Source organism: Kribbella sp. NBC_01484 (assembly GCF_036227145.1).
In the GTDB taxonomy this organism is placed as follows: domain Bacteria; phylum Actinomycetota; class Actinomycetes; order Propionibacteriales; family Kribbellaceae; genus Kribbella.
Genome location: NZ_CP109437.1, coordinates 4,358,159 through 4,415,065, shown reverse-complemented (window position 1 = coordinate 4,415,065; position 56,907 = coordinate 4,358,159). Strand labels below are relative to the sequence as shown.

52 protein-coding genes (2 of these 52 only partly in view) are annotated in these 56,907 nt (G+C 69.2%); 20 read left to right on the top strand and 32 right to left on the bottom strand.

What is annotated here, in order from left to right:
• The 3 genes in view from ku to OG555_RS21610 are tightly spaced (at most 16 nt apart) and all read right to left on the bottom strand, a layout consistent with a single transcriptional unit that may run on beyond the window.
• A protein-coding gene (gene ku, locus OG555_RS21620; RefSeq protein WP_329484743.1) for a non-homologous end joining protein Ku crosses the window boundary here: on the bottom strand, positions 1–652 show its 5' portion. Its footprint begins 278 nt before the window's first position; only the first 652 of its 930 coding nucleotides appear in the window; it begins with the start codon at positions 650–652; its stop codon lies beyond the left edge, outside the window.
• A gap of 16 nt (positions 653–668) precedes the next feature.
• Positions 669–1,196, bottom strand: coding sequence for a DUF6912 family protein (locus tag OG555_RS21615; protein ID WP_329484742.1), 528 nt, complete (start codon positions 1,194–1,196; stop codon positions 669–671).
• Positions 1,193–2,659, bottom strand: coding sequence for a WS/DGAT/MGAT family O-acyltransferase (locus tag OG555_RS21610; RefSeq protein WP_329484741.1), 1,467 nt, complete (start codon positions 2,657–2,659; stop codon positions 1,193–1,195). The genes OG555_RS21615 and OG555_RS21610 overlap by 4 nt, the downstream gene beginning before the upstream one ends.
• 172 nt (positions 2,660–2,831) lie before the next feature.
• Here OG555_RS21610 and OG555_RS21605 point away from each other — a divergent pair, with 172 nt between their 5' ends.
• The 3 genes from OG555_RS21605 (at position 2,832) to OG555_RS21595 (ending at position 5,513) form a co-directional block, all read left to right on the top strand.
• Positions 2,832–3,320: a cupredoxin domain-containing protein gene (locus OG555_RS21605; protein ID WP_329484740.1), complete on the top strand. Its 489-nt coding sequence runs from the start codon at positions 2,832–2,834 to the stop codon at positions 3,318–3,320.
• A 121-nt stretch (positions 3,321–3,441) separates the two neighbouring features.
• The gene (locus tag OG555_RS21600; RefSeq protein WP_329484739.1) at positions 3,442–4,770 is read left to right on the top strand and encodes a hypothetical protein; all 1,329 of its coding nucleotides are present in this window, start codon (positions 3,442–3,444) and stop codon (positions 4,768–4,770) included.
• A complete protein-coding gene (locus OG555_RS21595) occupies positions 4,770–5,513 on the top strand; it encodes a nucleotidyltransferase domain-containing protein (protein ID WP_329484738.1) in 744 nt (247 codons plus the stop codon). The genes OG555_RS21600 and OG555_RS21595 overlap by 1 nt, the downstream gene beginning before the upstream one ends.
• Here the strand turns inward: OG555_RS21595 and OG555_RS21590 are convergent.
• The 5 genes from OG555_RS21590 to OG555_RS21570 all read right to left on the bottom strand — a co-directional run bounded on the left by OG555_RS21590 (position 5,473) and on the right by OG555_RS21570 (position 10,266).
• Positions 5,473–6,699 carry a glycosyltransferase 87 family protein gene (locus tag OG555_RS21590; protein WP_329484737.1) on the bottom strand — a complete coding sequence of 409 codons (1,227 nt, stop codon included), beginning with the start codon at positions 6,697–6,699 and terminating at the stop codon, positions 5,473–5,475. The genes OG555_RS21595 and OG555_RS21590 overlap by 41 nt on opposite strands.
• A 2-nt stretch (positions 6,700–6,701) precedes the next feature.
• Positions 6,702–7,373, bottom strand: coding sequence for an HAD family hydrolase (locus tag OG555_RS21585; RefSeq protein WP_329484736.1), 672 nt, complete (start codon positions 7,371–7,373; stop codon positions 6,702–6,704).
• A gap of 73 nt (positions 7,374–7,446) precedes the next feature.
• Positions 7,447–8,235, bottom strand: coding sequence for a DUF4097 family beta strand repeat-containing protein (locus OG555_RS21580; protein WP_329484735.1), 789 nt, complete (start codon positions 8,233–8,235; stop codon positions 7,447–7,449).
• A gap of 106 nt (positions 8,236–8,341) precedes the next feature.
• A complete protein-coding gene (locus tag OG555_RS21575) occupies positions 8,342–9,607 on the bottom strand; it encodes an AAA family ATPase (RefSeq protein WP_329484734.1) in 1,266 nt (421 codons plus the stop codon).
• Positions 9,607–10,266, bottom strand: coding sequence for an SAF domain-containing protein (locus OG555_RS21570; RefSeq protein ID WP_329484733.1), 660 nt, complete (start codon positions 10,264–10,266; stop codon positions 9,607–9,609). The genes OG555_RS21575 and OG555_RS21570 overlap by 1 nt, the downstream gene beginning before the upstream one ends.
• 182 nt (positions 10,267–10,448) lie before the next feature.
• Between OG555_RS21570 and OG555_RS21565 the strand changes: the two genes are divergently transcribed.
• Positions 10,449–10,697 carry a helix-turn-helix domain-containing protein gene (locus OG555_RS21565; RefSeq protein ID WP_329484732.1) on the top strand — a complete coding sequence of 83 codons (249 nt, stop codon included), beginning with the start codon at positions 10,449–10,451 and terminating at the stop codon, positions 10,695–10,697.
• A gap of 252 nt (positions 10,698–10,949) precedes the next feature.
• On the opposite strand, the gene OG555_RS21560 is transcribed toward OG555_RS21565, so the two are convergent.
• The gene (locus tag OG555_RS21560; protein ID WP_329484731.1) at positions 10,950–11,498 is read right to left on the bottom strand and encodes a hypothetical protein; all 549 of its coding nucleotides are present in this window, start codon (positions 11,496–11,498) and stop codon (positions 10,950–10,952) included.
• Between the two features lie 161 nt (positions 11,499–11,659).
• Between OG555_RS21560 and OG555_RS21555 the strand changes: the two genes are divergently transcribed.
• The 3 genes from OG555_RS21555 to OG555_RS21545 all read left to right on the top strand — a co-directional run bounded on the left by OG555_RS21555 (position 11,660) and on the right by OG555_RS21545 (position 14,905).
• The gene (locus OG555_RS21555; RefSeq protein ID WP_329484730.1) at positions 11,660–12,685 is read left to right on the top strand and encodes a LysM peptidoglycan-binding domain-containing protein; all 1,026 of its coding nucleotides are present in this window, start codon (positions 11,660–11,662) and stop codon (positions 12,683–12,685) included.
• 1 nt (position 12,686) lies between these two features.
• Positions 12,687–13,712 carry an Rv3235 family protein gene (locus tag OG555_RS21550; RefSeq protein ID WP_329484729.1) on the top strand — a complete coding sequence of 342 codons (1,026 nt, stop codon included), beginning with the start codon at positions 12,687–12,689 and terminating at the stop codon, positions 13,710–13,712.
• Positions 13,713–13,906: 194 nt separating this feature from the next.
• Positions 13,907–14,905 carry a VanW family protein gene (locus OG555_RS21545; protein ID WP_329484728.1) on the top strand — a complete coding sequence of 333 codons (999 nt, stop codon included), beginning with the start codon at positions 13,907–13,909 and terminating at the stop codon, positions 14,903–14,905.
• 7 nt (positions 14,906–14,912) lie between these two features.
• On the opposite strand, the gene OG555_RS21540 is transcribed toward OG555_RS21545, so the two are convergent.
• The gene (locus tag OG555_RS21540) at positions 14,913–15,320 is read right to left on the bottom strand and encodes a cupin domain-containing protein (protein ID WP_329484727.1); all 408 of its coding nucleotides are present in this window, start codon (positions 15,318–15,320) and stop codon (positions 14,913–14,915) included.
• Between the two features lie 98 nt (positions 15,321–15,418).
• Here OG555_RS21540 and OG555_RS21535 point away from each other — a divergent pair, with 98 nt between their 5' ends.
• The gene (locus OG555_RS21535) at positions 15,419–16,126 is read left to right on the top strand and encodes a helix-turn-helix transcriptional regulator (protein ID WP_329484726.1); all 708 of its coding nucleotides are present in this window, start codon (positions 15,419–15,421) and stop codon (positions 16,124–16,126) included.
• Positions 16,127–16,181: 55 nt separating this feature from the next.
• Here the strand turns inward: OG555_RS21535 and OG555_RS21530 are convergent, their stop codons facing one another.
• The 10 genes from OG555_RS21530 to OG555_RS21485 form a co-directional block, all read right to left on the bottom strand.
• A complete protein-coding gene (locus OG555_RS21530; RefSeq protein ID WP_329484724.1) occupies positions 16,182–18,107 on the bottom strand; it encodes a hypothetical protein in 1,926 nt (641 codons plus the stop codon).
• On the bottom strand, positions 18,104–19,165 hold the full coding sequence (locus tag OG555_RS21525; protein ID WP_329484723.1) for a glycoside hydrolase family 130 protein: 1,062 nt from the start codon (positions 19,163–19,165) through the stop codon (positions 18,104–18,106). The genes OG555_RS21530 and OG555_RS21525 overlap by 4 nt, the downstream gene beginning before the upstream one ends.
• 25 nt (positions 19,166–19,190) lie before the next feature.
• A complete protein-coding gene (locus OG555_RS21520) occupies positions 19,191–20,009 on the bottom strand; it encodes a carbohydrate ABC transporter permease (protein WP_329484722.1) in 819 nt (272 codons plus the stop codon).
• Positions 20,009–20,911, bottom strand: coding sequence for a carbohydrate ABC transporter permease (locus OG555_RS21515; RefSeq protein ID WP_329484721.1), 903 nt, complete (start codon positions 20,909–20,911; stop codon positions 20,009–20,011). Before OG555_RS21515 ends, OG555_RS21520 begins: the two co-directional genes overlap by 1 nt.
• Complete coding sequence (locus tag OG555_RS21510) at positions 20,908–22,197, bottom strand: extracellular solute-binding protein (protein ID WP_329484720.1); 1,290 nt, start codon at positions 22,195–22,197, stop codon at positions 20,908–20,910. Before OG555_RS21510 ends, OG555_RS21515 begins: the two co-directional genes overlap by 4 nt.
• Positions 22,194–23,231, bottom strand: a complete 1,038-nt coding sequence (locus OG555_RS21505) for a LacI family DNA-binding transcriptional regulator (RefSeq protein WP_329484719.1) — start codon at positions 23,229–23,231, stop codon at positions 22,194–22,196. Before OG555_RS21505 ends, OG555_RS21510 begins: the two co-directional genes overlap by 4 nt.
• Positions 23,232–23,341: 110 nt before the next feature.
• On the bottom strand, positions 23,342–26,413 hold the full coding sequence (locus OG555_RS21500) for an ATP-binding protein (RefSeq protein WP_329484718.1): 3,072 nt from the start codon (positions 26,411–26,413) through the stop codon (positions 23,342–23,344).
• 33 nt (positions 26,414–26,446) lie between these two features.
• Positions 26,447–27,595, bottom strand: a complete 1,149-nt coding sequence (locus OG555_RS21495; protein WP_329484717.1) for an NAD(P)/FAD-dependent oxidoreductase — start codon at positions 27,593–27,595, stop codon at positions 26,447–26,449.
• Complete coding sequence (locus OG555_RS21490; protein ID WP_329484716.1) at positions 27,592–28,857, bottom strand: NAD(P)-binding domain-containing protein; 1,266 nt, start codon at positions 28,855–28,857, stop codon at positions 27,592–27,594. Before OG555_RS21490 ends, OG555_RS21495 begins: the two co-directional genes overlap by 4 nt.
• 2 nt (positions 28,858–28,859) lie before the next feature.
• Positions 28,860–29,432: an OsmC family protein gene (locus OG555_RS21485; RefSeq protein WP_329484715.1), complete on the bottom strand. Its 573-nt coding sequence runs from the start codon at positions 29,430–29,432 to the stop codon at positions 28,860–28,862.
• Between the two features lie 384 nt (positions 29,433–29,816).
• Between OG555_RS21485 and OG555_RS21480 the strand changes: the two genes are divergently transcribed.
• The 6 genes from OG555_RS21480 (at position 29,817) to OG555_RS21455 (ending at position 35,435) form a co-directional block, all read left to right on the top strand.
• Positions 29,817–29,975 (top strand): hypothetical protein, encoded by a 159-nt coding sequence (locus OG555_RS21480; RefSeq protein ID WP_329484714.1) that lies wholly within the window; start codon positions 29,817–29,819, stop codon positions 29,973–29,975.
• Positions 29,976–30,015: 40 nt separating this feature from the next.
• Complete coding sequence (locus OG555_RS21475) at positions 30,016–31,350, top strand: ABC transporter substrate-binding protein (protein ID WP_329484713.1); 1,335 nt, start codon at positions 30,016–30,018, stop codon at positions 31,348–31,350.
• Positions 31,350–32,276, top strand: coding sequence for a carbohydrate ABC transporter permease (locus OG555_RS21470; protein ID WP_329484712.1), 927 nt, complete (start codon positions 31,350–31,352; stop codon positions 32,274–32,276). Before OG555_RS21475 ends, OG555_RS21470 begins: the two co-directional genes overlap by 1 nt.
• Positions 32,273–33,091: a carbohydrate ABC transporter permease gene (locus OG555_RS21465; protein WP_329484711.1), complete on the top strand. Its 819-nt coding sequence runs from the start codon at positions 32,273–32,275 to the stop codon at positions 33,089–33,091. The genes OG555_RS21470 and OG555_RS21465 overlap by 4 nt, the downstream gene beginning before the upstream one ends.
• Positions 33,092–33,216: 125 nt before the next feature.
• Positions 33,217–34,143 (top strand): carbohydrate kinase family protein, encoded by a 927-nt coding sequence (locus tag OG555_RS21460; protein ID WP_329484710.1) that lies wholly within the window; start codon positions 33,217–33,219, stop codon positions 34,141–34,143.
• A complete protein-coding gene (locus OG555_RS21455; RefSeq protein ID WP_329484709.1) occupies positions 34,140–35,435 on the top strand; it encodes an alpha-glucosidase/alpha-galactosidase in 1,296 nt (431 codons plus the stop codon). The genes OG555_RS21460 and OG555_RS21455 overlap by 4 nt, the downstream gene beginning before the upstream one ends.
• Here OG555_RS21455 and OG555_RS21450 read toward each other — a convergent pair.
• The 3 genes from OG555_RS21450 to OG555_RS21440 all read right to left on the bottom strand — a co-directional run bounded on the left by OG555_RS21450 (position 35,399) and on the right by OG555_RS21440 (position 40,854).
• Positions 35,399–36,355 (bottom strand): NAD(P)H-dependent flavin oxidoreductase, encoded by a 957-nt coding sequence (locus OG555_RS21450; protein WP_329484708.1) that lies wholly within the window; start codon positions 36,353–36,355, stop codon positions 35,399–35,401. The two genes, OG555_RS21455 and OG555_RS21450, sit on opposite strands and share 37 nt — an antisense overlap.
• A 236-nt stretch (positions 36,356–36,591) precedes the next feature.
• Complete coding sequence (gene secA / locus OG555_RS21445) at positions 36,592–39,519, bottom strand: preprotein translocase subunit SecA (RefSeq protein ID WP_329484707.1); 2,928 nt, start codon at positions 39,517–39,519, stop codon at positions 36,592–36,594.
• A gap of 186 nt (positions 39,520–39,705) precedes the next feature.
• The gene (locus tag OG555_RS21440) at positions 39,706–40,854 is read right to left on the bottom strand and encodes a winged helix-turn-helix domain-containing protein (protein WP_329484853.1); all 1,149 of its coding nucleotides are present in this window, start codon (positions 40,852–40,854) and stop codon (positions 39,706–39,708) included.
• A gap of 211 nt (positions 40,855–41,065) precedes the next feature.
• On the opposite strand from OG555_RS21440, the gene OG555_RS21435 reads away from it, so the two are divergent.
• A complete protein-coding gene (locus OG555_RS21435) occupies positions 41,066–41,878 on the top strand; it encodes a S1 family peptidase (protein ID WP_329484706.1) in 813 nt (270 codons plus the stop codon).
• A gap of 53 nt (positions 41,879–41,931) precedes the next feature.
• On the opposite strand, the gene OG555_RS21430 is transcribed toward OG555_RS21435, so the two are convergent.
• From OG555_RS21430 to mtrA, 6 genes are all read right to left on the bottom strand, one after another.
• The gene (locus OG555_RS21430) at positions 41,932–43,278 is read right to left on the bottom strand and encodes a ferredoxin reductase family protein (protein WP_329484705.1); all 1,347 of its coding nucleotides are present in this window, start codon (positions 43,276–43,278) and stop codon (positions 41,932–41,934) included.
• A 168-nt stretch (positions 43,279–43,446) separates the two neighbouring features.
• Positions 43,447–44,067, bottom strand: coding sequence for a ribosome hibernation-promoting factor, HPF/YfiA family (gene hpf / locus OG555_RS21425; protein WP_329484704.1), 621 nt, complete (start codon positions 44,065–44,067; stop codon positions 43,447–43,449).
• 250 nt (positions 44,068–44,317) lie between these two features.
• Positions 44,318–45,007 (bottom strand): ComF family protein, encoded by a 690-nt coding sequence (locus OG555_RS21420; protein WP_329484703.1) that lies wholly within the window; start codon positions 45,005–45,007, stop codon positions 44,318–44,320.
• 67 nt (positions 45,008–45,074) lie between these two features.
• Complete coding sequence (locus tag OG555_RS21415; RefSeq protein ID WP_329484702.1) at positions 45,075–46,853, bottom strand: LpqB family beta-propeller domain-containing protein; 1,779 nt, start codon at positions 46,851–46,853, stop codon at positions 45,075–45,077.
• Positions 46,850–48,532 (bottom strand): MtrAB system histidine kinase MtrB, encoded by a 1,683-nt coding sequence (gene mtrB / locus OG555_RS21410; RefSeq protein ID WP_329484701.1) that lies wholly within the window; start codon positions 48,530–48,532, stop codon positions 46,850–46,852. The genes OG555_RS21415 and mtrB overlap by 4 nt, the downstream gene beginning before the upstream one ends.
• 101 nt (positions 48,533–48,633) lie before the next feature.
• The gene (gene mtrA / locus OG555_RS21405; RefSeq protein ID WP_131345780.1) at positions 48,634–49,311 is read right to left on the bottom strand and encodes an MtrAB system response regulator MtrA; all 678 of its coding nucleotides are present in this window, start codon (positions 49,309–49,311) and stop codon (positions 48,634–48,636) included.
• Positions 49,312–49,534: 223 nt separating this feature from the next.
• Between mtrA and OG555_RS21400 the strand changes: the two genes are divergently transcribed.
• From OG555_RS21400 to OG555_RS21380, 5 genes are all read left to right on the top strand, one after another.
• On the top strand, positions 49,535–50,551 hold the full coding sequence (locus tag OG555_RS21400) for a hypothetical protein (protein ID WP_329484700.1): 1,017 nt from the start codon (positions 49,535–49,537) through the stop codon (positions 50,549–50,551).
• The gene (locus OG555_RS21395) at positions 50,548–51,174 is read left to right on the top strand and encodes a DUF4129 domain-containing protein (protein ID WP_329484699.1); all 627 of its coding nucleotides are present in this window, start codon (positions 50,548–50,550) and stop codon (positions 51,172–51,174) included. Before OG555_RS21400 ends, OG555_RS21395 begins: the two co-directional genes overlap by 4 nt.
• Complete coding sequence (locus OG555_RS21390) at positions 51,171–52,313, top strand: DUF4350 domain-containing protein (RefSeq protein WP_329484698.1); 1,143 nt, start codon at positions 51,171–51,173, stop codon at positions 52,311–52,313. Before OG555_RS21395 ends, OG555_RS21390 begins: the two co-directional genes overlap by 4 nt.
• 115 nt (positions 52,314–52,428) lie before the next feature.
• Positions 52,429–53,400 carry an AAA family ATPase gene (locus OG555_RS21385; protein ID WP_329484697.1) on the top strand — a complete coding sequence of 324 codons (972 nt, stop codon included), beginning with the start codon at positions 52,429–52,431 and terminating at the stop codon, positions 53,398–53,400.
• Positions 53,400–54,692: a DUF58 domain-containing protein gene (locus OG555_RS21380; RefSeq protein WP_329484696.1), complete on the top strand. Its 1,293-nt coding sequence runs from the start codon at positions 53,400–53,402 to the stop codon at positions 54,690–54,692. The genes OG555_RS21385 and OG555_RS21380 overlap by 1 nt, the downstream gene beginning before the upstream one ends.
• Before the next feature lie 466 nt (positions 54,693–55,158).
• Here OG555_RS21380 and OG555_RS21375 read toward each other — a convergent pair whose 3' ends face one another.
• The 3 genes from OG555_RS21375 to OG555_RS21365 form a co-directional block, all read right to left on the bottom strand.
• Complete coding sequence (locus tag OG555_RS21375; protein WP_329484695.1) at positions 55,159–55,485, bottom strand: hypothetical protein; 327 nt, start codon at positions 55,483–55,485, stop codon at positions 55,159–55,161.
• A 109-nt stretch (positions 55,486–55,594) separates the two neighbouring features.
• A complete protein-coding gene (locus OG555_RS21370; RefSeq protein ID WP_329484694.1) occupies positions 55,595–56,302 on the bottom strand; it encodes an aminoglycoside phosphotransferase family protein in 708 nt (235 codons plus the stop codon).
• Positions 56,299–56,907 carry the 3' portion of a VOC family protein gene (locus OG555_RS21365; protein WP_329484693.1) on the bottom strand. Its footprint extends 192 nt past the window's final position, so the window shows 609 of its 801 coding nt (coding positions 193–801); its start codon lies beyond the right edge, outside the window; the stop codon is at positions 56,299–56,301. The genes OG555_RS21370 and OG555_RS21365 overlap by 4 nt, the downstream gene beginning before the upstream one ends.

Below are 56,907 nucleotides of genomic sequence, written 5' to 3'. Positions count from 1 at the left end.
TCTCCAGGGCCTGCCGATACTCGTCGTGGTACTGGTCCGGGTCGAACTCGCCCCGCAGCGTGTCGATGTACGACGACGCCATCGCCTTCTCCTGGGACCGGATCTCCACGTCCTCGGGCGGTGCGGCGAAGGACGCGTCCCGGACCTCGTCCGGCCAGAGCATCACCTGCAGCACGAGGATGTCGTCGACTGTCCGCAGCAGCCCCAGGCTCTCGCGCGACCGCAGTGCGACCTTGACCAGCGCGTACAGCTCGGAGCCGTCGAGCGCGTCCCGCAGCAGCACGTACGGCTTGGCACCCGGACCACCGTCGGCCTGCAGGTAGTAGGACTTGCCCAGGTAGAGCGGGTCGACCTGGTCGGCGGGCACGAACTCGAGGACGTCGATGACCTTCTTGCTGGACAGCGGCAGGTCGGCGAAGTCGTCCGGTTCGAGCACGATCATCCGGCCGTCGGGCATCTCGTAGCCCTTGCCGATGTCGGAGTACGGCACTTCCTCGCCGTCGATCGAGCAGATCCGCTTGTACTTGATCCGGCCGCCGTCGGCGACATGCACCTGGCGGAAGGAGATGTCCTTCTCCTCGGTCGCCGAGAACACCTTGATCGGGATCGTCACCATCCCGAACGAGATGGCACCCTTCCAGATCGCCTGCATCGCCATCAGCTCCCTGTCAGCTCGATCCGTTCCGCCCGCGCGGCCCCTCCGCCGCGAGCAGATCGGGAATCTCCTGTGTCGCGTACCACAACAGGTCTTCACCCTCGCACGAATCGAGGGCGAAAAGTGCGTCGTCATCACCGTTCTGGGCCGCTTCCCAGAGGTCGGCGGCCTTCCCCACCACCGCCGCCGCGCCGGCCGCGTCCAGGTGGACGGCGGCCACCGTCGTCCACGGGATCACCACCTGCAGCTCCAGCCGGGCGTCCCCCAGCTCGACCGATCCGTCGGCCGGCGGTACGGCGCTCACCTCGGCCGCCACGACCACTCGTCTCCGCGCGGTCCCGGGATCGGCCGCGAGCAGTCCGATCGAGGCACGGGCGGCCTGCGCCATCGCGGCGTACTCGAGCTCCTCGTCGTCACCCTCGGCGTACCACTCCCGCAGCGCCGGTGTGACGGCGTACGCGGTCAGCGGGGCCGGGCCGAGCTCGCCGGCGTGACACGCGGCGTGCAGCAGCCGCAGCGTGGATGGGATGTAGACCCTCATGAACCCGCCTTCTTGGTAGTGCCGCGGGGTTTCTTCCGGCCCCGGGAGGCCCGGTTGTGGCTGCCCGTGGTGGTGTCGAGCAACTCGGCCAGCGCATCCGTCACGCATTGGGCGAAAACAGCCAGGTCCGGCATCGCGGTGCGGTCCGCGTTGAGCCCGTAGAACACCTTCCCGTCGTACGACGTGACGCCGACGGACAGCCCTTGTCCGGGCATCAGCGGAACCACCGGGTATGACGCCAGCATCGGCGCACCCTGGGCGTACAGCGGGAACTGCGGACCGGGCACGTTGGTGATCACCACGTCGTCGATCGGCCGGACGGTCGTGGTCGCGACCCGGGCGGCGAGCGCGTGCAGCGTGGTCGGGGCGAACCCGGCGATGCCGACGAGCGACTGCGCACTGACCGCGCGGCCGGTGTCCTTGTGCACCTTGGTCTGGTACGAGATCTGGTGCATCCGCATGACCGGGGAGTTCTCCCCGACCGGGAGGTTCACCGTGGAGGCGATCACCCGGGACCCGAGCGAGGTCGGCTCCTCGTCCTCGTCGTCGCGGATGCTGACCGGGACCACGGCGCGGACGCTCCGGGTCGGTCCGACGCCCTCACCACGTGTCATCATCCAGCCCCGGAACGCGCCCGCGACGACTGCGAGGATCACGTCGTTGACCGTGCCGCCGTGCATCGCCCGGACGGTCCGGTAGTCCTCCAGGTCGGTCTGCACGGTGGTGAACCGGCGCTGACCGGACGTCTTCACGTGCAGCGAGCTCTCCTGCACATGGCGCTGCGCGACCAGCGAGCCGACCACGTCCCCGAGCACCTCGCGGACCGACGTCGCCCCGGTCAGGCTGGCGATCTCGGCCCGGGCCAGCTCCAGCACCGCGGTGGGGTGCCGGGTGGCGTCGGTGAACACGCCGGCGAGCAGCTCCAGCGCGGACGGTGGGTGCTGGGGCTCCCAGGTGTCGGTCGGGGTGTCCCGGGGCTGCGCGGTCGCGTCCAGCACGACCTGGCCGATGTCGACCGTGCTGTTGCCGTCGACAAGGGCCTGGTGGGACTTGGCGATGATCGCGAACCGGTCACCTTGCAGGCCCTCGACCAGGTACATCTCCCACAGCGGCCGGGCCCGGTCCAGCCGCCGCGACATGATCCGGGCGACCAGCTCGAGCAGTTGCGCGTGTGTCCCCGGTCGCGGCAGGGCCGAGCGGCGGACGTGGAAGGTGATGTCGAACTCTTCGTCGTCCACCCAGACCGGGCCGGCGAACCGGCCGGGCACCTGCTGGACCCGCTGCCGGTACCGCGGCACGAACGCGATCCGGTCCCGGATCAGCGCGACCAGGCGCTCGTAGTCGAACCCGTCGCCGGAGTGCACCGGCGGCTCGAAGATGTCGACGGTCCCGACGTGCATCGGGGTGGCCGGGGACTCCGCCTTCAGGAAGGTGAGATCCAGCGACGTCAGCCGATCGGGCATCCGGTCACCTTCCTCTCTGGGGATAGCTTGTCTCGTCACCCTAGCGGCCACCGCCGACAGTGGGCTGCGACACTGGCCGTACGGGAACACTGAGCTATTCGTGTTCGTCAGGCAAGAGGGTGTGTCCCGCACCCTGAGAACTTCACAGACCCCTCGAAAGGCTCCTGGACCGATGCGTTCGACGCTCACTCGCGGTGCCGCCGCCGCACTTCTGCCTACCCTCGGCATGCTGGTCCTCGCCGGCTGTGGCGGTGGTGACTCCGACAGCGGCGCGAGTCCGAGCAACACGCCGAGCGCCCCCGCCAGTACGCCGACGGCCCTGCCAACGAACACCCCGACCCCGGGCAAGCCGAACACGAGCTCCCCGTCGAACACCGCGGACCCGTCCGGTGAGCAGGCAGACGTGACCATCAACGTCACCGTTGCCAACGGCAAGGTCACCCCGAGCGGCGCGACCATCAAGGCGAAGGCCGGCCAGACCGTGCTGGTCACCGCGGTCAGCGACGCCGCGGACGAGGTACACATCCATGGCTACGACAAGGAACTGCCGCTCACCCCGGGCAAGCCGGCCTCGGTCAAGTTCACCGCGGACATGAAGGGCACGTTCGAGATCGAGACCCACGAGAGCGGCAAGCTCGTCGCCAAGCTCGTCGTGTCGTGAATACTGCATTGGATTGCCGCGCCTCCGGCACGGCGCGGTCACGGGGCCTTAGCTCCCGGCCTTCCCTCGTCGCTCTGGTCGCTTCGCTCCCTCCGCTCCTCAGTCCAGGCCGGGAGGCCCCGTGACCGGGCTGATCCTTCCCCTGCATGGGATCGGCGGCCGGCAGGACCTGCCGGTTCCGTTCGGTCTGGCGGTCGGGGGCGCCGCGGTCGCGATCGGCGTCTCGTTCGTCATCCTCGCGCTGGCCTGGCGGAGTCCGAAGTACCGGGGCAACGCCTCCGGGAAGCCGTTGCCTGCCGCAATCACCCGGACGGTCGACGCGGTCTGGTTCCGCTGGGCGGTCCGGCTGGTCGGGCTGGCGACCTTCCTCTACGCGATGGTCTCGCTGATGTTCGGCGTGGACCGGCTGACCAACCCGATCTTCGGGTTCATCTACATCCTGGTCTGGGTCGGGCTGGTGCCGATCTCGATCGTGTTCGGCCCGGTGTGGCGGACGCTGAACCCGCTGCGGACCATCCACCTGCTGCTCAGCAAGGCGCTCCGGCAGCCGCCGTCGAAGGGTGTGCTCGAGCTGCCCGCGTGGCTCGGTCTGTGGCCGGCCGCGCTGGGCATCTTCGCCTTCACCTGGCTGGAGCTGGTAGCCCCGGACCGCGCCACCATCCCGGTCCTGCAGGCGTGGCTCGCGCTGTACTTCGTGATCACGCTGTTCGGCGCGATCCTGTTCGGCGATCGGTGGTTCTCGACCGGCGACCCGTTCGAGGTGTACGCGACCCTGATGTCCCGGTTGTCGCCGTGGGGCCGCCGTACCGACGGAGCCCTGGTGGTCCGCCGCCCGCTGGAGAACCTGGACGGTCTCAAGCCGCTACCCGGTCTCGTCGGTATGGTGTCCGCGCTGCTCGGATCCACGGCGTACGACGGCTTCTCGAACTCGACGGCGTGGATCGGCTGGGCCCAGAACCAGGACGTCTCGATGACCTGGCTAGGCACCGCCGCGCTGATCGGGTTCATCCTGTTCGTCCTGGTCACGTTCACCGGTGCCACGCTGCTGGCCGGGCGGTTGTCGGACAGCTCCCGGACGACGCTGCCACGGTTGTTCGCGCACTCCGTCATACCGATCGCCTTCGGGTACGTCGTCGCGCACTACCTGACGCTGTTCATCCTCGAAGGGCAGCGGACGCTCATCTACTTGAGTGACCCGCTCAGCAACGGCGCCAACATCTTCGGCACCGGTCTGCTCGCGGTGAACACCGGCATCACCAACCACAGCACGACGATCGCGGTCATCCAGGTGCTGGCCGTGGTCTGCGGTCACCTACTGGGCGTCGTCTCGGCGCACGACCGTGCCGTCGCTCTGTTCCCGCGCAACAAGGCGCTGGCCGGTCAGATCCCGTTGCTGGTCGTCATGGTCGCCTACACCGTCGGTGGTCTGCTCCTACTATTCTCTTCGTGATGTACACGGTTGCGGAGAGGTGCCGCCTGCGGGATTTGCTGGTGGAGGCCGCTCGGTCTGATGCACGTGTCACCGGTGCGGCGCTGACGGGGTCGGCCGCGGTCGGAGGTGAGGACGAGTGGTCCGACATCGATCTGGCCCTCGGCCTCGCGGCCGACGCCGACCAGGACGCCGTACTGGCTGACTTCACGGCACTGATGTACGCCGAGCACGGCGCTGTCCACCACACCGACGTGTGGTCGCGCCGGACGGTGTATCGGGTGTTCCTGCTGGCTTCGACGTTGCAGGTGGACATCGCCTTCGCACCGGCTGCTGAGTTCGGTGCGCTCGGGCCGACGTTCCGGCTGCTCTTCGGCGAGGCTGTGGAGCAGCCGGCCTGGGGGACGCCGGCACCGGTGGACCTGATCGGGATGGGGTGGCTGTACGCGTTGCATGCGCGGTCCAGCATCGTGCGGGGCAAGGTATGGCAGGCCGAGTACATGATCAGCGGCGTACGCGATCACGTGCTGATCCTGGCGTGCTTGCGGCACGGTGTGCCGCATTCACAGGGCCGTGGCCTGCATCTGTTGCCGACGGCCACCACTGCGGCTGTGGAGCCGACGCTGGTGCGGTCACTCGACACCGCTGAGCTCTTGCGAGCCTTCCGCGCCAGTGTCGACGTACTGCTGGCTGAAACTTCTCTGGTTGATGCTGACCTGGCGGTCAGGCTTGGTCCGCCGTTACGGGCGTTGACAACGGTTTAGGCAGGCTGCGGCTGGTGACCGCCAGCAGGATGAAGGCGATCATGCCGACGATCAGGTGGGAGTTGCCGGGGATGGACTGCCAGAAGGTCCAACTGAGCTCGCGGTCGTCGCGGTACGGCACCCACCAGATCGAGCGCAGTACGAACAGACCGTAGAAGAGCACTCCGGTCACGACCGCGGGGTTGAGGCCCCAGACCCGGTTGACCGCGCGGATCAGGCTCACACCGAGCGGGATGATCCAGACCCAGTGGTGACTCCACGAGATCGGCGACGCGTACAGCACGGCCAGCGCCATCACGGAGATCGCGGTGACGCGCTCGTCCGCCAGCCAGTAGCGCCGGGCCAGCCAGAGCACGAGCAGGCCGAACACGGCCGAGAGCACGAACCACGCCGGCTGCACCCAACTCGCGTCGTTGCCGAGCCGGTGCAGGAAGCCGTTGAAGGACTGGTTGCCGGTGTAGGCGATGCCGCCGACCCGGTTCGCGTCGAGGATGACGTCGGTCCAGTACCGCCAGGACTGATGCGGCACGATCGCGAATCCGATCGCCATCGTGGCCAGCAGCCCGAGTACGGCGTTCCGCAGCGCACGCCACTGCTTGGTGACGATGAGCAGCGCCAGGAACGGCAGCGGCGTCAGCTTGACGCCGATCGCGACACCGAGCCAGAACCCGCGCAGCCGCGCGTCGTTCGGCCGGACCAGATCCAGCAGGATCATTGCCGTCAGCAACAGGTTGATCTGGCCGAACTGGATCGTCTGCCAGACCGGTTCGAGCAGCAGTGAGAGCGCGGTCAGCGCGACCAGGACCGCCGTCCGCTTGCGGGGCGTGATGAACGACCAGAAGGTCTTCGGCAGGCTGGTCCGCCACAGGGCGGTGATGGACAGCACCGAGATCGTGGTCCAGGCCACCAGCGCGACACCCCAGGGGACCGCGGCCAGCGGCACCATCGCGATCGCCGCGAACGGCGGGTAGGTGAACGGCAACCCCGAGCCCGGCAGCTTGGCGTCGTACAACGCCTGCCCGTGGAGCAGCACCGAGCCGCCCATCCGGTAGACGCGCAGGTCGATCATGCCGCCGAACAGGCTGCCGACCCAGGCGCCGAGAGCGACGAGCAGCGCGCAGCCGACGATCGCGATGACGACGCGACGGGCGGCCGGGCGAGGTGGGGAGGAGGGTGTGGTGGTCACGGTCACGTCAGGTCGGCTCCGAACAGGGTTTCCAGCGCTCGCCGGGTCTCGTCGTACTCGGTGTGGAGGATCGCGGTCATGCCGATCGCGCGGGCGCCGTCGACGTTGAGCTCCAGGTCGTCGATGAAGACGCACTCCGCCGGCTTCAGGTCCAGCCGGCGGGCGGCCAGCAGGAAGATCTCCGGCTCGGGTTTGCGCATCCCGACCTCACCGGAGATGACGATGTCGTCGAACATCCCGTCCCAGGTGTCGCGCGGGTAGGTGTTGCCCCACGAGTTCGACAGCAGGGCGGTGCGGATCCCGTGCGACCGGGCCCGGCGGACCAGCGCGGACATCGCCGGCTGGTGCTCGAAGTGCGCGAACATCCGCTCGATCAGCCCCTCCGCGGGCACCGGCGTACCGTCGTGGCGGACCAGGATCGAGGCGAGCTTGCGCTCGAAGTCGGGGACGGCGATCTGGCCGCGCTCGAGGGCGTGCACCGGGTTCAGCTCGGCTTCCGCGGTGGCGCTTTCGGGCGTCGCGGCGGGCAGCCAGGCGAGCACCGCCTGCAGGTAGGAATCGAAGTCGAATCCGTCGAGTTCGGCCCAGCGCCGGAGCGCGGCCTCCAGGCCCGAGGTGAGCACGCCGCCCCAATCCACCAGCAGGCCGCGCGGCACCACCCTGACCTCTGACATGCCGGCAAGCCTACTCAGAACATGGACCCGACCACGCCGGCGGTCCTCCCGGTCACTCGCCGTATCCGCGGCGTCAGTGGTTGTACTCGATGGTGACGTCGCCCGACGAGGTCTTGGCTTTGATGGTCCGGGTCGCGGTCTGGTCGGTCTTCACACTCGCCGACTCGTCGCCGGACGAGGTGTCGGTCTCCACCTTGTACGACTCGGTGCCGGACGGGATCCGGATCGACACGTCACCCGAGCTCGCCTTCGCGTCCACCGACTGCGGTGCGACCGCGAAGTCGAGGTCGACATCGCCGGAACTGCTCTCGGTCGACACGCTGGTCGCCCGCAGATCCTGCCCATCGAGGTCACCGGAGCTGGACTCCAGCCGCAGCGGACCGGCGACGTCCTGCACCTCGATGGTGCCCGAACTCGACTTCAGGTCCGCACCACCGGTGAGCCCGGACACCTTGACGTGCCCACTGCTGCTCCTCAGCGTCACCTGCAGATCCTTGGGAACCGTCACGATGTAGGTGGTCTTGCACCCGAAGGACAGGAACCCGCAACCGGAGTCAGTCAGCTCGAGCTTGCCGTTGTCGTACTTCTCCTTCGGATCCGACCCGAACACGTTGCGCTCGAACTGCCGCTCGACCTTGACGTCCGGGCCGTCGCCGGCGCGTACTTCGACCTCCGCGGAGCTGCTGTCGATTCGCAGCGCGTCGCCCTGCACCGGGTAGCTGCCCTCGCCCGTCTTGGTGCCCTCGGTCAGGCCGGTCAGCGCCCAGTACAGCCCGCCGAGAATGAGCGCGACCGAGATCGCGATCCCATACCGCCGCTCGGTGCTCATCGTGCTCGCCGGCCGGCCCTCGACGTCGGACATTGCTCTCCCCTGGGGTGCGACAACAGCCCAACCCTGACACATCCCCCGACGCCTGTCGGTGGGGTTTTCCCCCGTATTCCCACCGACTCGACCCTGAGTGGCACGGTCAGCCGACGAGCTCCTTGGCGATGGTTCCGGCGAGTTGCTGGAGCGACTTGCGGAGCTTGCTGGACTTGGCGGACTCGGCCAGGCTGCGGCCACGGGACATGGCGGTGTCCACGGCGTTCAGGTCATACGGAAGCAGTGCGGCCGGCTGCACCCCGGCGTACTGCGTGAGTGCCTCACCGACCGCATCGGCGGGAGAACTGCCGAGGGAGCCGGAGCGGACGCGGTTGACCACCACCCTGAGGTTGACCGACGGCACGATGGCGCGCACTTCGTGGATCGCGCGGATCAGGCGGGTCAGGCCGACCGGGTCCGCCGTACCGACGACGATCACCTCGTCGGCCTCCTCCAGCGTCGCCACGGTCGCGCCGTTGCGGCGCGGCGCCAGCGAGTCGAACGAGATCTCCTCATCCGTCTCGATACAGAAGCTGACGTCGACGACGGTCACCGGCGCCAGCATGCGCGCGGCCGACCAGATCGACTCGATCGCGGCCGGCCGCAACTCCGTCCAGCGGTCGGCGCGGCTGAGGCCGGTCAGCACCAGCAGATGCGGCTCGACCTGACGCGCGTGCTTCGCCAGCATCACCATGTCGAGCGAACCACTCGACGCCGACCGCGCCGCGGCGGCCAGCCCGGAGGTCTCGTCGAGCATGCCGAGGAGCTGCGCGACGGTCCCGCCGTACACGTCAGCGTCGGCGAGCAGGGTCGGGACGCCTTTGACCGCGAGCTCACAGGCCAGTCCGACGGCGACGGTGGTCCGCCCGGGCGCGCCGGTCGGGCCCCAGACCGCGATCACCCGGCCGCTGCCCTGGGTGTAGACGGGCTGCGGGTTGCCCGCCGTCTCCGGAGTCAGCGGCACGAATCCGCCCCCGAAGTGCGACAGCGAGGCCGGCGGACCTGACTCGACCGCATCGGTCACCGCGCGGCCGAGGTCCTCCGGGCTGACGTCGGCCGGAAGGATGCGCTCGATCCCCATCCGGCTGAGCCTGTCCTCGGCGCCGAAGGGTGCGCCGTTCTCGGTCGGGTCCACCAGGGCGAGTACGGCGATCCCGCGCGTGTGCAATGCGGACACGGCATCCGAGGTGAGCCGGGCCAGGTCGTCGGCGAGCAGCACCGCGCGGGCCTGACCGCTCGCGGCCGCCGCCATCACGTCGGCGAGGTCGACACAGCGCCGCACCACCCGGATCCCGGGTGCGCGCTCGGTCCGCCGTACGACGTCTGCCTCCCAGGGGGCGCCGGTCACGGCCAGCAGAACGGGGACGGACATCAGCCGGCCCGCCGCACCAGAGTCGGCTCGCCCGTGCTCATCGCGGTGAGCGCGGCCGGGAGCCGCGACAGGTCGGACGGCGCGAGCCCGATCAGGACCTGTCTGCGGGCCGAACCACCTGCCACGCCTTTGACCGCGTCGATCTGGAGAACGCGAACGCTGCTCCAGAGCAGCTTGGCCGGCTGACTCTGCTCCTTCGGGACGACCCAGATGTCCACTGTGTCGCCTCCCGCGGTGTCCGACGGCAGCCGTCCGGTCGCGACCGACAACGGCAACTCGGTGCGGTTGCGCTCCGACTCGGAGACTGCGGCCTCTCGCGGCACGAACTCACCGGCGTCGACGGCGCGGGCTACGACGAGGCCTTTGAGGTCGGCGTCAGCGGCGACGTACCTGCTCGCGTCGTCGCTGCTGGTGAAGCGCACCCGCACGGTGGTGAGGTCGTCGCCGGTCAGCGTGGTGCCGGCCTGGAGGTCGTGCTTGGCCGCCCAGATCGTGGTCGTGTCGTCGGCCGCCGACAGCAGCTTGGCGCCGGCCAGCGCGGTGATGGCGACGAGCAGTACGCCGAGGACGAGCCGGCCGTCCTTCCACCGGGCCCGCCGGTTGCGCTGGGCCGGGACGGACAGTGCCCCGAACCCACTCCGCACTGCTGTGTCGACCACGTCGAACTCCCCAGTCAATCGATCGCTCTCGGAGCCGACATTCTGCCGTGTCCGGGGACCTCGCTGTGAACGGTCATCCACAGGGCGTCACTCCCGGCCCTTGCCTGGGGACAAACGAGATCATCCGAGCGTCAACCGTGGCAAACTGACGGAACCAGCCACTATGTGAAGGAGTAGGACGGATGCCGGGTCCCCGATTCCTCCAGCTCGCCGACGTCGCCGAAGTCCTCAACATCTCCGCCAACCAGGTGTACGCCCTGGTCCGGCGCGGCGACATCCCCGCGGTCAAGATCGGCGGCCGAGGCCAGTGGCGGGTCGAGGCCACCGAGCTCGAGAAGTACATCGAACGGCTCTACAGCGAGACCAAGGACTTCATCGACAGTCATCCGTTCGGCGAAGAAGCAGAACAGACGGAAGAAGCGCACCACTAACCCAGGCGAGCCGGCGCCGGGCCGGTCTGTCTGGGGTTTCGGGGATTCTGCTAGTCACTCCGGGTGTGTAGCGCTCGCCAAAGCCAGCGCCCGCGGGATTCGTGGAGGGTTTCTGGCCCGTCCAGTAGGGAATCCCTCCACTGTCCGACCCAGCCTCGCGAGTGTGGTCGGTTCAGTCGTGGAACCGGTCGGGTGCGATCGCGGCTCTGCCGGGACTTCGGACCGGAGCGCTGTCGGCCGGATGCGGTTGGCTCAGCGGCGGCGGAGGGCGCGGAGGGCCTGGGTGGGGACCAGGCGCTGGTTGTAGACCTCGCTCCGGCGCCGGGGAGCGTCCAGGGGATGCTCGGCCAGCTCGAGGAAGTCGGCTCCGACCCGGTCGATCGTGCCGGTGACCGGTCCGCCGCCGCTACAGAACAGCGTGACCGGTGAGCGGTCGCGCGCGATCCCCCGCAGCAGGTGCGCGAGCCCGAGCTTCCCCTCGACCGCGCCGCTCGCCGGCTCCGCCCACGGCCCCAGCCTGTGTACGGCGACCAGCGCGGCGACCGGGATCAGCCACTCCTCGTACCGCTCGGTCTCGATCAGCAGGCAGTCCTTCCCGACCCGCGTCAACGTCCCGTGTACCGGGTCCGCGTCGATCAACTCCACCCGGACGACCGTGTCCACGGCCCCGCGCAGCCGGTCGAGCACCGTGATCTTCCCGACCTCGGCCCGGACCCGATCCGCGACCTCGCCGTACAGGTCGCCCTCCTGAAGCGCCTCGAACTGCGACTCCAGGTCCGCGAACAACGCATCCCACCGCATACCCGCTGAACCTACCGGCCGTTGGCGGTCACCCTCTGTCAGGGAAGTGCACGCTTCGTGCGTTAAGGACTTGCAAAGTGACAGTAGGACCGGTCTATAGTGGTCAAGCCAACGCAAACTCAAGCAAACTCATAAGTCGGGAGCGAAGCGGGATGAACGCGATGATCCGGGGAGTGAAGGGGACGCTCGCGGTGCTGGCGCTCGTCGGCGTCGGCCTGGGCTTGCGCTGGATGACCGCGGGCTCGATCACCGGCGTGAACAGCCACGACCTCGACTCGATGACAGTCCTCGCAGTCGGCACCGTCGCCTGGATGGCCTACGGCTGGCTCGTCCTCGCAGTCCTCGTGACCGTCCTGGAGCAACTCCCCGGAGCCATCGGTGCCCTCGCCGGAGCCATCGCCGGCCGGATCACCTCAACCACCGCCCGCACCCTCCTCCGCTCCAGCCTCGGCGTCGCCGCCGTCACCCCCCTCACCGTCGGCGTAGCCCACGCAACCCCCGCCGACGCCACCACCCGCCCCTGGACCCAGGTAGAGCCCCACTCCACCGTCCAACTCACCAGCACCCCCACCAAGCCCAGCTCAGCCGTCCACCTCGCCGGACAGGCACCCGCCCCCCTGCACGCCGCCTCAGACACGACGAACTGGCGCACCACCGAGCCCGGCTCAACGGTCCACATCACCGGGCACGCACCCACCGCTCACCCGGACGCCGGCGCCACCCAACCCGACACCACCCGGCCTGGCGTAGACCAGCCCGGCGTGAAGCAGCGCGGCACCACCGAGCCCGGCACTACCCACCCCGGCGTGAACCGGCCCGGCGTGGAGCGGTCTGGGGTGGGACGGGCGGAGGACGGGGTGCCGGGTGGGGGGCGGGTTCGGGTGGGGGTGCCGGATCGGCCGGCGGTGGGGGCTGCCACTCGGTATACGGATCTGCGGTCCGGGGTTCCGGTGCGGGTGCCTGGGCGGGTTGACGTGCGGGCCGGGGACTCGTTGTGGAGCATCGCGGCGCGGGAACTGGGTCCGAACGCCAGTGCCGAGGCGATCGCGGCCCGGTGGCCGGAGTGGTACGCCGCCAACCGTCAGGTGATCGGTTCCGATCCCGACCTCATTCTTCCCGGTCAGGTACTGCGCATCCCGGCAGCCGCGACCGGCCAGCACGTGCCGCCCACCCACCAGGAGAAGTGACATGAGCCAGCCTCAGAACCTCCGTGCGGACGACCTCCAGCACCCGACTCCCCTCACCCCTCTCGCAGCTGTCCCCGAGACCCCGGCGTCCCCGGACGACGTGGCCGGCGAGGTCAGCATCGCGACACCGCGGCTGCGGGCTGTCGATGGTCCTCCGGCGCACACCGTGCCGGCGACGGTGCGCTACGCGGACAGCATGACCGACGGCGCGCTGGCCCTGCGCCTGCAGGCGATCACCCGCCTTGGTGTGGTCTCCGCACCCACCACCCTCACCACCCTCGCCGCCTTCACCACCGCCCCAACCCAAGCCCGCGAAGCCGAGGGTGAAGCCCACCTGAAGGTTCAGGCCGCGGTGGCTGAGGGGCGAAAGCTCGCAGCGGTGCCGGTGGCGGCCAGCGACGGATCGGCTGGGCCAGTGAGGGCTGACGTCGGTGACGGGTCGGCGGCACCGGTGCCGGCTGAGGTCGGTGACGGGTCGGCGGCACTGACGGTGGCCGCAGCCGCTGACGGGTCGGCCGCGCCGGTCAGGGCTGGGGTCGGCGACGGGTCGGCGGCACTGACGGTGGCCGCGACCGGTGGCGGGGCGGCGGCGCTGAAGGTGGCCGAGGACGGGCTTGGGTCGGCGGGGCCGGAGGTGGGTGGAGCTGCTCGTGCAGCGGCGGCCGCGGCGGGGGCGGGGGTTGGGCCAAGGGTACCGGATGCGCGGGCTTGGGCTGGGCGGTTGGTGCAGGCGGTTTCGGAGGTGCTGGCGGGGGATCGGCCGATTTCGCAGTTGGTTCGGTTTGCGGATGAGGCTGTGTTCGCGGATTTGAATCGGCGGGTTCGGGTGTTGGGGCTGACTACTACGGCTACCAGTCGCGGGGCTCGGGAGCGGAGTGCGGTGCGGTCGGTTCGGGTGTGTACGCCGGCTCGGCACGTGGCTGAGGTTGCTGCGCATGTGCGGCACGGGGATCGGTCGAGGGCGATCGCTTTGCGGATGGAGATCCGGCGTCACCGATGGATCTGTACTGCGCTCGAGATCGGCTGAGCGGCGACGGCTTGGGCGGAGCGGTCGGAGCCCGGACGGCAGGCCACGCCAGCCCGGCATCGAACTCTCGGTGGAGTTCTGGCGTCGTAGAGGAGCGCAATCCGATCGTGCTTTCGCTGTCATATGGCTGCGGCAGGCGCGGCGTACCGTAACCGGGTCGGTCGCAGGACCGCCCCTCGTCGTTCGGGGAACGAATGTCAGACACGACCGTCAGCAGGGCACTGGAGTTCAGCGAACCGACAGACACGGAGCGATCGGAGTCCACTGGGGTGACGCCGGACGTGGCGTGGCGGGTCGGTCTGGAGGACTTGACCGACGCGGAGCGAGCCCGAGTGCTCCCCGCGGTACGGCGACGCCGGTGGAGCGAGCGGATGCCGCTGCTCTACCCACTGGCCGTGCGGTACCACCGGGTGCTCAAGCGACTCGAGTGGATGCGGTCCAGTACGCCGTACGCACGGCTCCGGCAGGTGGACGAGTTGCCGGTGCGGGTGAAGCGGCACAAGTCGTTGCTGTTGCGGCAGCTCGGCGAGACCGAGATGTGGATGCAGCACAACAAGGTGACCAACCTGAAGCTCGCATGCGCCCAGGTGGACGGGCTGCTGATCCGGCCGGGTGAGACGTTCTCGTTCAACAAGCTGGTGGGCAATGCCACGCGCCGCAAGGGCTATCGGAAGGGCATGCGGCTCTCGAACGGGCAGGCGCGGCCGGGCATCGGTGGCGGGATCTGCCAGCTCGCCAACCTGCTGCACTGGATGGTGTTGCACTCGCCGTTGACGGTGACGCAGCGATCCACGCACAGCTTCGACCCGTTCCCGGACAACGGGCGGGTGCTGCCGTGGGGCGTGGGCTGCAGCATCGTCTACAACTACGTGGATCTGCAGTTCCGCAACGACACCGACCAGACGTTCCAGCTGCGCGTCGGAGTGGGCGATCGCTACCTGGAGGGCGAGATCTTCGCCGACGTTCCGGCCGAATCGTCGTACCGGGTGTTCTCGCGGGGTGAGCGGTTCCTCCGGGTCGGCGCAGAGTACTTCCGCCGCAACGAGATCTGGCGGACGGTGATCGACCGGCGCACCGGTACGACGGTCCGCGACGAACTGATCCGCGAGAACGTTGCCCTGGTCAAGTATGTCCCGGTCGACGTGCCGGTGCTGGACGTCGTACCGCCGCAGCAGTACCCCCCGAGCAGGTAGCCGGCGACTACTCGAGCAGCGCGCAGCCGTACTTCTCGAACAGTGCGGCCACGTCGCCGGAGAATCCGCCGTGCAGCTCCCCGAGCATCGCGTGCGTCGTCGCCGACATCACCAGCACGTACCTGGCCGGCTCCTCGCCCGGGTTGCCGAACGTGTGCGGCACCCCACGCGGGCCGACGATCCCCGATCCGGCCGGGACGTCGTAGTCCTCGCCGTCGATCCGGAGCCGCAGCGTCCCGGAGAGGACGTACCACGCCTCGTCGTCCTCGTGATGGACATGCAGCGGCGCCTGCCAAGCCACCTGGTCCGACGTACGCCCCGCCGCCTCCCACTCCGCGAGCACCAGCCCCGATCCCGCAGGAGCGACGGTCCGTCCGAGCAGCGGCACGCCCGAGAGATCATCTCGACGCGACATCCAATCAGCTCCCCAGTCAGCGTGCACACCATCCTCAACCGCCCGAGCCATGACCACAACCGGCAGAAACTGTCGGTGGCGGGTTGCAGACTGGTGGCGTGACTCTGGTTGTCGAGCCGTACCGGGAGCGCCCCGCGCTGGTGCCCGGCGCCGCCCTGTGGACGCGGACCGCCGAGGGCGGGGAGTACCGAATCCTGCCCGACGGCTGTATGGACCTGCTGTTCATGGACGACGACCTGATCGTCGCCGGGCCTGACAGCCGCGCGTGGACCGGGACCGCGGACCGCGGGACCAGGTACGCCGGGATCCGGTTCGCGCCCGGAGCCGCGCCGGATTTCCTCGGCGTACCGGCGAAGGAGCTGCTCAACGAGCGCGTTCAGCTGGCCGACCTCTGGTCCCCGGCCCGGAGCAGGCGGATGCTCGACCGCATCAGGTCGGCGCCGGACCCGGCCAGGGCCTTGGACGAGGCCGTGGCGAGCCTGGCCGAGGAGCCGCCGGATCGGCTGATCATTCAAGTACTGCGGAGCATCCGGGCCGGTGTGCTGCGCGGCGGAGCCGGCGTGTGGGGTCTGGCCGGCAGCGTCGGGTTGAGCGAGCGACAGCTGCATCGCCGCTGCCTGAACGCGTTCGGCTACGGCCCGAAGATGCTCGACCGCGTCCTCAGGATGAACGTCGCCCTCGACCAGGCCCGCACCGGCCTCGCGCTCGCGGACGTCGCGGTCCGGACCGGGTACGCCGACCAGGCCCACTTCACCCGCGACGTGAAGGCCCTCACCGGCGTACCGCCGAGAATCCTTCTGGGCTGAGCCCCTCTCCGCGTGTCAGCATTGCTGTTCACGGCGAACTGGTGTGCTGAGGCGATCACCCGAGCACGACGGTGAAGCCGCCGGGTTGGACGACCGCGTGACTGGGATTGGTGCGCGAATGGAGTTGGCCGGTGGAGGTGTAGGAGTAGGCCACTCGGCCCGGGACGCTGACACTGCGAGGATGCGAGTCGACGCTGGTCAGCAAGGTCCCATTGTCCAGGCGCAGCGTGCTGATCATGGGGATCAGGAGTAGCGCGTCCACCTGGGCCGGAGCGGTCGCGGTGGCTTTCAGGTTGGTCGCGTACGGCGGAAGTGGTGTGGCGAGCGTGATCGGTAGCAGAGCACCAGGAGCCGCGGAGATGCCTTGCGGGCCAGTCACATGATCGATGGTGCCCAGGACATGCGAGCCGGTGGTCCAGGTGGTGCGAGCGGGCGACGGTGTGTCGACCAGGTTGACGATCGGGAGGACCAGGACCGGCTGAGATGAGGACGGCAGGGTCCAGGTCGCGGACTCGCCGGCTCCCAGCGACAGGTAGGAGCCCTTGCTCCATTGGGATTCGCCGGTCCAGGCGGAGGGTGGCGTGACCACCTGACCGCCGGTTGCCGACTCCGCTTCGACGACCCGGAGTCCGTCGTACGTCGGTCGGCCGAGCAGGCGGGCGATCTCCGGTGCGGCGTCGAGGGCGAGCATGGAGAGCTGGCCGTGGATGCTGGACTCGGCGCCGGAGTTCCGGTTGACCACACCGTCACCGGAGATGCCGTCGTACGTGCGGCCGGTGGCCGGGTCGTACATCGCCTCGCCGGCCCGGTTCGCGCCGAAGTACCAGGCGGCGACGAAAGCCGCGACCTGCTTGAGGCCGGGCAGTCCGACCGCCAAGAGGCCTTGCAGGCGAGCGTCGACGCCGTAGGCGATCTGCGTACGGTCGATCGGAGCGGGGAGCCAGCCGTTGTCCGGCCCACCGGCAGTCATCAGCAACGGCGTGAAGCCGGCGGTGTCGCCGATCGCCGGGTCAAGCAAGCGGCGAGAGCCCAGCGCCGACGAGGCAGCGGCGAGCGCGGACGGCATCTGGGCACCCCACGCGTGCCAGTCCGAGATGGACTCGCCCCAGGGCAGCAGCGCGCGGAACGGCCAAACAGTCGTCGATCCAGCACTCATCGCCGCGATTCCCTCGGCGAACTGTGCCAGCGCTCGCCGAGCCCGCGCTGACCCACCGGCTCGGACATAGGCCGCCAGGCCGAGGACAGCCTCGGACGTCGCATCGGCACCGTTGACGATAAGCCAGGCTGGCACACGGCGACCGTCGACGATGTTGTACTGGCCGTAGCGGGTGAGCACTTGACGCTCCAACGCTGACACCGCGAGTTCGAGGCGAGCCTTCAGGAAGTCGGCGAAGGCACGGTCGGTTCTGCGGAAGACGGCGTACCCCTCCCCTAGCGCCCAGACCGTGCGGGCGAGCCAGTACGCCGGTCCGGAGTCGGAGGGGTCGGGGAGTTCGGGGGGATCGGCGCTGGGGTTGAGGGTGCCGTCCGGTTGCATCCAGAGGACGACGTTGCCGTTGGGTGACTGGAGAAACGCCAGGCCGCGCAGTAGACCGCGAGCGGCGGCCAGCGAGGACGCGTCGTGGAAGAGCTCCCCGTGACGGAGGTAGACGACGGCGGCGCGGGAGATGTCGTCGGCGTTGTAGGCGCCCTGCCCGTAGGTGTTGGTGACGGGGTCGTAGGTGCCGCCACCGATGCGCTTGTAAGAGCCGTCGGCTTGACGATCCGCGTAGGTCCACAACACGCCGAGCGGGCCTGAGCCGAAGGTGCTGTGGCCGGACGCTGCCGGTGGAGTGACCGAGGCCCGGAGGAAATCGAGGTGGGCGAGGTTGGACAGCCGCCCACCCTTCGGGGTCGCCGCGGCAGCGGTTGCCGTCGGCAACATCACGGCGGCGGAAGCGGCGACGGCGCCGCCGAGGACGGTGCGGCGGGTCGGGTTCATGTCAGTCGGTCCAATCTCGCGACACCGATCGCCGCGTCGGCCATGCCGTAGAAGACGTAGCGCACGCCGTCCACTTCCTCGATCGCGGTCGGGAAGACCACGTTGCCGACGGTGCCGACCTTCTCCTCCTCGGTCTCCGGCACCAGGATCGGCTCCGGCGTCCGCGCGATCACCCGGGTCACGTCGTCCGGATCCAGCAGCAGCGCGCCGGCCGCGTAGCAGACCCGCTGGGTGGTCGGATCGAACCCTTCCGGTTGCTCACCGGTGACGCCGTGATGGATCACCAGCCAGCCCTCCGGCACCCGCAGCGGCGCCGGGCCGGCCCCGATCTTCAGCTCCTCGAACGGGTACTCCGACATCGCCACCAGCCGGTGGTTGCGCAGATGCACGAGATTCCCCAGATCAGCCTCGACGTCGGCCACCGATACGAACGACACCCAGATCCCCGGCCGGTCATCGGTGACCCCGGCCGGGAGGTGCACGCCCTCGCCCTCACGGAACCATCCGAGGTCCCACATCGGCCGATGCAACATCGCGTACGACGGTTCGCCGTCCGGACCGGTCACCGGCTCGGGGAAGAACACCGTGTCCTTGTTGGGGAACAGGTTCAGATCAGTGTCGAGCGAAGGCTGGTACTCGAAGTGCAACGGCCCCAGCCGCGTCCACGAACGCAGATCCGCTGACACCGCCAACGCCGGCTTCGGGCCGAGCGGACCATAGGCGACGTACGTCATTACGTGCAGGCCGAGCAACGGGACCCAGGTCACCCGCGGGTCCTCGACTCCGGCGTTGTTCAGTCCGCGCTCCCAGCCTTCGTCCGGCGACAGGACGACGCCGTCGCGCCGGACGCCGACCGGCACACCGTCCTTCAGCTCGACCTCGGCCAGCCCGACCCGCGACACGTTGCCGGAAGCAACCAGTCGCGGCAGGAGGTACAGCGTGCCGTCGGGGGTGTGCCCGGTGGCCGGGTTCAGCACCCCCTCGGCCTCGAGTTCGTTGCCCGGCTCGGCCGTCATCAGGACGCCGACACGGGCCAGGGTGTAAGGAACAGTAACCACGAGAAGCCTTTCAGAAGGAGAGATTTCAGCCCTTGACCCCGGACGAGAGGTTCGAGGAGATGAAGCGGCGCTGGAAGATCACGAACAGCGCCACCGCGGGCGCGGCCAGCACACAGGCCCCTGCGAGGACGGCGCCGAACGGGTTCGCCGCCCGGGACGCGACCGTGGTCAGGTAGTTCGACAACGAGACCGCGAGCGGCTGCAGGTTCTGCTGCTTGGTGATCAGGAACGGCCAGAGGAACTCGTTCCACGGCCCGATGAACGTCAGGAGTACGCCGGTCAGCAGCGCCGGTTTCACCAACGGCACCGCGACCCGCCACAAGATGTTGAGCTCGGACGCACCGTCGATCCGGGCCGCGTCGAAAAGCTCGGCCGGCAACTGCAGGAAGTACTGCCGGAACACGAAGACCGCGGTCGAGTTGATCAGGAACGGCAGGATCATCCCGCCGTACGAGTCCGCCAGCCCGTAACTGCGCACGATCAGCACGTACAGCGGGATCGTCAGCAGCTGGAACGGGACGACCTGGATCAGCAGCATCAGGTTGAACACCAGCCCGCGGCCGCGGAACTGCAACCGCGCCAGCGCATAACCCGCGAGCACACCGAAGACCAGCGTGCCGAGGATGACCCCACCGGTGAAGATGCCGGAGTTGATCAACGACCGGCCGAGGTTGATCGCCTCGTTGATCGCGGTGTAGTTCTGGCCGGTCAGGTTCCCCAGCTGCGGGAACGCCCCGCGCACCGTCGAATCCGGCTCGGTCTGCAGACTGCCGATCAGCATGTAGTAGAAGGGGAAGAGGAACACGAACGCGCCCAGCAGCAGGGCGATGAACCGTAGTCGCATCAGTCCTCCCTCCCTACGAAGCGCCGTTCGATCAGAGCGATGATGAGTACGCCGATCACCAGCAGCACGCCGATCGCAGAGCCGACGTCCGGATTGCCCTGCTCGATGCCCTTCTGGTACATGATCAGAACCGGCGAAGCGGACGCCCCGTCCGGCCCACCGCCGCCGGTCAGCAGATAAGGCTCGGTGAACAGGTTGGCCCCGGTCACCGTGGCCAACAGGACCACCAGCGTGGTGGCCGGCCGGACCCCCGGCACGGTCACGTTCAGGAACGACTTCCAGCGGCCGGCGCCGTCCATCGACGCCGCCTCGTACAGGTCCGCCCCGACGTTCTGCAAGGCGGCCAGGTACAGCAGGATGAAGAACCCGAGCTGCTTCCAGGTCACATAGAACGCGATCGTCGGCATCGCCAGCTTCGAGTTGACCAGCCAGGACGGATCCGGCGCCAGCGGGCCGAGGATGGTGTTGACCAGCCCGTTCGAGTTGAACAGGAACAGCCAGACCCCGACCACGGCGACGCTGGCGGTCACGTACGGCACGTAGTAGCTGACCCGGAAGAACGTCCGCCACCGGATCGCCGAGTTCAGCGCGGTCGACAACCCGAGGGAGAAGATGACTGTCAGCGGCACATTGATGACGAGGAAGATCAGGACGTTGTAGAAGGATCGTTGGACCGCGGGATCCGTCAGCACCGTGACGTAGTTCTCGAACCCGACGAACGGCCGGTCCACGACCGCACCGGGCGCCGCGAAGAAGTAGTCGTGGAACGACATGTACACGGCGAACCCGAGCGGGTAGGCGAATACTGCGAACAGAAAGACGACGTACGGTGTGACGAACGCCGTCCCGACCGGGTGTTCCCCCAGGATCCGCCCGGTCAGGCCGCGACGTCCGGCGATCATGACTGTTTGACGAGCTGATCGATCTTCTGCGCGGCGCCGTCCAGGGCCTCACCCGTGTCCTGCTGGCCGAAGATGACCGACTTGGAGTAGGCGTCCCGGAAGGTCTGCCAGATGGTGATCGAGTTCGGCACGTTCGGCACCTCGACCGTACGGGCTGCCTGGTCCGCGAACACCTTGTAGTCGGGGTTCTTGGTGAAGTAGTCCGCGTACGCCGACGCGACGTCCTTCCGCAGCGGCATCTGGCCGGTCGTCTGCAGGAACTTACCGTCCTGCTCCTGGCTGGTGGCGAACTTCAGCACGTCCCACGCCGTCCCGCGGTTCTTGCAGGACGAGTACATCGCGACGTTCTTCGCGTCGGAGAAGGTGTGGATCTCGCTCGCCGGCTTGGCGGCTGAGGTCGGCACCGGGACGACGCCCCAGTCGACCTTGCCCTTGTACGACGCGATCGCCCACGGACCGACCACGGCCATCGCGGAGGTGCCGTCGACGAACGCGTCACCCGTGTACTTCTCCTGCGACGCCAGCTTGTCGGCGTACATCGTCCGCCAGAAGGTAGCGACCCGCTTGCCTTCGTCGGAGTTGAACGTCGACTTGCCGTCCTCGACCAGTTGTTTGCCTCCGCTCTCGGCCGCATACAGCGGGTAGAAGTCGAACCAGGACTGATAGAACTCGTTGCTCGGCGCCGGGTAGATGGCGACCTTCGCGGCCTTCGCCGCGACCAGCTTGCGCGACGTGGCGAGGAAGTCGTCGTACGTCGTCAGCGGCGGCTTCGCGGTGTCGATACCGGCCTTCGCGAACGCCTTCTTGTTGTAGAAGATCATCACCGGGTTCGACTTCCAGGGCAGCTGGTAGTACTTCCCGTCGGCCGACTTGTACTGCTTGGCGATGTCCCCGGAGCGGTCCTCGATGTACGACGTACCGTCGCTGAACGAGTCGAGCGGCACCAGACCGCCCTGCTTCTGGAACTGCGAGACCGAGGCCGGCGAGGTGTTGAAGATCAGGCACGGCGCGTTGCCGGCGGTGATCGCGGCGCCGATCACCTCCTCGGAGCTCTTCCCGGTCGGGATCTCCTGGGCGGTGACCTTCTGGTCCGCGTGGGCCGTGTTCCAGGCCGCGACCATCTGCTTGCCCCAGGCCACTTCCTCGGCGTTGTTCGAGTACCAGATCGTGATCGGCCCGCGGGCCTTGGCAGCGGTGTCGGCACTACCAGAGCCGCCACTACTGCCGCCACACGCGGCGAGCGAGCCGGCCAGGACAACGGCCAGCAGTCCAGCTTGCAACTTCATGATTCCTCCAGCTGTGGGGGTACAGCGGTCGAGCGGCGTACGACGAGCTGCGCGGGGGGCAGCTCGACATCGGATACGTCGGCGGCGCCGTCGACGACCTGGTTGAGCGTGTGGGCCGCCGCCTCGCCGAAGCGGAACGGGTCGGCGCGGACAGTGGTCAGGCCGGGGTGGACGTACTCGGCGATCTCGCTGTCGTCGAAGCCGGCGATGCTCAGGTCGTCCGGCACGCTCAGTCCGGCGGCATGGGCCGCGCCGAGGCCGGCGATCGCCATCCGGTCGTTGGCGTAGACGATCGCGGTCGGCGGCTCGGCCAGGGCGAGTAATCGCCGGGTGGCCTCGATCCCGCCGGCGGCGGTGAAGTCGCTGGTCTCCATCGCCTCTGGCTCCAGACCAGCCGTGGCGAGGGCCGCGGCGAAGGCCGTGGATCGCGCGGTCGCGTGCACGAACGCGGGCGGGCCGCCGACGTGCGCGATCCGGGTGTGACCGAGCCGCAGCAGATGCTCGACCACCGCGGTGGTGCCGGGCCGGTCGTCCAGGGTGACGGCCGGGAACGGTGACGCCCCGTCGGGCCGGTTCAGCGTGACGGCCGGCAGACCGAGCTCGACCAGCAGACCGATCCGGGGATCGTCGTGCCGGAGATCGGACAGGAACACCCCGTCGACCCGGCCGTCCTGTGCGAGTCGCCGGTAACCGGCCTCCTCGTCCTCGCCGGCCGTGACGACCTGCAGGACCAGAGCCTGCCCGCGGGTCGAGAGCACGCTCTCGACCCCCGCGATGAAGGCTGGGAAGAACGGGTCAGACGACAGCACCGCGGGGTCCCGGGTGATCACCAGGCCGAGGGCGAACGCCTTCGAGACCGAGAGCGACCGGGCCCGGTTGCTGGGCCGCCAGCCCAGTTCGTCGGCGGCCGCGATGATCTTGTCCACGGTCGACTGCGCCAGCCCGGGCCGTCCGTTCAGCGCGAACGACACCGCGCCCTTGGACACCCCAGCCCGGGTCGCGACATCCGCGATCGTCGGCCGCTGTTTGCTCACATGCACCTACCTTGGCGGGTTTGAACCGGTTTAACAGGCATCTAAACCGGTTTAAACCACGACGTCAAGAGGTTAGCGACCGTCACCGTCCGGAGTCGGCCACGGGCGGCTCAGACGGCGAGCGTCGTACCTGCGGCTCCCAGTTCACGCAGCGTGAGCAGTCCATGCGCACGCGCCTGGCGGTCCGGGGCCGTCGCCAGCACGACCGCCTGCTCGTACCGGTCGCCCAGGCGGCCCCACGCCGCCGCCGCCTCCTGCCACTGGCCGGCGAGCGTCGCCGCCCACGGGCCTGGTGCGTCGGCGGGAGCCGGTACGTCGATGCCGGCTCGACGCAGATAGGTGCAGAGCTCGCCGTGCATCGACCGATGCCCGGCGGCCTCGGCGAGCCTGAGCGCTCGCTGCGCGTCGTCGGTCAGGGCGCCGAGCGAGCCGTCCAGCCAGCCGAGCTCGATCCGTGCGGCCGCCAGCGGACCCACGACGAAGCTGTCGTCCGCTAGTGCTCGATCGGCGAGCGCGACGGCCAGGACCTCGCCGGCCGTGGAATCGCCACGCCGGGCGAGAAGCCGGGCGAGGACGCTGCGGGCCAGCGCTTCCATCAACCCCGGTTCGCCTGGGCTGTCCAGGAGCGCGCCAAGGGCGGCGATCGCCAGGTCCCAGTGGCCTCGGCTCGCCTGGACCGCGGCGTCGGTGAGCCGCAATCGATACTGACCGGCGAAGAACTCGCCGTCCGCCGCGGCCCGCAACCCGGCAGCGACGTACCTCTCCGCGTCGTCCAGACGGCCGCTGCGATAGGCGCCGCCGGCCGCGTTCACATAGCACCGCACCAGCGTCTCGATCCGGCTGTCCGCCCCGGCCAGGGAGATCGCACGCCGCAAGTCCTCGTCGCCGCGCGCATCGCCTCGGGCCAGCCGGGCGTCGCCCAGATAGCACCCGGCTTGCGCTTCCAGGTCCTGCCGCCCCAACCGCAACCCGATGGCCAATGCGCGCTCGGCGTACCGCTCGGCCCGTGCACTCGGCTCGGCGACGATGCCGACCGTCGCCAGGTTGCTGTGAGCGCGGGCCTGCTCGATCAGGGCCGCGGCCAGCCGGGCGTCGTCGCCAGTCGTCTCGAGCAGTTCGACGGCTTGGGCCGCGGCGAGCCGGGCACGCATCGGTCCGTGCCCGAACATGACGACCCGCGCCAGCACCAGCAAGGCATCGGCCAACCTCGACGCGCCGCCGGCCTCCTCGGCCGCACCAACCGCGGCCGAGGCCGATTCGAGCGCGGCCTCGAAACGATTGACGACGTAGAGGGAGTAGGCGCGCCGGGTCAGCAACTCCGCGGCTTCCCACGACTCGAGCAGCTCACGGTGGCGCAGTACGACGTCGAGGACCCCGACCGCTTGGCGATGCGCACCGAGGCGAGCAGCCTCGAGAGCAGCGGCTGGACCGTACTCGAGGATCACGTCGGTGCGTCCACATCGCTCCGCGTGATGCACCAGCCGGGAAGGCTCGGCAGCCGGATCCTCGAGGAGCCTGTCGACCACGGCCCGGTTGGCGCCGATCCGCTCCCCGGCCGTCAGCGACGACTCGATCGCCCGCCTGGCCAGTTCGTGGCGGAACGCGAGCGTGGCGTCGGTTCCGATCAGCATGCCCGACCGCTCGGCCTCGACCAGCACCGGCTGATCTCCGGCGAGGCTCTCGGCCAGCCGTCGCTCGGCGCGACTCGGGATCACGGACAGCCGTTCCAGCAGCATGCGGGCCGACGGCGACAGCCTGCCCAGGCGGGCCAGGACGGCATCGCGGACGGTCGGCGGTACGTCGGTCTCCCCGGCGGCGAGCACCTCGGTGACGAAGAACGGATTCCCTTGCGTCACCCGGTGGATCTCCACGGCCTCACGAGTGCTCGTCGCGCCCAGCCGCCGTACCGCCTCGATGCTCAACGGTGGCAACGTCACTCGGCGTACGGCGGAACCCGCCAGGCTGCCCAGCAACTGCCGCAGCGGGTGACCGGCGTCGACACCGGTCTCCCGGAAGGTCAGCACGAGCACGGCCGGGATGGCCGGGAACCGACGGGCCAGGAACCGGATCGCGTCGAGCGTCGCGTCGTCGGCCCAGTGGATGTCCTCAACCACCACGACCGACGGGCACGCGGAGAACGCGCGCAGCAGACCCGGCAGTGCGGTGTCGAGCCGATCCCCCGACAGGGCCGCGGCCAGCTCCGCGTCGCTCTCGGCCATGTCGCGGAACGGCCCGAGGCTGCGCGGCGCGAGCAGGTCGTCGCAACCGCCGATCCCCACCTTGATCGCGCGGCTCAGTCCGTCGGCGAACGTACGCACCAGCGCCGACTTGCCCGCTCCCGCCTCACCCGAGACCAGGACGACGACACCACGGCCTTCGTCGACGGCTGTGCCGACGGCCGCGGTGAGTTCGGCCAGCTCCGCGTCCCGCTCCACCAGGTCCGTGCTGCCCTGCGGTCCGCTCACCACTTCGGCGGATCGAGGCGGCGCAACCGACTCGGCGGCCAGCAGACGGTCGCGAAGTACTACGGCCTCGGGCCCGGGCGAGATGCCGAGCTCGGTGCTCAGCGCGTGCTGCATCCGGGCGTAGCGGCGCAGCCCGGTCGGCCGGTCACCGGAGACGACCGCTTCGCGCAGGAGTTCGACATGCGCCTCCTCGTTGGCGGGATCCATGGCCAGCAGGGATTCCCAGCGACCCGCACCGCGCAGCAGGCGCATGACCTGAAGGCGAAGTCGGTCACGCGGTCCGTCCAGCCACGGCTCGGCCAGGTCGTCGGGGAGCAGTTCGCCTGCGAGCACAAGCGCTTTGGCGCAGAGCTCCGGCGATGCGGGGTCCGCCGCGAGCGCGGCATCCGCGGCCGCTTCGAACGCGCCGGCATCGACCTCGAGCATCGCGCCTGGGAACAGCGCGACGACATCGTCCTTCAGGACCACGGCGTCGCGATCGGCAAGCGCCGTACGGGCATAGTGGGCAGCCTTGTGCAGCCGGGGAAGCGCGAGATCCACGCTGAGCTCCGGCCACAAGGCGTCGACCACGCGGTCGCGGTGCAGCCTTCCACCGGGCGACAGCGCCAGCAGTTTGACCAGCGCAGCCGCTTGGCGACGGCTCCACCGGCGCGCAGGAATCGGCGCGCCGTCCACCTGTACGGCGAAACCGTCCAGCATCCGCACGCTGACCTGCACATCTCGGATCGTAGGCGTCAGGAGAATCCCGTTCTACAGCAGGAAGTCCGCGGGATCGGCCGCGAACCCCGGATCCGGCAGCGATCCCACGTGGTCGACCTCGTCGCGCATCGCCGAGCTGACCTCCCGCAGCAGCACCCGCACGTCGTCCAGGCTCCAGCTGTACGACGCGACCGTCTCGGTCGCCGCGAACAACCGGCTCGAGAGTCTGTCCCGGGTCGCCTGATAGGACTCATGCGTTTCCAGAATCGCGTCAGCCAACAGCTCGGCGTCACGCAGCGCATCGGTGATGCCGTGCGTGGTGATCGGGTCCTTGTAGTAGCCCGCGTCTCCGACCAGCGCCCACCCTGGCCCCCAGCACTCGCGGACGAACCCCGCCGCACCAGCCCAGCCGTGCATCGCGCCCACCGGCTCTGCCGCCGACACTCGATCCGCCAGTGCCGGTGCTGTCTCCGCGAGGAGTATCGCGAAGGCGCGCTCGGTCCCACAGCGACGCAGCGCTCGCATCCGGTCCGGGGTCGTCGCGACGAACACGCAGGTCAACCCGTCGTTGGTGGGAATCAGACCGGCTCCGCCACCGACCCCATAAGCCCATTCGTATCCGGTGGGTCGTGCATCGGCGTAGTACCGATAGAGGATCGCGCTGAGCGACTGACCCCGCCGTACGACGGGGGCCCCGACTGCGGACGCGACAGTCGAACGGATGCCGTCGGCACCGACCGTGATCCCGGCTCGGAGCTCGCGATCCTGCGCGCGAACGCCCGTCACGCGACCACTCTCGTCGCGCAGGACTGCCGTGACCGGGGTCCGGAACCACATCTCCACACCCGCATCGGCGGCCGCGTCCGCGAGGATCCGGTCGAGCACGTAGCGACGCGGCGCATACAAGGCATCGACACCGCCGCTGGAACGAAGCGCGAGCTGCTCGGACGCACGGTCGGTGTAGTGGAACGTCGTCTGCCGGATCGGTGGCGTCCCCGCCGCGGCCACCTCGTCCAGCAGTCCCCATCTCGCCAACTGCATGACGCCCGCGCGCGTCAGACCATGCGTCGAGACGGTGTCGGTGCCGTAGGCGGACCGCTCCACCACAGCCACGCGGGCACCGGCCCGGGCGAGCAGCATCGCGGTCGAGGCCCCGGCGACCCGTCCGCCGACGACCAGCACGTCGTACTCGGTGGTCATGCTGCCGGCTCCGCACTGCAGCCGTTTGCCCGGGCCGCGATCCTGCCGGTCAAGAGATGCTGTACGACGGCCGCCGCGTCGTGCCGGGCACCGCCGATGAAGGCGGAGTCGCGCCGGTATTGGAATCGCTGGCCGACGACGTACACACCAGGTGCTGCGGTGACCCCGCGGTTCTGGCGGATGTGGCCGTCGGGGCCGATGACCGGCAGCCGCAGCCACGGATACTCGGGCCGGTAGCCGGTGGCGACCACGACGGTGGCGATGCCCGCCCGGGACAGATCCACAACGCGTGCTGCCGCCGGTGCCACGAGGGCCGGCGGCCGTACCGCCGGGAGAACCTCGCCGGTCAGTCCGGTACAGGCGATGTAGTCGTCCACCGCGTCGAGCAGCCGATGCATCCGTACGTCGGCGTCGGCAGCAGTCGCGGCCAGGTCCGGCCGGAAGCGTGCCTGTGTTCCTTTCATGCCCTCGAAGCGGCCGAGGAGCCGGACACCGTTGGCCTGCAGAGTGACCAGGTCAAGATTCCGTGCACGTTCGCCGGTACGGCGGCCGACGAGTTGCATCGACGGCTCCCGCCGGGCGGCCACCGGGTCGGGAACCTCGTCGATGGTCCGCGCCAGCCGGCCGGTTCGCTGCAGCCAGCAGAAGATGTCACTGCCGCGATAACAGCGCGGGATCCGGGTGTGCCGGCCGGCTGCCAGGTACACCTCCCAGCCCGCGCGATTGAGTTCGTCGGCGATCTGCACACCGGACGACGAGGCGCCGATCACGAGCACGCCACCGGGCGGCAGTTGACCGGGGTTGCGATAGCTGCTCGCGGTGACGACCTCGGCCGCGTCCAATCCGTCCGGCACGTTGGCCACACCGTGCGGGCCGGTCGCGATCACCACCTGACGAGTCGACCAGGTCCCGCGATCGGTGACGAGTCGATAGCCCCCGGAATGCGCCGTGACCAGGTCGCGCACCGTCGTACCGGTCAGCACGGGTGCGCCGTACGACTGGGCGTACCGCTCAAGGTGCTGGACGAAGCCGGCCGAGCTCATGAACCCGTCCGGCTCGGACCCGTCGTACTCCCAGTGGGGCAGGCGGGTCATCCAGTTCGGCGACAGCAGCTGCAGCGAGTCCCAGCGCTCGCTGCGCCAGCGCTCGCCGATCCGGCCCCGGTCGACGACCACATGATCGCGGCCCGCTCCGGTGAGTAGCCGGCTGACGGCGAGACCGGCATGGCCGGCGCCGATCACGACGGTGTCGATGGTGGTCATGGTCAGCCGGTGACCACGTCGACGACGACCGGAGTCGGGTTGGCCAGCGCGTCGAAGACCGCCGAGCGGCGCCGGGACTGCTCGACGATGCCGCGCAGGGTCTTGTCGTCGGCGTCGCCTTCGATCGCGATCGACACCCGGATCTGCTGGTAGCCGTTGCGGACGGAATCGCCCGACAGGCCGAGGATCCCGAGCAGGTCGATGTCGCCCTCGACGGTCGAGGTGACCTTGGTGAGGTCGACGCCGCGGGCCGCGGCGATGTTGGCGATACCGGCCGTCAGGCAGGCGGCGATCGCGTGCAGGAGGTACTCCGCCGGCGTCGGCCCGTGGTCCGTGCCGACCAGGACTTCGGGGTGGTCGAACTCGAGCACCGTGTCGGCCTTGTGCCGCAGCTCCTGCATGGCTCCGAAGAAGCCCGCTGCGGTGGAACGGCTGTGCGTCCCGGTGACCCAGGTGTTGTTCGCCCGGAACTGGAACTTGGCGATCTCGTGCTGCCCCTTCACCGCATCGAGGGTGGCGAACAGCGTCGCGGTGTCGACGCCGTTCCGGCGCGGGCTCTCTGTTGTCGTGCTCATCGACGTCCTCGCTTCGCTCCGGGCGCCGATGAGACACGAGATGGGCTGTGCTTGATGATGAACTCGCTTCGCTCGTTCATGGATCCTCCCCTGGTCTGCCTGGCCCGGTCGGCTCAGGCATCTGCCGAAGGACGCTAGGCCGGTCACCTTCCCCCGGCCTTCCCCTCGGCTTCTCTGCGCGGTAACGCGCTCAGGCGAGGAATCCACGCACTCGTTTGCAACTTTGCCTTGACGGGACGACGCCGCAGCGCTTGACTTGGTCGGCAGTGACGCACCCAGCCGGTAGCGGTCCGAGAGGGGTCCGAAGTCCGGTTTCCAGGCGCCAGGGCAGCTCGATCCACCCAGCCCGAGGCGGGGTCGCGTCCCCGGACCGATGGAGCAATCGTGTCCAACCTCGCTCGCCGCTTCCCGCCGGCCACTCTGGCCGCCGCCGGACGACTACGACAGCCGCACCCGCTCGATGAGGCTGCTCACCGCGACCCAGGCACGTTGACGATCGTGCAGCGCGACGTCGACTCCGGGTACGTGCGCAAGACCTGCTGATTCCACTCCCTTCATCCCTCGGTACCACCTGGAGACCCCTATGTCCCAGCATGCTCTGACCCTTTCCCGTCGTGACGTCCTGCGCGCCGCGGCCGCCGTCGCTGCCGCCGGCACGCTCGGTGCGTGCGGCAAGAACAACGACGATGCGGGGGGCGGCCCGGACGGCGTCGTCAGCGTCGATCTCTGGCACGGCCAGGTCGACACCGGCAAGGCCGCGATCGATGCCTTGATCAACGAGTTCAACAAGTCGCACCCGAACATCAAGGTGGTCGGCGGCGGTGGCGGGGTCACCGCGGACAGCATGCTGCAGAAGGTCACCGCGGGGCTGGCCGCGGGGTCCTACCCGGATGTCGCGTACATCTTCGGTTCGGACCTCGCCAGCCTGACCAAGAGCCCGAAGGTGGCCGACCTGACCGGTGCGCTGAAGATCGACGACTACTGGCCGGCCGCGAAGGACGCGGTCAGCGTCAAAGGCAAGGTCCGGGCCGCGCCGGCGTTGCTCGACTCGCTCTGCGTGGTCTACAACAAGAAGTTGTTCGCCGCCGCCGGCGTCCCTGCGCCGCAGGCGGGCTGGACCTGGGACGACTTCGTCACCACCGCCAAAGCCCTCACCAACCCCGGCAAGGGCATCTTCGGCACCGGCTGGCCGGGTGTCGGCGATGAGGACACGGTCTGGCGGATCTGGCCGATGATCTGGGACCTCGGCGGCGACGTGGTCAGCGACCGGGGTGGTGGGGCGGGGAAGGAATCAGGCACAGCCGGCAAGAAGGTGGGCTTCGACCAGGTCGGTGAGCAGGCGCTCGGCACTCTCGACCGGCTGCGCAGCGAAAAGTCGCTGTACGTCGATCCCAAGCCGGGCAGCGAACAGCTCTACCAGGTGTTCCTCGGTGGCCGGATGGCCATGGTCGCCACCGGCCCCTGGCAGCTCCCGGAGCTCATCGACAATCACCTCGACTACGGCGTGGTGCCGCTGCCGTCGTACTCCGGGAAACCGGTGACGATCTCGGGTCCGGACACCTGGACCGTGTTCGACAACGGCAAGGCGAAGGTGCAGGCGGCCACCGAGTTCGTGAAGTGGATGGCCGACCCGGCGCAGGACATCCAGTGGGACATGGAGGGCGGGAGTCTGCCGATCACCAAGGCCACTGCCGAGCTCCCCCAGTGGAAGAAGCACTCGACCGAGACGAACGGGCTGGACGTGTTCGTCAAGGCGCTCGACTCGGCGAAGGTCCGGCCGACGATCACGACCTACCCGCAGATCTCGCAGAACCTCGGTCAGGCGATCGCCGCCGTCCTGCTCGGGAAACAGAGCCCGGGTGATGCGATCAAGCAGGCCGTCGACCAGTGCAACCAGGTGCTGGCGGTGCCGAACTGATGGCCAGCGTGGTCGGTACGTTCACCGTCGACCCCCGGAGCCGGGCGGCGGCCAAGCGTCGTACCCGGAACGAGAGCGCGACGGGATGGGCGTTCGTCAGCCCGTCGGTACTGATCATCCTGGGACTCAGCGTCGTACCGGTGCTGTGGTCGTTGCTGTTGTCGTTCCAGGTGAATGACCTGGTCTCGCCGAGCGAGTGGGTCGGGCTGGCCAACTACAAGGCCCTGATGAAAGACCCGACCTTCGGTGCGGCGGTCGAGCACACGCTGATCTACACGGTGCTGTACGTGCCGCTGAGCGTGGTCGCCGGGCTGGCGATCGCGATCGCGCTGGATCGGAAGATCGCCTTCATCGGTCTGTATCGGACCTTGGTGTTCGTGCCGTTCGTGGTGTCGGCGGCGGCGCAGGGCGTGCTGTTCTCGTTCGTGCTCGATCCGGAGTTCGGTGTCGCGAACTCGGTGCTGCACAAGGTCGGGTTGCCGGCGCAGGGGTTCTTCAGCGATCCCGGTCAGGCGTTGTATCTGCTGGTCGCGATCTCGCTGTGGAGCGGGACCGGATTCTGCGTGATCGTCTATCTGGCCGGGTTGCAAGGGGTTTCGACAGACCTGGTCGAGGCTGCCCGGATCGACGGTGCGGGACGGTTCGGCGTACTGCGTCATGTCGTGCTGCCGTCGTTGACACCGGTGACGATCTTTCTGCTGCTGTTCCAGGCCATCAACGCGTTGCAGGTGTTCGACCTGGTGTTCGTCACCACCAAGGGCGGGCCGCTCGGCTCCACCACCGTGATCGTGTACTTCATCTGGGAGAAGGCGTTCAAGACGTTCACGGCCGGCTACAGCGCGGCCGCGGCGTACGCGTTGGCGGTCGCCTTGCTCGTGATCGGTGTGGCCTTGCAGCTCTACCGGCGGAGGTCGGCTGCGCGATGAAGAGATTGCCTTTCAGTGCTTGGCATTTCGTGCTCGCGCCACTTGCCTTGCTGTTCGCGTTGCCGTTGGCGTGGTTGCTGGTGAGCTCGGTGATGAGCAACGCCGAGATCAACCGGTTCCCACCGGCGCTGATTCCGCACGGGATCAAGCTCGACGGATATCGCTACGTGCTGGGGAACGCGTTGTTCCCGCGCTGGTTCCTGAACTCGTTCATCGTGTCGGCGGTGGCGGTGACGGCCAATCTCGTCCTCGGCTCGCTCGGCGGGTACGCGTTCGCGCGGATCCGGTTCGCCGGGTCGAAGCTCGTGCTCGGGCTGATGCTGGCGACGATGGTGATCCCGTTCCAGCTGACGATGATCCCGACCTTCCTGGTGATGAAGGAACTCGGGCTGATCGACACCCTCGGCGCGCTGATCATCCCGTCGCTGGTGACGCCGCTGTCGGTGTTTCTCTTCCGGCAGTTCTTCGTCTCGCTTCCGCGCGAGCTCGAGGAGGCGGCCTGGATCGACGGGTGCGGGCGGCTGCGGATCCTGGTCTCGATCGTGCTGCCGCTGGCCCGGCCGGCCCTGAGTACGGTCGCCGTCCTCACCTTCCTGGCCACCTGGAACGACCTGACCTGGCCGCTGATCGCGATCAACACCGACACCACGTACACCCTCCAGCTCGGCCTGACCACCTTCCAGGGCCAGCACCACACCCAGTGGGCCGCCGTGATGGCCGGCAACGTCATCACCGTGCTGCCGGTCCTGCTGGGCTTCCTCCTCGCCCAGAAGGCCTTCATCCGCTCACTCGCATCCACCGGACTCAAGGGCTGACACATGACTGTGCTTTTGGTCGGGCCTTCGGCGCCGACGCGGTCATGGGGCCTTGGCTCCCGCCCTTCCCTCGTCGCTCCAGTCGCTTCGCTCCCTACGCTCCTCAGTCCAGGCCGGGAGGCCCCATGACCTACGACCTGCTCGTGATTGGCGACGCGAACCCCGATGTGGTTGTCGGGCCTGTCGACCAACCCATCCTTTTCGGCCAGCGGGAACGGCTTGTTCCCAACGGTTCTCTGGTGCTCGGCGGCTCGGCCTCGATCATGGCCTGCGGCGCCGCCCGGCTCGGGCTCAGCGTCGCCTTTGCCGGGCGCGTCGGTGACGATCCGGCCGGCGACTTCATCCGTACGGCGCTCTCCGACCGCGGAGTGAATGTCGACGCTCTGATTGTCGACAACACCCTTCCGACCCCGTTGACCACGATCCTCACCTCGGGCGACAACCGGGCGATCCTCACCTCGCCCGGCTGTCTCCCGGCCACCACGACGGACGACGTACCCGGGTCGTTGCTGCGATCTGTCCGGCACGTGCACGCGGCGTCGTTCTACCTGATGCCGGCGCTGGCGGCGGGGCTGGCGGCCCTGTTCAAGGAGGCGAAGGCCGCGAAGGCGACCACATCGCTCGACCCGAACGACGACCCGGTCGGGCGTTGGGACCGGACGGTCCTCGACCCGGTGCTTCGGGTCACCGACTACTTCCTGCCGAATGCGGCCGAAGCGTTGGCCCTCACCGGTCATCACTCGGTAGAAGATGCCGCGGGCATCCTTGCCCGTCGCGGACCGTTGGTCGTGGTGAAGAACGGTGTGGACGGCGCCCTGGCCCACAACGGTTCCAAGGTCACGACAGCGCCGGCGCTCAAGGTGGACACCGTCGACGCGGTCGGAGCAGGTGACAGCTTCGACGCCGGCTGGGTGGCCGCCGTACTGAACGGATCCCGCACCGAACGAGCCCTGGCGATCGCTGCCGCCTGCGGCTCACTGTCCACCCGCGCCGCCGGCGGGACCGCGGCCCAGCCGGACTGCGATCTAGCCATCGAGAGCGTGATGCAATGAGCAAGATCGCCTTCATCGGCGCGGGCAGTGTGGTCTTCACCCAAGGCCTGCTCGCCGACCTGTTCAGCTTCGACCTCGGACCGCTGCACATCGCGTTGCACGACATCGATCCCGAGCGACTCGACACAGCCGCCGCGGCGGCGGCGTACATCGCCCAGGAGCGTGGTGTGACGCCGCGGATCACCGCGCACCTGGAGCGCCGGGCCGCGCTCGACGGCGCGGACTTCGTGATCAACATCGTCCAGGTCGGGATGAACGCCGCGACCCGGGTGGACTTCGAGATCCCGGCCCGGTACGGGATCCGGCAGACGATCGGGGACACGCTCGGTGTCGGCGGGGTGTTCCGGGCGCTGCGGACGTTCCCGGTCCTGCGGGGGCTCGCGGAGGACATCGCCGAAATGTGTCCGGACGCGTGGCTGCTGAACTACACCAACCCGATGGTGATGAACGTCTGGTACCTGGCCGCGCTCGGAGTGCGCAAGGTCGTCGGGCTCTGTCACTCGGTCTACTGGACGATGCACGGTCTGTCCGAGCTGGTCGGCGTCCCGTACGACGAGGTCACCTACCGGGCCGCTGGGGTCAACCACCAGTCGTGGGTACTGCGGTTCGAGCGCGGCTCCGAGAACCTGTACGAGCGGCTGGACGCGGCGATCGCGGCGGATCCGGAACTGCGACGGCGAGTGCGCGTGGACATGTATCGGCGGCTCGGGTTCTATCCCACCGAGACCAGCGAGCACTCGTCGGAGTACGTGCCGTGGTACCTGTCGCATCCGGACGAGGTCGAGCGGCTGCGGCTGCCCGTCGGTGAGTATCTCGGGATCGTCGAGGAGAACCTGGCGTCGTACGAACAGACGCGGAAGGCGTTGAAGGCCGGCGAACCGGTGACGGTCGAGCCGACGATGGAGTATGCGCCGCAGGTCATCCACAGCATCGTCACCGGGACGCCGCGAACCATCTACGGCAACGTCCCGAACACCGGCCTGATCAGCAACCTGCAGGCCGGCGGGGTGGTCGAAGTCCCTTGTCTGGTTGACGGTTCGGGAGTCCAGCCGACTTCGGTGGGTGCATTGCCGGCGCAGTGTGCGGCGCTCAACCGGTCCTACCTCAACGTGGCCGAGCTGGTGGTGAAGGCCGCAATGGACGAGGATCCGCGGGCGATCCGGCAGGCCGTGATGGTCGACCCGGCCACCGCGGCCGCGCTACCGGTCGAACGGATCTGGGACCTGTGCGACGAGCTCGTGGTTGCTCACGGCAATTACTTGGCGCCGTCGCTGAGGGCGGCCTGCAGGTAGGTGCGGTACGTCGCGAAGCCGTCGAGTACCTCGGCGGCGGTCGGCTGACCGGTGAGGGAGCCGACGCCCTGGCCCGCGTAGATCGAGGCGCGGGCCGGGTCGGCGGCGCGGGTGCCTTCGACGTAGTCGGTGTGGCCGGCGTCGTCGGTCTTCAGCTCGTCCTCGCGGCCCTGCCAGGTGTCGAAGTACGCGTTGCGCAGCGCCCGGCCACCGAACTCGTCCGGCCACCCGGCCCGCGACGCCGCGTCGAACACCGTGCCGTAGACGGTGTCGGTCTCGTCCGCCGCTATCACACGCCGGCGGACTGGCTCCGACGTCAGCGCCTCCTGGCAGGTGAGAAACGCCGTACCGATCCAGGCACCCGCGGCCCCCGCGGCCAGTACGGCGGCCACCCCGCGCGGACCCGAGATCCCACCGCCCGCGAGCACCGGCAGCTCGGTCAGCTCGAGAATCGCCTGCAGCAACGGCAGTGTGGCCACGGCATTGCGGCCATGCCCACCGGCTTCCGCGCCCCGGGCAACGATCACGTCGACACCGGCATCCACCGCCTCCCGCGCATCGGCAACCGTCCCCGCCTGCGTGGCAACGACAATCCCGGCCTTCTGCAGCGGTTCGACGTACGGCGTGTAGTCCCCGAAGCTGAGCGACACCAGCGCCGGCTTCAGCTCCAGCACGGCCTCCAGATGCTCCGGCCGCTCCCGCACCGACCACGCCATCAACCCGATCCCATACGGCTTCCCACTCGCCGCAGCGATCGAGCCCTCGGTCCGGATCCAGTCAGCCGTGACCGCGGATCCGGCGCCGAGCATGCCGAGACCACCCGCCACCGAGATCGCGGCAACCAGCCTGCCACCACTCACGTTCGCCATCGGCGCGCCCACCACCGGAACGCTCAGCCCGAACTTCTCCGTCAGCCACATGAGTCCACAGCATCACACCCGCCCGGTCCACGCCACGTGCCCCCGCCATGTGCCGGGGGCTGGGACAGGAACTGGTGGGTGGGGACATGGCATTACCTGTCGCTGCCCCCGACAACCTGACCCAGGTCCCCGAACGCGGTCCGGTGCCGCGATCCGAAGCCTCCGGACTGGCGTTGGTCGGACGCGCGACGGCCGGGCCCAGAGTTACCTCCCAGGCCCGGCGGTGGCTTGATGCCTCAGAACTTGTAGACGTCTGAGGATGGGTCGCCGTGGCAGCGCTTGTACTTCTTGCCGGAGCCACAGGGGCAGGCCGCGTTGCGCGGGGTGCCGGCGTACTGCAGGCCACCGTCCTCGACGGCCGCCTCGCGGACGGCCACCTCGTCGTCGCCGTCCATGGTCGGGGCCGAGTAGGACAGGCGCTGCGGACGACTGTCACCGGTCAGCCCCTTGGCGCGCAGGCGCGGGGTGTCCCGCGGCCGCACCTCGTCCTGGACCCGGCCCGGGAACTCCGGCACCGGCGCACCGGGGGTGAGGATGTCCTCGATCCGACGGCCTTCGAGACCGTCGCCGTCCAGGTCGAGGTCCACCGTCGCGTCCGCCTCGGCGGCGAGCTCCATCTCGGCGCGCATCGCCTCGACGTCCACCTCGACGTTGAAGATGAAGGCGACCGACTCCTCCTTGATCGACTCCATCATCGCGGCGAACATGTCGTAGCCCTCGCGCTGGTACTCGACCAGGGGGTCGCGCTGCGCCATCGCGCGCAGGCCGATGCCCTCGCGCAGGTAGTCCATCTCGTACAGGTGCTCGCGCCACTTGCGGTCCAGCACGCTCAGTACGACGCGACGCTCCAGCTCGCGCATCGCGTCCTCACCGAGCAGCTCCTCGCGCCGCTCGTACGCCGCCTGGGCATCCTCGATGAACCGCTCGATCAGGAAGTCCTGGGTCAGGCCGGCCTTCTCGCCGCCGGCCTCCTCGATCAGCTCGTCCTCGGTCAGCTCGGTCGAGTACAGCGTCTTCATCGCGGTGAACAGCGCGTCCAGGTCCCAATCCTCGGCGAACCCGTCCGCGGTCGCGCCCTGCACGTACCCGGTGACGGTCTCCTCGAGCATGTCCGACACCTGCGAGTGCAGGTCCGCGCCCTCGAGCACCCGGCGGCGCTCGTCGTACACGACGTGCCGCTGCCGGTTCATCACGTCGTCGTACTTGAGGATGTTCTTCCGGGTCTCGAAGTTCTGCGCCTCGACCTGGGCCTGCGCCGACGCGATCGCCTTGGTGACGACCTTGTTCTCCAGCGGCTGGGTGTCGTCGTTGTTCCGCGACATCGCCCAGTCGACCATCTCGCGCTTGAACAGCCGCATCAGGTCGTCCTCCAGCGACAGGTAGAACCGGGACTTGCCCGGGTCGCCCTGACGGCCGGCACGGCCGCGGAGCTGGTTGTCGATCCGGCGGGACTCGTGCCGCTCGGTGCCGAGCACGTACAGGCCGCCGGCCTCGGTGACCTCTTCCTGCTCGTCCTTGACCCGCTTCTCGAACTCCTCGAGGACCTTCGGGTACTCCGCCTCGTACTGCTCGGCGGACTCCACCGGGTCGATCCCGCGGGCGCGCAGGTCCTTGTCGGCCAGGTGCTCGGGGTTGCCGCCGAGGATGATGTCGGTACCACGGCCGGCCATGTTGGTGGCCACCGTGACCGCGCCCTTGCGGCCGGCCTCGGCGACGATCGCCGCCTCCCGCGCGTGCTGCTTCGCGTTCAGCACCTCGTGCGCGATGTTCTCCTTGCGCAGCTGCGCGGACAGCCGCTCGGACTTCTCCACGCTGGTGGTGCCGACCAGGATCGGCTGGCCGGTCTGGTGCACCTCGACGATGTCCTTGACCACCGCGTCGAACTTGGCGTCCTCGGTGCGGAAGATCAGGTCCCGCTCCTCGACTCGGATCATCGGCTTGTTGGTCGGGATCGGGACCACACCGAGGTTGTAGACCTTGGAGAACTCGGCCGCCTCGGTCATCGCCGTACCGGTCATGCCGGCCAGCTTGTCGTAGAGGCGGAAGTAGTTCTGCAGCGTGATGGTCGCCAGCGTCTGGTACTCCTCCTTGATCTCGACCTCTTCCTTGGCCTCGATCGCCTGGTGGAGTCCCTCGTTGTAGCGGCGGCCGTGCAGCGTGCGGCCGGTGTGCTCGTCGACGATCAGCACCTCGTTGTCGACGACCACGTAGTCCTTGTCCCGGCGGAACAGGTCCTTCGCCTTTAGCGCGTTGTTCAGGTAGCTGATCAGCGGGGTGTTGGCCGACTCGTACAGGTTGTCGATGCCGAGCCGGTCCTCGACCTTCTCGATCCCGCGCTCGAGGATCGCGACGGTCCGCTTCTTCTCGTCCACCTCGTAGTCGGCCACGGGGCGCTGCTCCTCGGGCACCTTGTCGTCGGCGATCCGGGGCTTCAGCGTGTTCGCGATCCGCGCCATCTCGACGTACCAGCGCTGCGAGTCCTCGGCCGGGCCGGAGATGATCAGCGGGGTCCGGGCCTCGTCGACCAGGATCGAGTCCACCTCGTCCACGATCGCGAAGTTGTACTCGCGCTGGACGAGGTCGTCGATGCTGCCCGCCATGTTGTCGCGCAGGTAGTCGAAGCCGAACTCGTTGTTGGTGCCGTAGGTGATGTCCTTGCTGTACGCGATCCGCCGCTCGGCCGGGGTCATCTCCGGCAGGATCACGCCGTAGTCGAGGCCGAGGAAGTGGTACACCCGGCCCATCCACTCGGCCTGGAACTTGGCCAGGTAGTCGTTCACCGTGACCACGTGCACGCCCCGGCCGGACAGGGCGTTCAGGTACGCCGCCAGCGTGGCGACCAGCGTCTTGCCCTCACCGGTCTTCATCTCGGCGATGTTGCCGAGGTGCAGCGCCGCGCCACCCATGATCTGGACGTCGTAGTGCCGCTGGTGCAGGGTCCGCTTGGCCGCCTCCCGGACCACCGCGAAGGCCTCCGGCATCAGTTGGTCGAGAGACTCCCCGTTCTCGAACCGCTGCTTGAACTCCGCGGTCTGACCACGAAGTTCCTCGTCGGTCATCCCGACGAAGTCGTCCTCGATCGAGTTGACCATCTTCGCGATGCCCTGGAGCTGACGCAGGATCTTGCCCTCGCCGATCCGCAGGACCTTGTCGATCACCTTCATGGTGGGGAGTTCTCTCCTTGCTGCTGAAGCCTGGCTGCGGCCGAACGCCGACAGGGCACGATCCACCCCTCGGGCAGGCGCGCAGCACCCATGTTACGGGGCACGATGTGCCAAGCCACGCCGGATGCGTGCCGCCGGGCCTATCCGACCCACGCTCAGGCGGCCAGGAAAGTTCCCACTGCCCGATCAGAAACCGCGCAGAGCGTCACTGAGCGCTGGCGAGAGGTCACCACCACCGGCCACCCGCACCTGGTCGAGCCCGAGCCATCCGGCCAGCTGGACGAGCTCCGCGGCCAGCTCGGCGGCCGTCTCCACCGGCGCCTTCGGCTCCGCGTGCGCCGATTGGACCAGCAGTACGCCGGCCGTCCGGTCGGCCTTGAGGTCCACCCGGGCGACCAGCCGGTCCCCGAGCAGGAACGGGAGCACGTAGTACCCGTGGATGCGCTTCTCGGCCGGGACGTAGATCTCGATCCGGTAGCGGAAGTCGAACAGGACCTCGGTCCGGGTCCGCTCGAACACCAGCGAATCGAACGGGCTGACCAGGGCCCGGGTGTTCACCCGCCGCGGCAGCCGCGCGTCCCGATGCAGGTACGCCGGCCGCTTCCACCCATCGATCCGGACCGGGAGCAGCTCGCCCTCCTCGACCAGCTCCGCGATCGCCTGCGCGGTCGCGTCCGGCGCGGTCCGGAAGTAGTCCTTCAGACACTGCGCGGTCGCCACTCCGTGCGCCCTTGCCGCGATCGACACCAGCCCGCGATGCGCCGCTGCCACGGACGGCGTCGGGGTCTCCAGTACGGCGCGAGGCAGCACCCGCTCGGGTACGTCGTACATCCGCTCGAACTGCTGGTTGCGCCGGGCGACCGTGATCTCGCCCGCGAAGAAGAGGAACTCGAGGGCACGTTTCACGTCGGACCAGTTCCAGCCCCAGTTGGTGCGGTCGCGCTCGACGTCGTCATCGATCTGGCGGGCGGTCAGCGGGCCGTGGTCGCGGACGTCGGCGAGCACCTGCTTGAGCAGCTCCGGCCGCTCGGCGGCGATCGACCGCGGGCCGCCCCACGCCTCGGTCATCGCGCGGGCCATCCGCCAGCGCATCAGCGGGTGCGTCTCGACCGGGATCAGCGACGCCTCGTGCGCCCAGTACTCCACGAGTCGGCGCGGCGCCTTCCCGGACGCACGGTCGAGCAGGTCCCGCGGGTACGGTCCCAGCCGCGAGTACAGCGGCAGGTACTGCGCCCGGCTCAGGACGTTGACCGAGTCGATCTGGATCAGCCCGATCCGGCCGAGCACCCGCGCCAGCGCCCGCGCATCCGGCGTCCCCTTCGGACGGGGATCCATGAACCCTTGCGCAGCCAGCGCCACCCGCCGTGCCTGAGCCGTTGACAGAACCTGCGTATTCACGGCACGAATTCTGCCGGGTGGCTCCGACAGAAAGGTGGAGCCATAACTCGGGAGTTACCGCAAGTGGGAGGTGTGCTACGGAGGGTGTTCAGGGGACGCTGCCAGCAGGCCGCCCGCCCGCGCGGCCCCTATCAACCTGGAGTGAGGCATGACAGGAAGAGTGCAGTTGATCCGTGCCGTCTTGGCGGCCGGTGTGCTGACCGCGGCGTCCCTCGGCGCGGTGGCCGTAGCCGGCTCCGCGTCGGCCGCGCAGTCACCTGACGGACCGAAGACCCGGATCGTCGGCGGCACGATCGCCCATACCGCGGACACCCCGTGGGCGATCGCCCTCAACAACAGCGGCTCCCCGTCACCGAGCGGCCAGTGGTGCGGCTCGACCCTGGTCGCGGCGAACAAGATCGTCACCGCCGCACACTGCGCCCAGGAAGCGGTCAGCACCTACACGGCGATCCAGGGCCGGGACGTGCTGACCAGCGCAGGTGGAACATCGTCCAAGATCAGCAGCATCTGGGTGGATCCGCAGTACGGGCAGCAGCCGGGTCACGACGTCGCCGTGATGACGCTGGCCACGCCGTTCGCCGGCGTACCGACGCTGGCCCTGCAGACCGACAAGGCGGCGGACGCGGCCGGCGCGGCGTCGGTCGTCTACGGCTGGGGCTCGACCGAGGGCACCGGCCCGGAGGACACCTTCCAGAAGGTGGACGTCCCCGTGCTGGGTGACGCGTACTGCGAGCAGGCGTACGCGAGTGAGGGCTACACCGCCGACGGCGAGATCTGCGCCGGCTACGAGGACGGTGGCAAGGACTCCTGCCAGGGCGACTCCGGCGGTCCGCTAGTCCTGAACGGCCGCCTCTTCGGCGTCGTCTCCTGGGGCGTCGGCTGCGCGGACGCGGGCAACCCCGGCGTCTACGCCGAGGTGGCGACCTACGCCGCCGAACTGCACTCCCAGATCGGCGGGTAAAGCAGTCACGTGGGGCCCGGGCCTGTTCGCCCGGGCCTCGCATGCTGTCCGGGTCAGACAGCGCTGAAGCGTTCGGTGTGGATTCGCCGGAGTGGTACGCCGAGGCCTGACAGGTCCCGGCTGACGGCGCTGACCATCGGCTGCGGGCCGCAGATGAAGTACTCCAGACGCTGCGGGCGGCGCGGCAACTGACGGGACAGGAAGCTCCTGGTGATCCGGCCGGTCTCCCCCGGCCAGCCGGGATGCGGGCGACTGAGCACCTCGACCACCCTGAGGTTGAGCCGGGCGCGCAGCGCGGTGATCTCCGGCCGGAGCATGAGCTCGTCCTCGGTGCGCGCTGCGACGATCAACCGGTGCCGCCGGCGGTCCTCGCGATCGGCCAGGGTCCGGAGCATGCTCAGCAGCGGCGTGATGCCGACGCCTGCCGCGATCAGTACGAACCCCGGTGCGTCCTCATGGCCCTCGATCGTGAATCCGCCGTACGGGCCGTCCAGGAAGACCCGGCGACCCGGCCGGAGCGCGCCGAGCAGCTCGGTGAAATCGCCGAGGGCCTTGATGGTGAACTCCATCCGCTCGGGGTGCTCCGCGGTCGACGCGATGCTGAACGGATGCTCCTCGAACACGAACGGCGTGGAGCCGATCTTCAGCCAGACGAACTGACCGGCGTCGAACGGCAGACCGGCGTGACCATCCGCCTGGATCACAAGCGTCACACCGTCGCCCGGCACCGCCCGTACCGACACCACGACGTAGGCGTGCTTGCGGGACCGGATCGGCAGCCAGATCCAGCGGCGCGCGGCCAGACCGGCCAGCAGCAGCCCGCTGGCGACGAACCACGCGGCCAGCAGGGTGTGTGAGACGAGGTGCCGCAGCCACCAGACATGCAGCCAGGCGGTGACCAGGACGACCGCCACCAGCCCGTTGTGAACCAACCGCCAGCCCTCGTATCGCGGCTGGCGGCGAGGACGGCGCAGCGCGAGGACGACGACCAGGACGAGCGCGACCGTCGAGGTGACCGCCGCTCGGGCCGCCCAGGTCGTGTGCACGAGATCGAGGATGGACAGCCCGCGCGGATCCACGAACAGCACCGCGACCAGGTGAACGATGACCAGCAGGACCGCAATCAGCGCGATCAATCGGTGCACCGCCAGCACGGTCTCGATCCCGAACGTCGCGATCAGCCAGGGCAGCCGGGCAGGAAGCACGACCGCGACGACCAGGGCGGAGAAGCCGACCAGTCCGGCGCTGAGGACCAGAGCCGGACCCGGATTGGCCTCCGGTGGCCCGATCACACCCCACGTGAGGAACAGCGGAACCAGCAGGACAGCGGCATACCAGAGGAACCAGGCGAGCCGGGACAGCGGGCCATGTACACGTTCTGAGATTCGGTGGCGGGACATGACGGTGGAAAACTACGCCGCCGTGCGGGCCGGGGGGGAACACACGTGCTCAGGTATGACAAGACTGTCATCGCGCCTCGGACAGACCGAGGGCCGGGCTTGCTGCCCGGCCCTCGTGTTGTGTAGCTCCTCCTGGATCAGCAGGTCGGCCTCACACGACCAAGGGGGTCAGACCGCCAGACGGATCACGCCGTAGTCGTAACCGCGACGGCGGTAGACGACGCTGGGCTGGTTCTCGTCGGCGTCGACGAACAGGTAGAAGTCGTGTCCGACCAGTTCGAGCTCGTAGAGCGCCTGGTCCAGGGACATCGGCTTGGCGGTATGGGTCTTCTCGCGCATCACCAGCGGACCGTCGCCGGTGACCGTGAGCGATCCGACTTTGTACGTCGCCACCTTGTCTTCGGCGGCTTTCTCCTCCACAGCGGTGCTGCTGACTGGCTGCTTCGCGTTCACGTGCCGCAGGCCTTCCGGCGAGCGCTCACCGCGGTGCACCCGGCGCCGGTCGGCCGCCTTGCGGACCTGGGCCCGGAGCCGGTCCAGGCAGACGTCGAACGCCGCCTGCTTGGTCTCACCGCACGCTTCGGCGCGGACCACCGGACCCTTGGTGTACATGGTGAGTTCGACACGCATCGCCCGATCGTGCTGTCGCGGGTTCTTCTCCTGGCTGACTTCCACCTCGCACCGCAGTACCCGGTGATCGACCTTCTCGATTCGCTCGAGTTTTTCCTCGACGTACTGCCGGAAGCGGTCACTGACCTCGCAGTGATGACCCTTGACAACGACGTCCACGGAAACCTCCATCGATCGGCGACTTCTTGTTACGTCTCCAGACCCCCGCAGGTGTACGAATTCGACTCCATTTCACTGTGCCGGTAGCGGTCGGGGTGCCCGAAACGACAACACCCGCGACCACGCCCGTCGGACTCCGCAGTGAGGATTCCGGCTGATCCGGTCCTGCACCACATCCCTGCCCGACAAGCCCGTGCGGGTGTCATGGGCCAACGCTAGTCGGCTTCGGCGAAAACCGGTAGGGAAGTTCTCATGAACCAGACGACCGGTGCCGGCGGGTCGCGGCCAGGACCGCGCAGCCGAGCACCGCGATCCCCCGGGATTCCAAGGCGCGGCACGCCTCCGCGAGCGTGGAACCGGTGGTGATCACGTCGTCGACCAGCAGGACCGGCTGATCCGTCAGCCTTTCAGCCCAGCGCGAACGAGCCGCGAAAGCCCCGTCCAGGTTGACGGTACGGCGTTCCGCGGACAGGCCGGCCTGGTCGTCCGGGCGCCGTACGACGCGCAGCGCGTCGGCCAGCCGGGCGTCGACGCCCTGTCTCCGCAGGGCTTTGATCGCGGCCTTCGCAATCCGCCGCAGCGGGTCGTGCCCGCGCTGCCGGACGGTCGCCCGCGCCGACGGGACCGGGCACAACCACGCGGCCCGGTGCTCCCCCAGCGCGCTCACCACCGCGGTCGCGAGCACGCCACCGAGCGGCCGTGCAAGGGCGTACCGGGCGTTCTCCTTGTGCGCGATGATCAACTGCCGTAGCTCATCGGCGTACGGCGCACTCGCGGTCGGCGGAGGCAGTCCGGCCGGCCGCGGGTCGGGCCAGGCACGGAACGGAGTCAGGGCGGCCAGCAGCTCCCGGCAACCACCACAGAGAGTGATGCCGGGCCGCTCGCAACCCGCGCAGCGCCCACCCAGGACGAGATCCACGAACGCGTCCCGGGCCGGCACCGCACCCACGATCGACGAACCGGCCCGTCGGACGCAACCGTCCTGGCGCCGGCCTGTGGACAAGCGGTCAGCCCGGGTACACCGGGAAGATGGGCGGGGTGTTGGGGTCGGAGTCCATCGGTGTCCAGAGCAGGTCGCGGCTGAGCCAGTGCACCTTGCCTTCGACGTCCTCGATGACCGGAAGGGTGTCCAGGTTGGGGTTGGACGCGATGGACCGGGCGGAGAAACCGGCCGGCGACCCGGGCAGTAGCTGCAGCTGGGATCCGTCGGAGTTGACCAGCCAGGGCCCCGGGGTCGAGTTGCTGCTCGAGGTGCTCACGCCGACGACCAGGATGCCCTGCTTGGTCCACGCCGCGTCGGTGATGCCGCCGAGCGGGAGCTGGAGCTGGCGGAACTGCCCGAGCACCAGCTGCTTGCCGCTGTTCCCGGGCAGGATGGTCCCGGTCTGCACGTAGTTCTTCCCGGTGGTCTTGGACTTCATCACCAGCAGCGCCCGGACGCCGTCCGGCGCCATCCTGAGGACCACCGGGGTGTCGCCGCGGAAGCTGGTCTTCACCAGGCTGACGTCGCCGCCGCGGTTGCGAACCCGCAGCCGCGGCGCCGCGCTGTCGGCCTTGTCCATGATCCAGAGGTTGTCCTGGTTGTCGTAGCTCGGCCGCAGCACCGGGCCGCTCACGGGGATCGACTTGACCGCGTCGCTCTTGTCGGTCGCGTCCAGCCGGGCGTAGGCGACCACGTCGTCGCCGTCGGCCGTGGTCACGACCGCGCCGGCGTCGCCGTGCAGGTTCACCGCGAAGGACTGGGCGTTGTACGGATAGAGCTGGCTGGAGGTCAGTGGCTGGGCGGCGATGTCCGACGCCCCGTCCAGCCCGACGATCCGTTGCACCTTCCCCAGCCTCACGCCGTACAGGTCGGTCAGGGCGCCGCCGGGCACCGACGGGTCGTACTGGCTGAAGTTCGCGAACGGCAGGATGTCCGGGTCGTCCGGCAGCAGGGGTGCGCCGCCCACGGTGATCTTGACCCGCAGGCTGATCTGGTTGAGCGTCCAGACGATCTGGGCCGCGAGCAGCCGGCGGTCCTGGTCCCGCATCGACGCGGCCGCGTCGTTGAGCGCGACGGTCGCCACGCCGAACTCGACCGGGACCGACACCTGCACCTCGGTGCCCGGTGGTGCCAGCGTGATCACGCCGCTGCCGAGCCGGCCGGTCGGGCCCTTCAGGAGCTCCTGGACCAGCTGGGTCGCGGCCTGCCCGGAGGACAGGTTCACCGGCAGATAGACCGGGTCGGGGACCAGCATCTCCCGGCCGGGCGTGAAGTAGTACAGATCGCGCGGGGCGAGCTTCAGATCCACCTGGTTGCTGCCCAGGTACACCCCGGGCGGCGCCGAGGCGACCCGATACTGCCCGTTCACCTTGGTCAGCTTGAAGAAGAAGTCGGCCGGCACGTTCGCCGGAGCGGGGATCCACTCGCCGCGCTGGTTGATCGTCGCGATCTTGCGGGCGGTGAGCTGAATGCCGCCGGCCCGTCGCGCCAGCGCGTCCGGACGCTGGTCGTACACCACGGTCCCCGACTCCGGCTTCCATGCCGCCGCGGCCTCCGGGGTCATGTACTGCCGGGCGATGTCCAACGCGCCCTGCGAGTCCGACATGGCCTCCAGGAAGCCGTTGACGATGTCCATGTCGTTGAAGGTGTCCCGGGGTGGCTTCGCCTCCACACCGACACCGCCGAGATCCGGCGCCAGTCCTTGGCGACTCCCGCTGCGGACGGTGCCCTTGGTCGGCACGGTCGCGCAGCCGGTGACCAGCAGCAGGACCGCGAGCAGAGCGACGAGCAGGCGCCTTCTCATCGCTGCTCACCTCCGGTGAGCTTCTGGTACGGCGCTCCCACGTCGACCAGCGATTTCTCGGTGATGACCCGGCTGGCGTCGACCGGGCGGGCCGGCAGTGGTGAGCCGGTCAGAGCGACGTCGGCCCGGCGCGGCAGGGTGAGCCGGAAGTAGGCGCCGTCACCCGGCGAGCCCCAGGCGTCCAGCCGGCCGCCGTGCAGGCGGGCGTCCTCCAGGGCGATGGACAGGCCGAGGCCGGTGCCGCCGGTGGTCCTGGCCCGGGCCGGGTCGGCGCGCCAGAACCGGCTGAACACCATCTCCGCCTCCTCGGGCCGGAAACCGATACCGTGGTCCCGGACCGCAACCGCCGCCGCGTCCTCGTCGTGCGCCGTACTGATCCGGATCGGCTGGCCCTCGCTGTGCTCGATGGCGTTGCCGATCAGGTTGCGCAGGATGCGCTCGATCCGGCGCGAGTCCACCTGGGCGCGGCACGGCTCGGCCATGTCCAGCTGGACCTCGCAGCCCTTGCGCTGCAGCAGGGTCTCGTGGTTCTCCAGGACGCGGTTGACGATGTCGCGGAGGTCGACGTCCTCCAGGTCGAGCGCGGCCGCGCCGGCGTCGAACCGGCTGATCTCCAGCAGGTCCGCGAGCAGCTCCTCGAACCGGTTGAGCTCGTTCTGCAACAGCTCCACCGAGCGGCGGCTGATCGGGTCGAACTGGTCGCGGCTCTCGTGCAGCAGGTCGGCGGCCATCCGGACGGTGGTCAGTGGCGTGCGCAGCTCGTGCGAGACGTCGGAGACGAACCGGCGCTGCAGCCGGGACAGCTCCTCCAGCCGGCGGATCTGCCGCTGCAGGTTGCTCGCCATCTTGTTGAACGAGACCGCCAGCCGGGCCAGGTCGTCGGTGCCGCGGACCTGCATCCGCTCCTCGAGCTTGCCCGCCGCCAGCCGCTCCGCGATCCGCCGCGCCATCCGGACCGGGGTGACGACCTGCCGGGTGACCAGCCAGGCCACGGCGCCGAGCAACACGATCAGCAGGAGTCCCGCGGTCAGCAGCGCGCGCTGGACGACGTCGAGCGTCTCCTGCTGCGCGGTGAGCGGGAAGAGGAAGTAGACGGCGTACCGCTCGTTGGTGGAGGTGATCCGCAGCTGCGAGCCGATCACCAGGCCGGGCACGCTAGGCCCGTCGCGGTAGTTGATCTGGGTGTAGGTGTCGTACAGCTTGGACTCGTCGCTCATCACCGAGGACGCCAGTGTCTGCGGGATCGAGTCGCTGTCGACCAGGCCGGTGTAGCGGATCGCGTTGGACTTGGAGCTGTCGGTCGGCACCAGCAGGACGTCGTACAGGCCGGGGCGGTTGGAGCCGAGCACCAGCTCGGACAGCTGCTGGTTGATGGTGTTGCGGTCGGCGGCGTTGATCGTGTTGGACAGCTGGGTGAGCTGGGCGAGTGCCTCCGCCTGCGCGCTGGTACGGCGGGACTCCAGCACCCCATCGGTGACCTGGCTCATCATCACCCAGCCGACCAGGATCAGGACGAGGGTCGACATCAGCAGGGTGCCGGTGACGATCCGGGCCTGGATGGACCGGCGCCAGATGTCCGGCCAGTGCTTGGGGTGCGTCCGCCAGAGCGGCTGCGGGTAGGCAGGCCAGTCCGCCGCGGCGGCGGTCAGCTCCAGCTCCGTCCCACGGGACTCGGCCACCTCCTGCTCGGGTGGGGCCGGTGGCTGCGCCGGGCCTGCTGCCGCGGGGGCGGCAGCCGGCTCGGTGGCAGCCTGCGACTCTGTGTCGCGTCCGTACTCGATCAGTCCGCACCCGCCTTGTAGCCGACGCCGCGGACCGTCACCACGATCTCCGGGTGCTCCGGGTCCTTCTCGATCTTGGAGCGCAGCCGCTGGACGTGCACGTTCACCAGCCGGGTGTCGGCCGCGTGCCGGTAGCCCCAGACCTGCTCCAGCAGGACCTCACGGGTGAACACCTGCCAGGGCTTGGAGGCCAGGCAGACCAGCAGGTCGAACTCCAGCGGTGTCAGCTGGATCGTCTCGCCGGCCCGCTTCACCGAGTGGCCGGCCACGTCGATGGTGAGGTCGCCGATGGTCAGCGACTCCGGCCCGGGCTCGTCCATCCGGCGCAGCCGGGCCCGGATCCGGGCCACCAGCTCCTTCGGCTTGAACGGCTTGACCACGTAGTCGTCGGCGCCGGACTCCAGGCCCAGCACCACGTCCACGGTGTCGCTCTTGGCGGTCAGCATCACGATCGGTACGCCGGACTCGGCCCGGATCGCCCGGCAGACGTCGATCCCGTCCATCCCGGGCAGCATCAGGTCGAGCAGCAGCAGGTCCGGCTTGAACTCCCGGAACGCCGGTACCGCTTTGTCACCCGTCGCGCACAGGTAGGTGTCATAGCCTTCGTTGCGCAGGACGATGCTGAGCATCTCCGACAACGCTGTGTCGTCGTCGACGATGAGGACCCGACCTCTCATCGTCCGGTTACCATCTGCCACGCCCTGCTCCTTGCCGTCCGATCGTTGTGCGCCCAGCGGATGCTGACCGTACGCACTACGGATAGTGTCCCATTCCCCTGGTAGTGCACACGCCGGATCGCCGAGTGACCCCCGGTTGGGCTGTGATCATGGTGCATCGCCGGGGCTCACCACAACTCACGCGGGACTCGAGCCGGCGGTTCAGCCGACGGGAGGGCAGCTAGTGGCCGACGACATCCGTTTGCACGAGGAGGCGGCGGAGGAGCCGTTGCGGCCCTGGCTGCCCGCGGACCTGCTGGACAACGCCGCCCGAACCATCTCCGACAACAAGACGATCATGCTGGGCCTCCCGGTGCTGGCCGCCATCGCCCTGGTCGCGGTGCAGGCCGCTCTGACACAGGTCGCCGTACCGGGTGGGCTCGGTGGGTTCTTCGGTGCCGATGAGCCGTTCCAGCAGGCCGGTGCGGCGCTCCTGCTCACGTACGGCGTGCAGCTCGTGCTGTTCAGCGCGGTGTCGAGCATGCTGGCCGGGATCATCGCGCTGGCCGCCGTACGGAGTCAGCTGGCCCGCCGGGTCGGCCCACGGGAGCTGCTGCGGCTGGTCCGGCCGGCACTGCCCGCACTTGCCGCGGTCGGGCTGGTGCAGTCGCTGTCGTTCGCGCTACTGATCGGCGGCTGGGGTCTGGCGGTGCTCGGGATCGGAGCCGGCGCGGACGCGGCGATCTCCTCCGATGCGGCCGGTGCGGTGGCCGTGGCGATGATGCTCGTCGGCGGAGTGCTCGTGGTGATCTTCGGCATCCGCCTGGTGCTGGCCGGGACCGTCGTACTGATGGAGGGCCGGCACGCACCGGACATCGGGCTCCACATCCCTGCCAGAGTGGGCATCTGGGGTGCGCTGGGACGGTCTTGGCAGCTGGTGAGGGGCAAGTTCTGGCGGGTGTTCGGCATCCTGCTGTTCGGGGGGCTCGTGGTGAACATCGTCAGCTACGCCCTGCAGTTCGGGATCTCGGCGCTGGTGATCACGGTCGGTTCGTGGGCGGACAGCAGCGAGGGCAGCGGTGCGACGGCGGTCGCGATCGCGCTCGGTGCGGCCGCCGGGATCGCGACCGTGCTGACGCTGGTCGCCAGCCTGGCGTTCCTGTCCGCCGTCCAGGCACTGATCTACCTGGATCTCCGGGTACGCCGGGAAGGCCTCGACCTGTGGATGCGCCCGGTGCTGCGGCCCGGAGGTGGGTCGTGATCTTCCTCCAGGAGCCGCCGGTCGACATCGGCCGGGACCAGGCTGCCCAGGAGGCGGCCAAGGAGCTGTCGAAGTCGGCGTACCGGGAGTCCGGGGGCTCGATCGTCGGGAAGGCGATCGCCAAGATCCTGCAGTGGATCGGCGACCTGCTGGACAGCCTTACCGGCTCCTCCCCGAACGGGCACGCCGGTCTGGCCATGCTGATCGGTCTGCTCGTGCTCGTCGTCATCGTGGTGCTGTGGCGGGCCGGCGTACTGCGCACCAGTCACCGGACGCCGCAGGCGGTGTTCGACACGGCCAAACCCCGGACGGCGGCCGAGTACCGCGCCCAGTCGGAGCGCGAGGCGGCATCCGGCGACTACGCGCTCGCGATCCGCAGTCGCTTCCGGGCCTGCGTCTCCGAGCTGACCGAACGCACCATCCTGGACGAGCGCGCCGGCCGGACGGCGTACGAGGTGGTCGCGGACGCGGGCCGCAGCGCTCCGGCACTGCGGGGGCCGTTGCAGCCGGCGGCGCTGGCATTCACTGAGGTTGTCTACGGCAACCGTCCCGGGACTCCCGAGCGGTACGCCGCTGTCGTGGCCGCCGACGACGCGGCGCGGACTGCTCGGGTGGCCGTATGAGTACGCCGGTCGGGCGGAGCGCCGCGGAGAGCTGGCGAGTACTGCGGACACCGCTGCTCGTCACCGGCGCCATCGTGCTGATCGCCATCGTCGTCATGATCGCCACCACCGCACGGACGTCGGGACCGTTCAGCCCGGACTCCACAGAGTCGGACGGCGCACGTGCGCTGGCGACGCTGCTGAAGAACCACAGCGTCGATGTGCACAGCACCGAGGTTCTGGACGACGCGGTGCAACCTGGAGACGGCAAGGCGCTCGTCATCGGCCCGGACGGGTCGCTGGATCGCTCTGACTGGCAACGGATCGCGGATGCGCGGTGGAGTCACCTCATCCTGATCCGCCCTGGTACACGGGCCTTGGAAGTCCTCGCACCGGGTGTCCTGGACACCGGTCAGATCCTGTCGTCGAGCAGTCGCCGGCCGGGCTGCGATCTGCCGGCCGCGGTGAAGGCGGGTACGGCGACTGTCAGCGGGTCGACGTACTCCGCTCCCGACGGTGCACAGAGGTGCTACGGCGACGGCATCAACAACACGGTGATCCGGGTGGAGTCGGACAACCGGATCGTCGATGTCGTGGGCACTCCGCGCACCTTCACCAATGCGGAGCTCGCTGACGACGGCAATGCCGCGCTGGCGCTCGATCTGCTCGGCACGCACCAGGATCTGACCTGGTATCTGCCGCAGTGGGAGTCCAGTGGCTTCGACGACGAGGACTCGGGCGGTCCCCCGCTGGTTCCGCCGGACGTCCGCTACATCGGCTGGGCGCTGGCGTTCGCCGTACTGGTCGTCGCGATCTGGCGCGGGCGTCGGCTCGGTCCGGTCATTGCAGAACGGCTGCCGGTCATCGTGCACGCCGCGGAGACCACTGAAGGCAGGGCGCGGCTCTATCGGCGCTCACGAGCTCGGGACCGTGCCGCGGCGGCACTGCGCGAGTCGGCGCTCGGCAAGCTGCACAAGGCCCATGGCATCCCCCGGCGAGCCGATCCTTCGGCGGTTGTGGCGACCGTGGCTGCTCGCACCGGTCGAGACCCGGCCATGCTGTACGAGCTCCTCTACGGCCTTCCGCCAACCAGTGACACCGCTCTGATGTCTCTGTCCTATGAACTCGACGTACTGACGCAGGAGGTAAGACACCCGTGACGGTGCACATGGCCGCGCCTCCGGCGCGGGGGTCCCGGGGCCTCGGCTCCCGGCGTTCCCTCGTCGCTTCAGTCGCTTCGCTCCTTACGCTCCACAGTCCACGCCGGGAGGCCCCGTGACCACTACCGAGATCAGCGCTGACCAGGCCCGGCAGGCGCTGGTTGCGCTGCGGACCGAGATCGGCAAGGCGGTGGTCGGTCAGGACACCGCGGTGACCGCACTGGTGCTCGCCCTGCTCTGCCGCGGCCACGTGCTCCTGGAGGGCGTGCCCGGTACGGCGAAGACCCTGATGGTGCGCGCGTTGTCGACGGCCATGCGGCTGAACACCAAGCGCGTGCAGTTCACGCCGGACCTGATGCCGGGTGACGTCACCGGATCACTCGTGTACGACGCGAAGACCAGTGAGTTCGAGTTCCGGCCGGGCCCTGTGTTCACGAACATCCTGCTGGCCGACGAGATCAACCGGACTCCCCCGAAGACCCAGGCGGCGTTGCTGGAGGCGATGGAGGAGCGGCAGGTCACCGTGGACGGCGAACCGCGCAAACTGCCGGTGCCGTTCGTGGTCGCCGCCACCCAGAACCCGATCGAGTACGAAGGCACGTATCCGTTGCCGGAGGCCCAGCTCGACCGCTTCCTGCTGAAGGTGACGCTCGACATCCCGCCGCGCGATGCGGAGATCGCCGTACTGGCTCGGCACGCCCAGGGTTTCGACCCGCGGGACCTGGAGGCGGCCGGGCTGCGGCCGGTGGCCGGGCCGGAGGACCTGCTGGCCGGACAGAACGCCGTACGACGGGTCGCCGTGCGGGAGGACGTGCTGGCGTACGTGGTGGACCTCTGCCGGGCGACGCGGCAGTCTCCGTCGCTGCAGCTCGGGGTATCGCCGCGCGGCGCGACCGCGTTGCTGGCGGTGTCCCGGGCGTGGGCGTGGTTGTCGGGGCGTGACTACGTGATCCCGGACGATGTGAAGGCGATGGCACGTCCTTGCCTTCGGCATCGAGTGCAGGTGCGTCCGGAGGCGGAGCTCGAGGGTGTCAGCGCCGATGCGGTGCTGGAGAGCGTGCTGGCCACGGTCCCGGTTCCACGCTGATGGTTCTCACGGGCCGGGCCGGTCTGTTGGCCGCCGCCGGTGTCATCTTCGTCGCTCTGGTGATGCCTAGCTGGAGCGGCGTCGGTGTGGTGGCCGCGGTCGTGCTGGTGGTGTGTCTCGTCGACATACTGCTGGCCGGGTCGCCGCGACGGCTGCAGTTGAGTCGTGAGGGCGACAACGCCGTACGGCTCGGTGAGCAGGCTGTGGTTCAGTTGCTGGTCGCGAATCCGGGTCGGCGGGTGCGCGGGTTGTTGCGGGACGCGTGGCCGCCGTCGGCCGGCGTACTGGATCCGCCGCACAAGCTGGACCTGCCTGCTGGTGAGCGACGGCGGCTGGTGACGCATCTGGTGCCGACGCGGCGTGGTGATCGGCACGCGGAGCGGGTGACGATCCGGACGATCGGTCCGCTCGGGTTCGCCGGTCGGCAGGGGTCACACCGGGTGCCGTGGACTGTGCGGGCGCTGCCGCCGTTCAAGAGTCGCAAGCACTTGCCGTCGCGGTTGGCGCGGCTGCGGGAGCTGGACGGGCGTACGGCGCTGCTGGTGCGGGGGCAGGGCACGGAGTTCGACTCGTTGCGTGACTATGTGCCGGGTGACGACGTACGCAGCATCGACTGGCGGGCGACGGCTCGGCGCGGCAACGTCGTACTGCGGACGTGGCGGCCGGAGCGCGATCGGCAGGTTGCCATCGTGATCGACTCCGGGCGGATGTCCGCGGGGCGGGTCGGGGATGCGCCGCGGTTGGACCATGCGATGGACGCGGCGTTGTTGCTGGCTGCCTTGGCGACGCGGGCGGGTGACCGGGTTTCCTTACTGGCTTGCGATTCCGCGGTGCGGGCCGACGTACGACGTCCTGCTCCTCAAGACGTCCTGCCGTCGTTCGTGAACGCACTGGCGAACGTCGAGGCCGAGCTCGTCCAGACCGACTTCCGCATCGTCGTCTCCCAGGTCCTCGAGCGCCTCGGCCAACGGTCCCTCATCGTCCTCCTCACCGGCCTCGACCCAGCCGTCATCGAGGAGTCGTTGTTGCCGGTAATCGGCCCGTTGTTGCGTCGCCACGTCGTAGTCCTCGCGTCGGTCGCCGACCCCCGACTCACCGAACTCGAGTCCACCCGCACCGATCTCCCCGAGGTGTATGCCGCCGCCTCAGCCGCCCGCACCCGCCTCGACCGCGAACGCGTCACCGCCATCCTCACCCGAGCCGGCGCCACCGTCGTCGACGAAGACCCCGAGCAGATCGCCCCCGCCTTGGCCGACACCTACCTAGCCCTCAAGAAGGCCGGTCGCCTTTAACAGGGGGACGCCGGGCTCTTGTGCTGGTGGTGTGCAGCTTGACAGGAGGTGTCTGTCCACCGGCGATGGTCCGCCGGCGTGCTCAGGCGTGAAGCCGGCCGGCAGGACCGGACCCGAGCCGACACCTCCTGTCCAGCTGCACCACTACCCATCCCCACCTGCACCCCACGGCCGGTGACTGATGCGGCTGTCCGGTGATCACGCCGGCGCACGACTCGCAACCTTGGACACCACCTGGAGACCCGGGACACTCGATCTCAGGTCCACGATCCTCAATCCCTGTCCGCGGCCCCGGCGGTCCCGCTCGTCAACGCGCCAGCAGGCCCGCTCAAAACCAGCACCTCAGTCAGACGAGCCCGGCGCCGTCGCGGAAGACGACGTTGGTTGGGCCTGGATCGTGTCTCCGATGCGGACGGTGCCCTGGGTGAGTCTGCCGCCGGTCAGCGGGACGGCTTCGGCCACCGGCTCACGCCTCGGGACGGAAGGTGTACGGCGCGGCGGCGGCGAGTGTTGTGCCGGACAGGACTCCGATCAGGACGGCGTACCCGACCCTGCGGTTGCGCTGCAGTTGGCAGTCGGTGTCGATCGGCTTCTCGGGCTTGTCCCAGTGCGTACCGATCCCGGGCTCCGGTGACGGCTCGACTCCCGGGTCGGTGCCGATCACCGCAAAGCAGTGCGTCGTCACATCGGCGGACTCCGCGGTGTGCGCGGGATGGTTGAAGAGCAACCATGTCATCACGACCAGACCGATCACGCCGATCGCCATCGCGATGGGTGGTGCCTTCGTCCTCATCGGCTGCATCTCCCCAGATCGTTGCCGGGGACAACGTAGCCGACCGGGAGGGCCAGTCAGGTCATCGACGAAAGCCCCGATCGCCCCCGCCTACCCACGCGCGGATCCTCTAATCCAGCGCTCGCTCGAACACCTCCCGGTTGGCCGTCGTGAAGGCGTGCTCACGCCTCGACCAGGTGATGCGGTCGGCTCGGTGCCGGTCTGACACCTCTACGGCCGCCTCGGTCCAGAAGCGGGCGTTGCGGGTCTGCTGTTCCAGCGTGGCGTCGACGACCGCGTGACGCTGCGGTCCGTTGAGACCGTAGGCGTCTACGAGGATTCGGACCTGCTCGGCCTGCCGGTCGGCGTCGTCGTACTTCGAGGCGATGCACCAGGTCCAGGCGGCGTACCCGATGTCTTCCAGGCGGCTCCCGGGCTCGGCGGTGTCGAAGTCGATGAGGGCCGCGGGGACGCCGTCGCGGAAGACGACGTTGGTCGGGCCGGGATCGTGGTGGCAGACCACGTCGTGGCAGGCGGCGAGCGGGGTTCCGTGGGTGGCGTCGTGGAAGGCTCGGAGCAGTACGCCGACCGCTGCCACCTGGTGGTCGGCCCAGCGCTGGAACTTCGCCGGGACCCACCCGTCGAGGTAGGTGAGGATGTCTCGGCTCTCGTCGTCCCGACCCAGGTAGCGCGGCGCTGCGTCGAAGCCTCGCCGATCCAGCAGTTGCAGCAGATCGCGCGTGAACGCAGATCGCGCGGAGGCTGGGCGGCGCACTGTGTCGCCGACGCGGACGACGCCGTGGGTGATGCGGCCGCCGGTGAGGGGGTGTTCGGTCACGCCATCGTGGGCCGGGCTTGGGCGAAGGTCCAGTGGTGGCCTTCGAGGTCTTCGGCTTCGTAGCTGGTATAGCCGTAGTGGTGGATCTCGGTGAGGATCTTGGCGCCGCCCGCCTGGGCTTCGGCGAAGTGGGCGTCGAGGTCGTCGACGTACACCCAGACGTTGTGGTCAGTCGTGGTGGGGCGCGGGTCGGTGCGCTTGACGAGGAGTACGGCGGCTGAGCCGACGTTGAGCTCGATCCACGAAGGGTTGTCGCCCTCGGCGGGGATGCTGTCCCACGAGTCGAGGCCGAAGACGGTGTGCAGCCAGCGGGCCGCGGCGGCCGGATCGTCGTAGGACAAGGCGATCGTGAGGCGGTCGAGCTCGCGTGGGGTGCGCGGCGCGGTGTCGCGGCGGGCGACCCAGGCCGGGATCCACCGGATGACGCGCGGCCAGAAGTAGAACGCCTTGCCGTCGTCGCGGACCAGGGACTGTACGACGGTGACGCGCGTACCGCCGTCGACGGCGGCGAAGTCGATCCGGGTCTCGGTGTCGTCGACCGAACTGCGGTAGCCGAGCCGGGCGCCGGGCTCCCACTCGGTGATCGTCGCGAGCTCGAGCGCATC

What these genes read in the sequence shown, in the direction of transcription:
- OG555_RS21430 (WP_329484705.1), bottom strand. Translation starts at nt 43,278, where the DNA reads ATGTCCCGCCACCGAATCTCAGAACGTGTACATGGCCCGCTGTCCCGG.
- OG555_RS21475 (WP_329484713.1), top strand. Translation starts at nt 30,016, where the DNA reads ATGTCCCAGCATGCTCTGACCCTTTCCCGTCGTGACGTCCTGCGCGCC.
- OG555_RS21415 (WP_329484702.1), bottom strand. Translation starts at nt 46,853, where the DNA reads ATGAGAAGGCGCCTGCTCGTCGCTCTGCTCGCGGTCCTGCTGCTGGTC.
- OG555_RS21575 (WP_329484734.1), bottom strand. Translation starts at nt 9,607, where the DNA reads ATGTCCGTCCCCGTTCTGCTGGCCGTGACCGGCGCCCCCTGGGAGGCA.
- OG555_RS21455 (WP_329484709.1), top strand. Translation starts at nt 34,140, where the DNA reads ATGAGCAAGATCGCCTTCATCGGCGCGGGCAGTGTGGTCTTCACCCAA.
- OG555_RS21530 (WP_329484724.1), bottom strand. Translation starts at nt 18,107, where the DNA reads ATGAACCCGACCCGCCGCACCGTCCTCGGCGGCGCCGTCGCCGCTTCC.
- OG555_RS21495 (WP_329484717.1), bottom strand. Translation starts at nt 27,595, where the DNA reads ATGACCACCGAGTACGACGTGCTGGTCGTCGGCGGACGGGTCGCCGGG.
- OG555_RS21380 (WP_329484696.1), top strand. Translation starts at nt 53,400, where the DNA reads ATGGTTCTCACGGGCCGGGCCGGTCTGTTGGCCGCCGCCGGTGTCATC.
- OG555_RS21585 (WP_329484736.1), bottom strand. Translation starts at nt 7,373, where the DNA reads ATGTCAGAGGTCAGGGTGGTGCCGCGCGGCCTGCTGGTGGATTGGGGC.
- OG555_RS21465 (WP_329484711.1), top strand. Translation starts at nt 32,273, where the DNA reads ATGAAGAGATTGCCTTTCAGTGCTTGGCATTTCGTGCTCGCGCCACTT.
- OG555_RS21605 (WP_329484740.1), top strand. Translation starts at nt 2,832, where the DNA reads ATGCGTTCGACGCTCACTCGCGGTGCCGCCGCCGCACTTCTGCCTACC.
- OG555_RS21515 (WP_329484721.1), bottom strand. Translation starts at nt 20,911, where the DNA reads ATGATCGCCGGACGTCGCGGCCTGACCGGGCGGATCCTGGGGGAACAC.
- OG555_RS21490 (WP_329484716.1), bottom strand. Translation starts at nt 28,857, where the DNA reads ATGACCACCATCGACACCGTCGTGATCGGCGCCGGCCATGCCGGTCTC.
- OG555_RS21555 (WP_329484730.1), top strand. Translation starts at nt 11,660, where the DNA reads ATGATCCGGGGAGTGAAGGGGACGCTCGCGGTGCTGGCGCTCGTCGGC.
- OG555_RS21540 (WP_329484727.1), bottom strand. Translation starts at nt 15,320, where the DNA reads ATGTCGCGTCGAGATGATCTCTCGGGCGTGCCGCTGCTCGGACGGACC.
- OG555_RS21440 (WP_329484853.1), bottom strand. Translation starts at nt 40,854, where the DNA reads ATGGATCCCCGTCCGAAGGGGACGCCGGATGCGCGGGCGCTGGCGCGG.
- OG555_RS21375 (WP_329484695.1), bottom strand. Translation starts at nt 55,485, where the DNA reads ATGAGGACGAAGGCACCACCCATCGCGATGGCGATCGGCGTGATCGGT.
- OG555_RS21545 (WP_329484728.1), top strand. Translation starts at nt 13,907, where the DNA reads ATGTCAGACACGACCGTCAGCAGGGCACTGGAGTTCAGCGAACCGACA.
- OG555_RS21510 (WP_329484720.1), bottom strand. Translation starts at nt 22,197, where the DNA reads ATGAAGTTGCAAGCTGGACTGCTGGCCGTTGTCCTGGCCGGCTCGCTC.
- OG555_RS21580 (WP_329484735.1), bottom strand. Translation starts at nt 8,235, where the DNA reads ATGTCCGACGTCGAGGGCCGGCCGGCGAGCACGATGAGCACCGAGCGG.
- OG555_RS21615 (WP_329484742.1), bottom strand. Translation starts at nt 1,196, where the DNA reads ATGAGGGTCTACATCCCATCCACGCTGCGGCTGCTGCACGCCGCGTGT.
- OG555_RS21560 (WP_329484731.1), bottom strand. Translation starts at nt 11,498, where the DNA reads ATGCGGTGGGATGCGTTGTTCGCGGACCTGGAGTCGCAGTTCGAGGCG.
- OG555_RS21390 (WP_329484698.1), top strand. Translation starts at nt 51,171, where the DNA reads ATGAGTACGCCGGTCGGGCGGAGCGCCGCGGAGAGCTGGCGAGTACTG.
- OG555_RS21550 (WP_329484729.1), top strand. Translation starts at nt 12,687, where the DNA reads ATGAGCCAGCCTCAGAACCTCCGTGCGGACGACCTCCAGCACCCGACT.
- OG555_RS21610 (WP_329484741.1), bottom strand. Translation starts at nt 2,659, where the DNA reads ATGCCCGATCGGCTGACGTCGCTGGATCTCACCTTCCTGAAGGCGGAG.
- OG555_RS21435 (WP_329484706.1), top strand. Translation starts at nt 41,066, where the DNA reads ATGACAGGAAGAGTGCAGTTGATCCGTGCCGTCTTGGCGGCCGGTGTG.
- OG555_RS21565 (WP_329484732.1), top strand. Translation starts at nt 10,449, where the DNA reads ATGCCGGGTCCCCGATTCCTCCAGCTCGCCGACGTCGCCGAAGTCCTC.
- OG555_RS21460 (WP_329484710.1), top strand. Translation starts at nt 33,217, where the DNA reads ATGACCTACGACCTGCTCGTGATTGGCGACGCGAACCCCGATGTGGTT.
- mtrA (WP_131345780.1), bottom strand. Translation starts at nt 49,311, where the DNA reads ATGAGAGGTCGGGTCCTCATCGTCGACGACGACACAGCGTTGTCGGAG.
- secA (WP_329484707.1), bottom strand. Translation starts at nt 39,519, where the DNA reads ATGAAGGTGATCGACAAGGTCCTGCGGATCGGCGAGGGCAAGATCCTG.
- OG555_RS21520 (WP_329484722.1), bottom strand. Translation starts at nt 20,009, where the DNA reads ATGCGACTACGGTTCATCGCCCTGCTGCTGGGCGCGTTCGTGTTCCTC.
- OG555_RS21595 (WP_329484738.1), top strand. Translation starts at nt 4,770, where the DNA reads ATGTACACGGTTGCGGAGAGGTGCCGCCTGCGGGATTTGCTGGTGGAG.
- OG555_RS21485 (WP_329484715.1), bottom strand. Translation starts at nt 29,432, where the DNA reads ATGAGCACGACAACAGAGAGCCCGCGCCGGAACGGCGTCGACACCGCG.
- OG555_RS21470 (WP_329484712.1), top strand. Translation starts at nt 31,350, where the DNA reads ATGGCCAGCGTGGTCGGTACGTTCACCGTCGACCCCCGGAGCCGGGCG.
- OG555_RS21450 (WP_329484708.1), bottom strand. Translation starts at nt 36,355, where the DNA reads ATGTGGCTGACGGAGAAGTTCGGGCTGAGCGTTCCGGTGGTGGGCGCG.